The sequence below is a fragment of the Methylotenera sp. genome (genome assembly GCF_029945535.1).
Classification (GTDB): domain Bacteria; phylum Pseudomonadota; class Gammaproteobacteria; order Burkholderiales; family Methylophilaceae; genus Methylotenera.
In genome coordinates this window covers 594,660-652,330 of sequence record NZ_JAQSCU010000010.1, presented here as the reverse complement: position 1 = coordinate 652,330, position 57,671 = coordinate 594,660, and the positions used below count along the sequence as shown (strand labels likewise).

Genomic DNA, 57,671 nt, shown 5'->3' with positions numbered 1-57,671 from the left:
CAAAGTGCGCTGCTTTGGATTGGGCTCCAAGGCTAACAACTTAACGTCCGTGCTATCCACTGCTTCTAGGGACTTAAATAATGCGGGCCAAGGCAATACAATTTCTTTAATGGCCGCATTTACTCCACTGATTTCATCATGCTTTACTGCGTGCTCCTTGGCATTTATTTGTGACAAAGTGCGATTCAAGCGCGGCTTATTCGTTGCTTCTAACCGTTGACGTAAATCAAGTTTTAATAACTCAGTTTCACTTGATAGCTGCTGGCAATACAGAAAAAGTGCAATGCTAAACATGTTGCCTATCACCAATAATGAAATCGCAAGCACATCAATTTTATGTGTCCTTAACACATGGTTTAGGCCTATGTGATTCATGCGTGTGCCCAATCTTGCGTAGTATTTTGAGTTTTGCGACTTTGCATATCAAATTGATGTGGCAGTACTTTAATGGCTTTGTTATTAACCAGCGTTAAAAGCTGATTTCTTTGATATTCAGGCCAGTAGACCAGAACAGGTAGCTCATCCTGCACATTGCAGTTCACCATTTCGCGCTGAATTAAAGCCGACACTTGAGCAGAAACATCTGTTTCTATCGCTACGTTTTTAACTGAACGCCAGCCACCATCAATCAATAAGGTGAGACATATACGGTCACTTTGAATGGCGACTAACCAAAAACTGAGTGGTTTATTCTGCTTTTTCACCTCGCTTACCGTTTGATTAATCGCCAGCATTAATTGCGGATAAACTGCGCTTAAGGTCATATCGGCCGCATTAAAGACATCATGCAAGGCTTGCAACAAGCCGTTATTAATCCCACTAGCGATGGCTGAGTGACCAAAGCTAGGCTCGCTCATACGTAAATCCCAAGTTTTAGCAGTGTCACCATAAACTAAATTAAAGCAATGTTGCATATAAGCTTTACGCTCAGTTTCAACAGCTAGCTCTGCGTTCCAAGGAATCACGGCATATCGCGTAAATTCATTAGAAACGATAGCGATTGGCGTCGTACCTTGCCATTTTTTATTTGTTAACACTTGCTTCAAGTGCTGGGTTAATACACTCAAACCTTGAGACTCATTGATTTTATCGGCAATATTCTGTGGTAGCTCTACTACTTGCTTATGCAAGATTTGTTGCTTTAGCCCATTGCGTAACGGCCTAGTGATGCGCAGAAACACCATGCACTGCGGGTAAATAAACACCCACAGCTCATCTTTGAATAATGATTTAAACCAATGAAGTAACACGGTTAATCTCCTGTAATGTGGTTTCACCACGTTTTACTAAATCTAGCGCGGCCTCTCGCATACTGCGTGTGCCATTGGCACTGGCGGCTTCTTTTACTTTTCTGACGGGTTCACGCGTCACAATTAACTCGCGTATCACATCGTTAAAGCACAGCAACTCTGCAATGGCCTTACGACCTTTATAGCCAGTGCCATGACATTGGCCACAACCTTGACCTTTTTTGAAATTAAAACTCGCCGCCTGCTCTTGCGTCAGCCCAGACTTCGATATCAGCGCAGCATCTGGCGTGTCTTCAACGGCGCAATGTGCACAATTGATACGCACTAAACGCTGCGCCATGATGCCGTTAATGGCAGACACGAAACTGTAGGGATCTACTTGCATATTAGTAAAACGACCAATCACATCAAACACGCTATTGGCATGTACGGTGGTGAGTACCAAATGTCCCGTTAGCGCTGATTGCACGGCAATTTGCGCGGTTTCAGCATCACGAATCTCACCGACCATTATTTTGTCTGGATCGTGTCGCAAAATGGAGCGCAAACCACGCGCAAAAGTGAGGCCTTTTTTCTCATTCACGGGAATTTGCAATATGCCTGGCAATTGATATTCCACGGGGTCTTCAATGGTGACTATTTTGTCTTCACCATTGTTAATTTCAGACAGAATGCCATACAGCGTGGTGGTTTTACCGCTACCAGTTGGCCCTGTTACCAGCAACATGCCATAGGGTTCTTCGGCAAGCAGACGGAAGCGCGCCATGATGTCTGGTTCAAAACCTAGCGTTTCTAAACTTAAACCTTTGGCTTCATCACTTAAGGCTTTGCGGTCTAAAATACGTAAAACAGCATCTTCGCCAAACACGCTAGGCATAATGGATACACGCAAATCGACCTCGCGCACTTTACCCTCCCCGCCAGTAGCCAGCACTTTAAAGCGCCCATCTTGCGGGACACGCCTTTCAGCAATATCAAGCTCAGACATGACCTTAATCCGCGAAATCGCTTGTTCCGCTTGGGCAATACCTTGAATTCCACCCTCAAAGCTCAACACGCCATCAATGCGGTATTTCACGGTAAGACCATGTGCATCCGTTTCCATGTGTATATCACTCGCACCAGCTTTAAGTGCGTCATAAAGTGTTGAGCGTACAAACTTAACCACCGGGCTGGTATCTTCACTAATCGAACGCAAAGAAATGTCTTCGATACCGTTTTGATTGGCTTGCGACTCTGTATGCTCTGTAGCTAAACCGTCCATGGCACGCATGCTGGTTTCGTGATGCGTTAGAAAGGCGTTTAAATCCTTGTAATGCGCTAGCCCCCAAATCACTGGCTGTTGAATCATTAAATCTACTTTACTTTGCAGATAGCTATCAAACGGATTGGTATGTATGAGGTACAAACTATTCTCGTTATTTCGCAATGCTACGCAGCCGTATTTACTCGCATCGGCAAAAGTTAACAATTCAAAATCTGGCGTCATTTCATATAGCTGCAGCATGCTAAAGGTTGGGAAATGCATCAACTGCCCAAGCGCAGTAACGAAATCATCTGCGCTTAATTCTGAAATTTCTTCCAAAGCCTCTAACAAAGGCTGCTTGGTTTGGCTGGCGATTGTTTTGGCACTATTCACCTGCTCAATGCTGATTGCATTGTCCGCATTAGTAGGAATTTTATGATGCGCATTAATTGCCACAACATTTTCAAACTCAGATTTTTTAAGCATGCCTGTCACTGAATGCTCCCTGCTAACTCAAAAATCGGCATATACATCAGCACCACCACTAAACCAACAACCAAACCTATGATGATCATCAAAACAGGTTCTAATAACTTGGTTAACCATTCCACCACACGAGAAATTTCCTCATCATAAAATGCACCTATACGCTCCATCATGTCGCCCATTTGCCCTGTGCGCTCACCCACGCGCAACATGCGAATTGAAATAGAAGTAGTCATGCCATGTTGCTCCATAGCGGCAGACATCGGCTTACCTTCGCACACATCGACAATCACCTTTTCTAAACTACTGCGTAACAATGGCTGCAATAAGGAAGACACCATGCCCATGGCTGTCACCAATGGAATACCACCGCGCAAAAGCATGCCCAAAGTGCGATAAAATCTTGCCAACTGATAAATGCGCATAGCCTCGCCCAGTGCTGGAATCTGCCAAACTTTACGCATAATGGCAGCACGTACATTTGGCCGACTCAGCATAAAACCTAACAAAGCCACCATTGCAATAAACGTGGCGAACACTTCTTTACCGTGCTCTTGCAGCAAACGTCCCCAGCTTAATAATAGCTGCGACATCCAAGGTAAATCCGCACCTGTGCTTTCATAAAGTGTGCTGAATTTAGGCACAACATAACCCAGCAAAAACAGCACAACAAAACCACCCACTACTAAAAGCAAAACGGGGTAAATTGATGCTGTGACTATCTTCTTACGTACTGCATCAATCTGCGTTTGATAGGTAACATGCCGCGCTAGGGCTTGCACCATGTCACCCGTACGTTCGCTAGAACGAATCAGCGCAACATATAGCGGACTGAATACCTGCGGCCCTTTTTCTAGCGCGGCAGAAAAAGGCAAGCCCTCATACAAAGCCACCATCACTTGATTCAATACCGCTTTTGATTCCGCCTGCTGCTCTTTTTCAGCCAAAGCTTCTATTGCTTCTACTAAGCTCAAACCAGATTCCAGCAACGCCAATAACTCTTGGCTAAATAGCATTAAGTTAAATTTAGTTTTAGCTGACTTAGAGCTGAATAAACTGCCAAATGACAGCCCAGCTGCTTTAATATTCAGCACACTGAAACCTTGCGACTCAGCCACTGAGCGTGCTTGTTCAACATTACTAGCCTCTAAAGCCAGCAAACTAACCGCATCACCTAAAGCAACTTTTAGCTCAAATTTCATTAATTATCTTCACTCACTTTTCTATAGTCCGTACCAGTATTTTTAAATCGTCACTCCCGCCCACGTGGGAATGACAACGAGTGAGCTTTACTCCCACCCCAACACATCAGAAGCCTCACCACTGCCTCCACTATTGCCATCATTACCAAACGACCACAAATCGTAGTCACCATGTTCGCCTGGCATTTTGTATTGGTAAGGTTTACCCCATGGGTCATTTGGTACTTTTTTAGCCAGATATGGCCCCTGCCATTTAGCCTCATTTGCAGGCGCGGCATTTAACGCGGCCAAGCCACTTTCCGTGCTAGGATAATGCCCAACATCTAAGCGATACTGATCTAAAGCTTTGCTTAAAGAGTCAATTTGCGACTTAGCAGTTTTCACCTCTGACTTACCAATCTGAGCAAAGTACTTAGGGCCTACATAGCCAGCTAACAAGCCAATAATGACCATCACCACTAGCAGTTCTAATAAGGTAAAGCCTTGGTGTTTATTAAAAAATGTCATATTTAATTACCTTTAATATTTCTCAATCACACCATTTGGCGGCACTAAACCCGGCACAGTAATCTCTAACTGGTGTTGTCCATTTTGCCCAGTAGTACGCAAGCGAATCGCATTTTCAACCTCTACCGGCGTGTAATCTGAACAAGTAGTTTTGATATACAACATAGAACTCATCATGCGAGTTACTCCATCAGGGTCTTTTGCATTCACATCTGTAGTGAAATCTACCCAGTTTTCATTCACCGCCGCGGCCTGAATATTGGTAATAGCCTTACTGGTGTCTGGCGCACCTTTTAAAGCAGGCAAGGCTAATGTGTTTTTGCCATCATTCACTGAGGTAAACGTTCTACCCACTCTAAATACGGCCTCTGGCAAACCGTATTCTTTATGCGGTTCAGATTTAAAAAAATACGCAACTTCTACGGGCCGGCCGGCAAAACCACCGCGTACAATATCGTTGACTTCCCACATTTGGCCATCTGCCAGCAGATTAGGCTTCATTAAAATATGGGTTCCGTAAATACACTCGGTTTTATCGGCATTTCGCCAAATGGTGTCAGTCAACGTAGCGACTTCCTCCACCTCACCCGCATAGGGTGCAGGCATGGGGATGCCACGTGAGATTAAACCCACTAAAGTAAAGCCCTCAAGTGGCGCATTCATAGGGCTAGTTTGCAATTTCTCGTTACTGACAGCACAGATACTATTGGCCGTTGCGCTGTCACTTTTAAAGTCAGGTGCAATAGATTCTTTTAAGCCAAAAGCGCCTGTTGGGTTACACAACATATAAGCTGAATTAGCAAAACCTTGTTTTGGTAAAGTCACAAAACCTTCTGCGGAAATAACAGATTCTGAAAAAGCCATCAAGGCCACTAAAAATACAGTTTTATTGTTCCAATAACTTTTCATTTATATACTCTCGTTAAAGTATGGCAAGGGCAAAAGCCCCTGCCATATTGACTCCAAAGCTCTTTTCTAATTAAACAGTTAAGTAGTAATTAGAAGCTTGCGTTTGCACCCACACGTGTTTGACCAGTAGCCAAAATTGTCACCCAAGGCTGTGTTTCTTGACCTGTTTGACGAATACGAATGGTGCCGGCTGTGTTTGCAGTAGATCCATTACAAGCCGCTTGCACATAAAGCACAGGGCTGTTTTGTGAAGTAGTACCATCTTCATCCACGCCACCCGTGTTATCCAGTACAAAATCTACCCAGTTGGTACGGATTTCTGAAGTTTGCTGTGCTGCAGTTGGTACAACGGAACCAGGGTTTGGGCCTGGTGGAGTACCAGTTGAGCTAGCAGTTTGACCTACACCATTAATCTCAGTACCAGATGCTGGGACACTTGGGCCATTGATTGGAAGATGTACAAAACCGGTCGCAGGTGCAGTGCCTGCTGCATTAGATTGCATTTGCACTGATGTAAATGAGCGACCCATACGGAACACAGGTGAATCCGTAGTTGCTGTATAGTAATAACCTGCTTGTACGGTTGCAGTAGTGCTAAAACCACCTAATGCAATATCATTTGCCTCAAAGCGTTGGCTACCTGCTAATTGTGGGTTGTAATCAAATGAACCCGTTGTTGCGAAGTCAATATACTTAGCAAATATACATTCAGTACTACCAGCGTTGCGCCAAGTACGCTGACCTAAAGTGCCTAAAGTTTCAGAGTTAGCTGTAATAGTTGTTGTCGTTTTTGCTGCAACAGCAGTAGCAATAGTCGATACTGGCGAAGTGGTCAAATTACGTGCCCCTCCTGGAAATACTGCACAAGTGTTGTTGGCACTTGTTGTAGGTGCCGTATAGGTACCAGAACCATAATTACCAGTCGTGTTGCAAAGCGCCCAACCCGTTGTACCGGCAGGTTGATTTGTGCTAGCAGCAACTGAAACACCTGCTGTTGGCAAACTAACCAGACCAGTTGCCATAGCTTGGGCAGATAACACACTAAAAGCACCTAATACTGCTAGTTTCAATTTAACGTTTTTCATTTAAATTTCCTTTAAGTTACAATAAGCAGGCATTTGTGGCTGCCTGCAACACCAACTCACCCAAATCAGCTAAAGCGCCTTGTAAGTTCTTAGGTTGATTTAAGTGGAATACCTCAGGGCGGTCGCAAATGCCCCTTAATCTTTCATGCATTAAAAAATAACTTATTTTCGTCATGCTGAGCCCAAGGTTTTATTTGGGCGGAGCATCCAGTTATTAACTGAATAGACAAAGTACTGGATTCCTCACTTCATTCAGAATGACGCATGTGCTACTTACCACCCATATCAAAGTCATAAGTCAAACTCATATAGGCAGACCTTGGCGCACCGGGTGCTAAAAAAGTGGTGCTTTGCCAATCATTACTATTGTAGTTAAAGCCGCCAGCACCAATAGCGCCATTGACGCTTGGTGAAAACGCATTGGTGCCCAAACGCCCTGCGCTGTAATATTCACGGTCAAACAGATTGCTGATTTGTAAAGCCGCCGTTAAGCCTTTGGTGATTTTATAGCTGGTATTGAAATTAAATACAGCATAGCCTGGTACAGTGCCTGGGTAACGGTAATTAGGTCGTGCAATGGCAGTACAAGAGCTGTCAGCATATTGAATATCGCCGTCTTTAATTGAAGATCCACCTGCACCACAGCCATAAACATTGCCACTTGTACCAGCTTTATGTTTATTGTTTTCATTGCCTCGTATAAAACTGTCGGAATGCAATACCGCCGTTAAACCCACAGTCCAATCTTGAGTTAAGTCGTAAGTGAAAGTGGCATTTAGGTTATGCAGTGGCACACCCGGTATGCGGTTGCCTGGCTTAACATTGATTTGCTGGTAACCCGTAGATGTGGCATAGCTTTGATTACCTTGTACTACATTACCTGCACTGCTATTGTTTGGGCTAGCCATTGTAAATGCATCTTGAAAAGTAGCATCTGTGAGTGAGTAATTCAGCCTGAATCCCGCTTTGCCTGACTTGCCTTGCAAACCCATTTCTAAACCACGGCGGCGGGTCTTACCAATATTTTGAAAAAAACTGCGCTCTGGGGTAAACGACACAAAATAAATATCATCTTTAAGGTCGGTGTTATAAACCGCTGCATTCCATTGAATATCGGGGGTTAAATAGCCACGTGCGCCAAATTCCATGGTTTGTGAACGCACTTGTTTTAAGTAAGGGTCACCTGATAAAGTGCTAGGCAAGCTACAAAAACGACGCTCCTCCAAAGATCGTGGTCCATAAATAGGATTGCCATTCAAGTCTTTACCGCGCTCTACTGGCGTATCATCATATGCACAACCTAGCTCAATTACGCTAGGGGTACGTGCCCCTTGGTTCCAATTGCCATATACATTAAGTGCTTCATTGGGTTGCCATGTTGCACCTAAGCTCGGGTTAAATGAGCGGTAGGTAAATTTCTCGGTTTCGCCTTTGCCAATAGCGCCAAGCCCCTGAGCATAATCAATTGAGAAAGGGCGAAGGTCTGCTGCTGGGCATTCTGTTGCTGCTTGTAAAACACCATCTCCATTTAAGTCATGGCACAAAGCAAGTGTTTCGTAAAAATTTTTGAAAGATGTTGGCCCAAGCAAGCCCAAGTAGTTATTAATAGCTAGCTCATTTTTCATGTTGGTTATGTTATAGCGGGCGGCGCCAGTGAAGTTCCATGCTTTCACTGGCGACCAAGTATCGCTAAAATACACACTTTTTGTGATGCTATTTCCTGCGAAGTCATTTAAGCCCAATTTGGTGCTAGCTGCGGCAAACTCATAGCCCACATTGGCTGGGTCTAAATAGGCTTTACGATTATTATCAAACAAGCCTAAATACTGGCCGCTTTTATAACTAGCATCAGCCGAGTCTAAAGAAGCGCCCACCATGAATTTATGGTGTTCTAGGTTCCAGTTCAGTTGCACTGCACCGCCATCAGTGGTTTGGTCAATCTCGGTTTCTGTAATAAGCGCTACTGGCGTACCTTCAACATAGCCTGCACATTGTCCAGCGATACCGGTTGGAGAAGCAGCGGAGGAACAATCGGCGCCATCACGCTCAATAGGAACTCCAGTGATTGGGTCTCTAACCAAAATCCCCAAAGGCTTGCCAAGCCCATTGTTAGATCCTGGAAAAGTTTCTACAACATAGTTTCCATTCGCATCTAGTGCCTCTGTCACTGGCACAGTTCCACTAGCAAAAAATCCATTGATATCTAAATACTGATAGGTTCCAGAAGTTGGATCAAAAGTCAGTGGCAACCCACCCACTGATTGCACTCCCAATTGATTTTGTAATTTGATTTCAAGAGTAGACCAATCAGGTGCTTTCCAAATAGCCAGCGCTTGTTGATAATAAGCTGGATCAAATGGCGAGGCCGCAGTCAGCGGAGTGACGTTTGCCCCCCACTGTGGTCTTGTATAGCTAGTGCCATCTGCCCTAGTCACGGTTTCTGTAGCCTGATTAGCGAAAAGTGCCGTGTTTCCATTAGTTCCAATAGCTAGTTTAGTCTGATCATAGCCCCCATTAACCAAATCATAACCAGTGAATGCCGAGTTAAAATTTGGCACAAAATCAAATTGTGGATTACCATCTTGATCCACTCCAATTTGCACCTCGCTGTATGACAATATCTCTGGGTTGCCACTCGCATCTAGGTAAGTGGTCGTTGGGTTTCCATTAGGGAATAATATAGTTGCCACAGCTACGTTAAAAATAGCCGCTTGCGTTGGATCAATGTCTGGTAAACCATCATTATCAAAATCTGGTGCATATCGTGACGCTATCTCGCCAGCTAATGGCCTACGTGTTGCCCCACCGCTAAACTCCTGATTGACATCGCCCGTTCTTGAGTTACGCTTACTCTTACGCTTATACACTTGCCCTGTAATGTTAAATGTATCTGAAACATCCCATTGACCTGTCAACTGAAACTGCAGTAACTTGTTCTTCGTTTCATCGGCGCTGGTAAATACTTGGCTGCGGCCTTGTTGCGCCATTTCTGTGGGTAGTAAGCCATTACCTGTGAGTTTGTTGCCGGCATAGAGCGCTGATAAACCAAACTGCAAGTTCTCATTGCGCCATTCAGCTTTACCAAATACTTGGTTGACCTTACTTGGTGAATCATCACGCCAGCCATCTTCACTAAATATGTTTGCTGCCGCAAAACCTGCAATCACGCCATTGTTACCACTTATGCTTCCTTGAAACTGCTTACGGTTAAATGAGCCGCCTAGCGCTTCTACTGTGCCTTCATTTGAATCAAATCCACTTTTGGTACGCATGGTAATCGCGCCACCTAATGTGCCTAACCCAAAGATAGGGTTTGAACCTGGAATTAAATCTATACCTGCTAGCGCATTGAGTGGAAGCATGTCCCAGTTAACAACATCGCCAAACGGCTCATTCACGCGTATGCCATCTAAAAATACCGACAAGCCTTGTGCAGTACCTAGCTGTGGGCTTGCTGTAAAGCCTCTGTAAGTCACGTCCATTTGAAACGGGTTGCTTTGGTAATCATTCACGTTGACTGATTGCAGCTTGCTGTTCATTAATTCAGTAAGGCTGATTGCATGCGACTCTTTAATTTCTTTGGCGCTAATGCTTTGTACATTGCCTGGTATTTCTTCTTTTGTGAGGGCTAAGCCTGGTAACGGGCCAATTTGATAAAAGCGTTTGGCGCGCACATTTACGGTGTTTAATTCTATCTCTACAGGTTTATCTATAGGCTTGCCTTGGCTGTCTGTATTACCTGTACCTGCTTGCTTGGTATCTTTTACGTCTGCCGCGAGTAAGGTTTTTTTAGTGGCGCCGTATTGCGTGGCGACTGATGGAACATTGATGGGTTTAGTTGTTTTTGAAGGTTCACCAGTGATAGCATCAATTGAGTTAGCTCCGTTAAGGTCTTGCGCGTAGGATGATTGAGCACAGATCAAAAATACAATTACTGAGATTGGTTTAAGCTTGCAGCTTAAAAAATGCTGGGCTGGTTGATGCTGATCATTCATGACGCGGTTATCTCCACTAAGTTAACTTGGGGGGTAGCTTTTTGGGTAGCTTGAGCTTAAATTTTTGTAAGCTAGTGAATATAAGACTTAGTGAAAATTTGCGTAAGAGCGAGAATCCCGTGGATATATAGGAGTTTTTCCCGAGATTGATGGGATTATTTCATTGCCAATATTTACAATTAAAATATGTTAATATTCAGCAAGTTATACAACTAACAAAGGCGCGAATAAGGTAACCAATTCGTTAAAAATTGAAAATATTTATCAAATAATTATTATTTATTTGTAAGTTCTCAGTTTTAACTTGATGCGTTTTCTACCCGGAGATAACACCATGCCGTATAGCTAGCCTAACTAGCTCCACAGCATTAGAAATCCCTAACTTTTGCTTAAGCGCGGTCTGATAGTTAGATGCTGTTTTTTGGCTAATCTGAAGATTATTTGCAATATCATCAATGCCTGCGCCTTCAGCTAGCAATCTAAACACTTCAAACTCTCTTGAAGATAGTCGCTCCATTGGATCTGGCGAGCCAGAGATAGATTGCATGACGATTTTTTGCGCAATGCTTGGGCTGATGTAGGTTTTTCCAGCAGCAGTTTCACGCACAGCTAATAACAGATCATCCGCAAGACTTGATTTAGCCACATAACCACGCGCGCCAGCAGAGAGTGCTTGGGTGGCAAAAGCTGTGTTTTCATGCATGGTAAAAATAACCACCTTCGCTTTTGGCGCTACGCTTAATATTCTACGTAAAGCCTCTAAGCCGCCAATACCTGGCATGGATAAGTCCATGACCATTACATCAGACTGAAAGTCGCCATATATCTTACACGCTTGCTCACCGCTATCAGCTTCTGCCACCACATCAATATCGCCGCCAAGTTCTAACAAGCGGCGCAGACCTGAACGCACTACGTTATGGTCATCAACTAATACAACGCGGATTTTTGCGATCATTTAGGCACCTTGATGTTGAGAGGTAGACTGGCTTCAATAAGAACGCCTGTTTCTTGGTTTGAGCTAAGATGAAATGAACCACCAAGGCCTTCAACACGCTCACGCATACCAGCCAAGCCAAATCCTTGTGAAGTCAGTTGCGTATCAAAACCATGACCATTATCATGCACCAGTATTTTCAGATAATCAGCTTTAGGCTCAATCTTAATGGTCACCAAGCGCGCGTTCGCATGCTTGGTAATGTTAGTTAAACACTCTTGAACAATACGATAGGCCGTGATGGCGGTGGTTTCATTGATACAGCCTAACTGGCTAGAAATATTAATGCTCACACTAATACTACGATTACGTTGCCGCCATGTTTCTATGAGTTCATGTAGAGAGGCGCATAAACCTAGCTCGTCTAACATGGCTGGCCTTAATCGCTGCAACATCGCGCGCACAATTTCCATCATCTGCATGGCTACCGCACTAATCGCCATAGCACTCTCTTTAGCGGTCGAAATGTTATCTGTTTTTAGAATTACCGAAGCATCAATATTGATTGCTGTTAAATGCTGACCAATTTCATCATGTAGATCATGCGCAATATTTTTACGTTCATCTTCCTGCAGTCGAATAATCTGTTGAGTCAACCGATGGTTATTCAACGTACTATTTTCTAGCGTTTGCGCCATTGCATTAAATTTATTGCTAACACTAGATAGCTCAGGTAATGAAAATACGGGTAAACGTGCTTGCAAATTACCATGCTCAAGCTGTGTAAGCGCGTTGAGAATTTTTTTTATTGGGCGTAATGCACTATCAACCGCCCAATACACCATGCCATTGACCACTAAGAAAAACAAAAATCCCAAACTCAACAAACCAATCGTGTCATGCCAAATTTCGGCAATTTCATAAGAAGGATCAGGCGTAATCACCATCTCGCCCAAAATACGATTATTGACAATAATTGGTCTATGCGTGGCCTTTAATGAAGTTGAGACTTTGCCCATCAAGCTCTCAAACCAATCAGGTGATGAATTTGTATCACTGCTAACTGGTGGACGGTTGCTATCTCGCAGCCGCCCAAATGAGTCAAAAAACTCTATGCGTAGATGGCGAACATTATCTAAACTTTGCAGACGAAAGATAGAGACTTTATCGTCAGCATTACTATTCGCCCATGCGTAGTCGGAGGTGTAATGTGACACCTCCGCATCAAGCAAATGTAAGGCTAGCACTGTTGTAGAGTCAACTTCCGCACGAATGTCCTCTTGTGCATTATTAATTGTCATTACGGTACCAATTAGCATCACCAAAGCTAGCATTAAGGTAATAATTAAATTGATGCGGATTTTTAAATTCATATTTTTTTTAATTTTGATAGCCTTAACTAATAAGTTAAGTTTGAAATAGGCTAAGTGTGAAAATTGAGTCTTGAGTAAAAATCTATTCCAGCTTGAAGTCTACTGGGATGGTGAGCTTAAATTCTCTACCTTTAAATTTAGCTGGTACGGGCAACTCACTCAGGCTTTTTATAACCATTTCTAAAGCCTGATCATCAAGAGACTTTTGCCCAGTTGATTTTTCCATAGCGATGCCACTTACTTTACCTTCAGCCGAAAATCTCACTAAGACCTTACCTGAGCCTTGATAACCACGACGAATTGCAATAGATGGGTACTGCTTGTAGCGTTCACACAGTTTTTGCAGGCTATTGCCGTAATCGTCCCACACCTCGCTGTCATCCCATGTGCTAGCTGATGCTGATGAACTAGCCGCGCTGCTGGTTGCACTACTACTGGCTGCTGGTGCAGAGGTTTCTTTAGTATGCGCTTCTGGTGCAGCTACGGGGCTTGGTTGCGTAGGAACAGCAGTTGGTTGCGGAATGTCTGGCACAGTGTAATTATTGGGGGTTGGCTGGGTTCGCTCAGTTGCTAGTACTGGCACCGCAACAGCTTGCGTTTTAACCACGGGTTTGGCTTGCTCAGTTTTAACAACTTCAGGTTTTATCAGCTCTTGTTTAATCTCTTGTGGAGGCGGAGGTGGTGGTGCTTCTTGCAACTCAGCCACAATGGTCATAGGAGGCTTGGTTTTAGCAACCGCCAGCCATGGTAATGCACGCATAATGGCAAAATGCAGCAGCAGCGATAAAACTAAAGCCAATCCAAAAAGAAATTTGCTAGGCTCTTGCTGCGTATTACGCAGCTTATTATTGCCAGCTTGATTGTTTAATAAGGGATTATTTAACGATGGATTATTGAATGTCAGATTGGTCAATTTTTACCCAATCTAAATTATTTAGTGGCATGTGTTGCGCTGTCAGGCAACATCACAAAGGTAAACTTAGTCACGCCCGAGCGCTGAATTTGCGCCATCGCTTTAGCCACTTCACGATAGGCGACTTTTTCATCTGCCATAATTTGCACTTGCAAATCACCTTGTGTATTACGCTTTTTAAGTTCAGCTTCTAAGCTAGTTGCAGGTATTTTAGTTTGGTCTACATAAACATCTGCTACTGAAGTAATACTGACTTTTACATCATTCATTTTTTGCAATGAAGTAGTCGCGGCAACTTTAGGTAACTTGACTGCCACCGAATTCATTAATAATGGCGCAGTCACAATAAACACTGTGAGCAATACCAACATCACATCCACTAATGGCGTCACGTTAATTTCACTCATCATGCCGCCTTCTGAACCATAGTTGTCCATGGACATGATTAATCTACCCTGTAATCAGATTGTTTAGCGAGTATTTGTAAGCGCTCTGAAAAGTGATCCATATCTGCCGAAGCTAGGCGAGATTGACGCAGAAAGTAGTTGTAAGCTAGCACCGCGGGAATAGCTGTAGCAATGCCCATGGCGGTTGCAATAAGCGCCTCACCAATCGGACCAGCAACAACATCTAAGCCAGCAGAACCAGAAGCAGAAATGCCTTTCAGGGCGTGCATAATGCCCCACACCATACCAAACAAACCAATAAATGGCGAGGTTGAGCCTATGCTTGCTAATACTGCCAAGCCACTTTCTAAACGTGTTTGTTGAGAATGGCGCTCTTGGCGTAATGATTGACGCAACATCTCTTGGTAAGCATTGGTATCCAATGATGCATCTTTATTCCATGACTTGAGATTCACCATCACTTTATTGCTCAAACTACTCAAAGAACCTTTGGCAGTATCTAGCATATCAGTCAGCTTAGTCAGGCGTGTTACCCCATTGAAATTAGCCTGGATTTGATTATTAGCTTTCTTGGCTTGCCAAAACACATAACACTTTACGATTAAAATAGTCCAAGTCAGGATAGACACCCCCGCTAAAAAGTAGAGTATGAAATCAACAATATCAGGCACTTTATCCATAAGTCATTTCTTTAAGTTAGTTAAATTAATGTTTCTGCCTTTGATAGTGATGTCATTACATAAAGGCTAATTCAAATATAAGCGACAAGCATGCCAACCAACTTTAGAATGAGGTAATTCATTGATTAGTAATAATATTTAAAATTAACATTCAATTTATTTGAATTTTATTAACCTATAACTGGTTGCGTATAACCAATAGTTGGTTGTTAGCGACCAGCAATTGGTTACATGCAACCAATGTGGAATAAACTACTTAGAAATTTTATGAATATTATTTAGATAATTTATACAAAAAAATACCCCGACGAAGCGGGGTATTTTTTAGTGCATATATTTAACAGTCTGACTTTTTGTGTCTAAGCTGTCATGCTAAAACAATACCATTAAATTATTACTCTTTACCAATCTGATATGTTTCTTCGTTTGTTTCAACAATCTTACCTGTTGTAGCATCCACTTCAACTTTGATTTCTTTACCATCAGCTGTAGTAATATCAAACTCATAAGAAGCCTTACCGTCAGCCTCTAACTCATATTCAGTTTCAGTCACGGTACCAGCGTGAGCCGCAATTGCAGTAGCTTTTGCGTCAGCCTCAGTTACTTTAGCAACTGCTTTAAATTTAGCATCGTCCGCTTTAACTTCTTGTTCAACTTCTGTCACTTTACTTGTTTTAGCATCGCATTCAACATCCCATGCAGTGCCATCTGCAGATTCAATATCAAACTCGTAAACGCCTGATTTACCTTCATTCTTGAACTCAACTTTTACGATTGTGCCATCGTGTTTTGCTAAAGCTGCTTTAACACATTTACCTAAACTGTCATGTGCTTTAGGTTTTAGGTTACCGTGATCAGCCATTGCTGTATTCGCGAAAAGTGCGGCCGCTACTAGAGTAGCGCCCATAGATAAACGAAACATATTAAATCTCCTGATAATGTTAATAAAAAGAAAAGCCAAAAAGTTGTAATGCAAATTTTTAACTATCATTATTTTATCAAACAAATATAGGTCATTGATTCTTTTACAAATTTATTACATATATGGCTGAATACAACCAATTTACAGCTTGCAAATAGATTGTGATTATAAAATATAACAAATCAGTTACATTTGACTGAAATAGACTGCGTATGACCAAGGTAAATAAACAACTAAGCTAGATATTTAACTAAATCTACTGACGAACCACAAACACCAGTAATTTTATTTACTAGATAAATATTCATGTCAATACTTTGGGATTATCTAGAGATGACTCGTATGTTATTATGGCGATGATTTTGCAAACTCACTGTCGCACGCTTTTTATGCGGCAACGGTTTAAGGGCCACTTTGGCTCCCGCGCTTCTCTTTTTTGCACCAAGCCAACTATGCTCTACTCCAATCAACGAGATTCATAATGTCACAAACCATACAATTTGATTTAACTACAGAATACGTAGAATTATGTAATTTACTAAAATTAGTCGGATTAGCTGACAGCGGAGGCCGCGGTAAAACGATGGTTGCAGAAGGATTAGTGAAAGTTGATGGTTTAATCGAAACAAGAAAAACAGCTAAAATTCGCACGGGCCAAACGGTTGCGGTCGGAAATCAGTCGATTAACATTAAGTAAATTGCGTTCAATTTAGCTTATTCATTAAAATAGCAACGGCTTGAGCTCGCCTTGTCACATTCATTTTCTGGAAAACCCGCTTTAAATGACTTTTAACAGTATTCTGGCTAATATCCAAAATTGTTGCGATTTCCTGGTTGGTCTTTCCTGATTTTATCCAATGAATTATTTCTAACTCACGCACACTCAGCCCAGCACCATCTAAAATAATGGCAGATTCAGTAGGTGTTTTTAATGGTTTTAGATGCTGGATTTTTCTTAATACATTATCAATGTGTGGCATGATTAAGCCCATCACCGAATCAGGCACATCAAATATTTTTTCCTGACTGAAAAAAACATACAAACAGACATTGCTACCGCGCACATCACTTACGCCATAAACCATCAATGAATTTAATTGCTCAAGTTTATTTGGTAAAACAATTTGAAATTCGTTCTCAACTTCATGACGATCAAGGTTGTTAATAACAAACCAACAACGATTATTGGCTAACCAACGTTGATGCAAATGCAACATACACGCATCATAGCCATTGTTAGAGTCGAATACGGTTTGCGTATTGATGTCGCTTAAATTAGAAGCCACATCGTAATTTAGCTTACTCTTTACCGACTTCTTTTCAAAGTCGCCCCAACAGGCAATCAATACATCATGCGGTAAAAATTCATTAACGCCATTTTGTAACCAGCTAAAGAACTCGAGGTGATTTTCTATTGCATACGATCTTTGTATCACTGAGAATATTTTTTCCCAATGCTTATTTTGCATCATGTTATCCATACTATCTAAATAGGCAAATCATCATGACAGTTACATTACCTTGGAATTCGATTCAAATGAATTAAATACAACATGCCCGCCAGAGAATTAACAATACTTTACATTCAATAGCGTCACTTAATATAAGTAAATACCCAAGTGAAAAAATATCAGCCTTAGAAAGTACTTAAAAAATTTCTTTACTTAAGATTATGGGAAAGAAGAGCTTAACTTGAGATAGATTGAACAAATTTATCATTCGCAATAAATCAGCCTTTATTGCGAATGTAGTCAGCAAGCGCCTAGTAAGTGCGTTTTCTTGGTGTGAATGTCGCGCCACCAGACTCGATATGTCTGAAAGTAATACGACCATTATTGATATCGTATGGAGAGAGCTCTAGAGTAACTTTGTCGCCAGCTAAAATTCGAATGTGATTTTTTTTCATTTTACCGCCAGTGTAGGCAATTAATTTATGCCCGTTGTCCAGCGTTACACGATAGCGTGAGTCGGGCAAGATTTCCATCACCACACCATTCATTTCAATCAATTCTTCTTTAGCCAAATCTAGTTCTCCAGTAATATTTTGTAGCAATCTTTAAATAAGCAACAATCTCTTAGAGTTTGAAGCTTAAAATGAAAGTCCTAGCAAAAATACCACTAACACTTAAACTACGCGCAACACACCCATACAATGCTCGCGCGCATTATATCGCTAGAGCTCTAATTAATCAATCGCTTATTTATCTGATTTAAGTGCTAAATACCAACAAATAAATAATTTAATCAGTATTTTTATTGTCAATTACGATTAATGTGAAATAATGCTTGACACAACATTTGTTTACAAGTAAAAAGTAATTTCGGCGTTTGGATGTTTAAAGTGGTTAAGTTCTCAAGACTGATTATTTGTTAAAAACCCAATCATTTAGGGTGCCTCCCTTTTTTAAAAGTATGGAATAAGATATGGCTACAGGTTTAGTTAAATGGTTTAATGATTCAAAAGGTTTTGGTTTCATTACTCCTGATGCAGGCGGCGACGATTTATTCGCTCATTTTTCAGCTATCGTAGATAGCGGCTACAAAAGCTTAAAAGAAAATGATCGCGTAAGTTTTGACGTTACAGACGGTCCAAAAGGTAAACAAGCTTCAAACATCCAAAAAGCTTAGTTAATCTAGAATCCAGTTAATGGAATTCAAAAAAATAGCCCTTAATTGGGCTATTTTTTTATCTTAAATTAACTGTTCTGATTCAGAGTAAAAAGTAACTTTCTTAGTTTATTTAAATATCACGCCTACATGACACCTACAGATTTAATTGGCTACTCCGCAGCCTTTTTAACTACATTTTCTTTTGTGCCACAAGCCTTGCACTCATGGAAATCACGCGATTTATCAGGCGTTTCACTGCCCATGTACAGCTTGTTTAGCTTGGGCGTATTAGGCTGGTTCATATACGGTTTGATGATTACAAGCTGGCCCGTGATTCTGGCAAACGGCATCACCTTGGTTTTAGCATGCACAGTGCTTATTTTAAAGCTTAAGCACCGCTAAAATTCCTTCAAACGCTACTTCCCTAGTGCGTAAACAACAATGTTATCACCAGCATTATAGCCAAATATAGCATTGCCCCCTGCTGCGACCGCTACATACTGCACGCTATCAATTTCATAAGTAATAGGTGGCGCATTAACGCCTGCATCTACCTTAGATTGCCACAACAAATCACCTGTATTGCTATTGTATGCATTGAAGTTACCGCTACCCTCACCCATAAATAGTAGGCCACTTTGAGTCGCAAGCAATCCCCCCATCAAAGGCTGCTCAGTTTTCACTTGCCATCGCATTTTACCTGTTGCAAGATTGATTGCTGAAATTACACCCCAGCGTGGGTCTTTGGTTGGTTCTGATGAGGCGTATCGAACAGCAGGCTTACCATCTGCTGCAGCTTCTTCCACTAGGGTGTATTTAATAGGCGCATGTATACCGGCAACAAAACTGGTTTGATTATGCTCATCTAAAGCACTAGGACTCCAATTTGAGCCACCTAAAATACCTGGATAAAGAACAGTACCTTCCTTGCTTGCTTTAGCGAATAGATTTTTTTGTGGTACGAATGCATCAGACTTCATCAGCAGTTTGCCCGTAGTTCTATCGTTCACATAATACCAACCTGTTTTGCTGGCCTGACCAACAGCAGCAATAGCCTTACCATCTTTCTTGTAATCAAACAACACTGGTGGACTTGCTAAGTCATAACCCCAAACATCATGCGGTACTTGCTGATAATGCCATTTAAGTTGACCAGTTTCAGTGTCTAGCGCAACCAACGAAACGGTATATAGATTATCACCTGGACGGGAAATGTCGTTCATTTGTGGTGAAGGATTCCCTGTACCAAAGAAAAGTGTATTAGTTTTAGTATCGATGGCTGGCGTACTCCAAGCGGAACCGCCACCAAAGCGCCAAGCATCCTTATTATTAACCATATTAGCTTTTTCAGCTGCAACATCACGGTTCAACGAGATACCATCCGAAGTCGTTTCAGCAAACACGCCTTCCCAACCCTGAGTTGGAATAGTATCAAACGTCCAAATGCGCTTGCCACTGGCAATATCATAAGCAGCTAAGAACCCAGGACGACCATAGCGACCATCCACGCCAACAACAGCTCCCAAAGGTGCATTGGCTGTTGGTTGGTCAATATGCAGCCCGTAACCAACTCCTGTGATGCCAACAATCACTTTTCCATGATAAACGACTGGTGCCATCGCTATGCCTACACCAGTGCCTCCATATGCTTCTTTATGGCTCTTAGCGTCTGCCTGACTTAATGAGCTGGTTTTTTCAGTTAATGCCGTGTCATCAGCAACGTCAATATCCCAAATTTTTTCCCCACTTTTAGCGTCAAGTGCAATCAGGCGTGCGTCAACCGTACCAATAAACACCTTACCATCACTTACCGCAACGCCCCTATTGGCTGGGCCACAGCACATTTTCCAATTGGTTCTGCGCTCATGTTTATATCGCCAAAGCTCTTTACCCGTTTTGGCATCTAGGGCAACAACATGGTTAAAAGGTAAAGCCACATACATCACGCCACCAGTAACGATAGGCGTAGCCTGGAAACTAGCAACAACACCACTTTTGAATTGCCAAGCAAGCTTCAAGTCTTTAACGTTTTGTTGATTAATTTGCGTAAGCGGAGAAAGTCGCTGATTAGTGAAATCACGACCAAAACTAGGCCATTCTTTATCTGAAGTACTAGATTGAACATTCGATTGCTGGGTAGGCGAACCGCTGCATCCAACCGTTACAAAACTGCTTAACAACAGTAAACTAAGTAAACCTAAATTGCTCAACTGCTTGCATTTTAAAAGACTGCGCATACAACCTTCCTTTAACTCATCAATAGCATTGAAAAATTAAAGTATACAGATGTGTATACCATTTGCAAATTTTTACACCAGATTAATTAGAGGTTGAATTTTAGATATATAAAAAGCAGTTCGATTGAAGAGAAAAACTACTTAAAAAGAGGTCAAACTAAGACGAAATCTGATTTAGTCTAAAACCCAGATTTAAGGTAATGCGTATATAGCAGGCAGATTTCGCCACCAGCCATAAGCATCCATACCGCAACCAAACACATAGCGATTAGGTACTTCCAAGCCAACAAAATCAGCTTTAATCGGCTTTGAATGTGGCAACTTCTTTTCTATCAGCACTGCTGAGTAAACGTCTTTAGCGCCTAATGCTAGACATTTTTCTTTAATGGCCAATAATGTAATGCCCTCATCCAAAATATCATCCACCAATAATACTGTTCGATTGTTTAAATCTAACTTTGGTAAAGATTGCCAGATAAGCGCATTGCCTACCGTATTATTTTGGTAGCGGCTAGCATGTACATAGTCTAATTCGAGCGGAAATGTCAGCTGTGTAAGCAACTGCCCAGCAAAAACAATTCCGCCGCCCATCACGCAGATCACTATTGGGCAAGTATGCTCGAATTGCAAAGTGACGTCTTTGCCAAGCTTGCTAATGGCGATTTGAACAGCCTCCGCCGTATGAATAAGCTGCGCTTGATCAAGCAAGGTTTGTGGGTTTTGTGTATTCAATTTAGCTCAATTGCATATGATAAAAGTTAATGAATATTTATAAAACTAATGCAAGGTCACTTGATCAACATCTAATATAAAATGCTTTTCTACACTCGCTTGATGCTGAGGACTGTACTCTTCAACCCATAGCTTCAATTCATTTTTTATCATTGCTTCGTCCGCACTTTCTGTGCCTTCAATCCATTTTAATAGTTTTTTAACCCAAGCAATATCAACTTCACGTGCTTGGGCTATACGTAGCTTTTCATGCGGAGTTGGCATGGTGTGCTCATCATCTGCAAGCAGCTCTTCATAAAGCTTTTCGCCTGGCCGCAGCCCTACATACTCAATTTTAATTTCATCTGCTTGAAGACCAGAAAGACGAATCATGTCAGCGGCTAATGCGGCAATTTTAACTGGCTCACCCATATCAAGCACCAAAATCTCACCACCCTTGCCCATTAATCCAGCTTGCAACACTAGCTGGGCAGCTTCAGGTATCGACATGAAATAGCGGGTAATTTCAGGGTGAGTAATAGTGACCGGGCCACCCCTGGCAATTTGCTCTCTAAATTTTGGAATGACGCTACCACTACTACCTAGCACGTTACCAAATCGTACGATGACAAAGCGCGTACCAATTGCTTCGCGTGCAAGTTTCTCCTGCAAACCCTGGCAAACCATTTCTGCAAGGCGCTTACTAGCCCCCATCACATTCGTTGGATTAACCGCTTTGTCAGTGGAGATAAGCACGAATTTCTCAACGTCAGCTTCTTTACATGCGTTAGCTATGGTGTGTGTACCAATCACGTTATTTGAGAGCGCCTCCCAAACATTACCATTTTCCATCATAGGCACGTGCTTGTAAGCAGCAGCATGAAACACAACCGCAGGCTGAAACCGCTCAAGCAAGCTTTTGACACGCTGCTTATTTTTAACGTCACCTGTCATAAAAAGTAATTTGGCTTTAAGATTTAACGCACTAAGCTCTTGTTCTAATTGGTAAAGAGAAAACTCTGAAATATCAAAACAAATCAATACACTAGGATTAAATTTCAATATTTGACGGCAAAGCTCAGAACCAATAGAGCCTCCTGCACCGCTTACCATTACGGCATGCTCCGCAATCAGATGCTGCAAGCCAGAGTTATCTAGCAACACTGCGTCACGACCCAACAAATCCTCCACATCCACCTTGCGAATTTGTGAAACGCTTACCTTACCGCTCATCAGATCATCAATAGCTGGCACAGTCAAAACTTCTAAACCTAGATTATTGGCTAAATCTATCGCGGAACGGCGTTTTTGGTGATGCGCCGATGGCATCGCAACAATCACATGCTGAACGCCTAAGCGTCTTTGCATATCAGCTAAAGTTGCAATTGTGCCTAACACCTTAACGCCAAATATCTCACGCCCCAGTAAGCTTTTGTCATCATCAAGCAAACCAACAACGCGCCATTGTGTACTACGTGATAAGTCTTTAAGTAGAGCCACAGCGGCATCGCCCGCACCTAATATTAGCGTTGGTTTACCTAGCGATCGTGCAATTCCATAAAGCGAGTGCTCTTTCCACGCACGATAGGCAAAACGACTACCACCCATCATCAACATCAGTAAAAGTGGATCTAAAATCAATACGGAACGGGGAATTAGAATTGACGTGCTCATCATGAACAATAAGGCGGCAATTAAAACGGCAGCTGCACAAACAGCATAGAAAATACGCTTCAAATCTGACACGCTGGCAAAACGCCACATGCCGCGATATAAACCACAAAATACAAAAACAGCTCCTTGTATTATTGCAACCCAGACGATAGATCGCAGCATATACTGAAGATGTTCGGGAGGAATAGCAAAATTAAAACGCAACAAGTACGCTGCAAACCAAACAAATGCCGCTACTGCAATATCATGCAGTAAAGCCAAAAAAGTTAGAGGATTTATAAGTGACTTGGTCATTTGGTGAGGTTGCTAGAATAGATTTATTTTGTAAGTTCAATTTGAACTATATTGTATCAATATAACTGTAAACATAACATGCATGCATGTTATGTTTACTTTAATGTTGAATACCATCTCTATGCAACACCTTTAAGAAGGTTAGAAAGATAATTTTTATATCCAGTAAAAAAGACTGCTGATGCAAGTACTCTACATCAAGCTTTACTTTAATTGGAATCGACAATTCATCTCTACCATTAATCTGCGCCCAACCTGTCAAACCAGGTAACAATTTATCAACACCATATTCCGTTCTTAATGCGACCAAATCATCCTGATTAAACAATGCAGGGCGTGGCCCCACAAAGCTCATATCGCCCTTAATAATACTCCAAAGTTGCGGCAACTCATCTAAGCTAGATTTGCGCAAAAAAGAACCTACAGGCGTTAAATATTGTTTGGGATCAGGTAACAAATGCGTCGCAACTGCTGGAGTATTAATACACATAGTGCGAAATTTTGGCATTCTGAATATATGGTTATTACGCCCTATTCGGTCAGACCAATACATTACTGGGCCAACTGAAGTCAATCGAACCATGATCGCAACGACTATAATCGGAATAATCAAAAACAATATTGCAGATAATGCCAGCAAGAAATCAAAAAGACGTTTTATCACTTATTTACCTTATTAAAACCGATTGCTGTTGCCTTCAAGCCATCTTCGACAGTTGTTGGTGGCGTCCAATCAAGCAATGTACGTGCTTTAGTAATATCCACCTGCAAATTACCACACAATCTTTGTGCAACATTTTCTTTACCAATCAATGCAGCAAAAACCTCTATCAATTTTTGTGGAATAGGCACAAGTCTTGATTTTAAACTCAGCGCACCAGCGCAAGCTCGCAACAACTCAGTTGTAGATAAATCATTCCCGTCAGACACTAAAAAAACTTGATTTGCAGCTGCTGGATGATCAATGCACCTCACAATTAGGCTCACTAAATTATCGATATAAACAAAACTACGTTTATTTTTAATGGCACCTAATGGCAAGGGATAGTGATTTTTTAAAGCGCTAATTATGCGTCTAAAATTGCCTGGAGCACCACATCCATAAACTAATGGGGGACGGATGATGACAACTTCAAATCCAGCAATCGCAACTAGCTTAAGCAACCCCTGCTCTGCTTCATACTTACTAGTACTATAGGCATCGTATGGATCTGGCATATCTTCAGCAGTAAATGGGTGATGTGAAGAAGTTACATTACCATTAACTCCAATAGAGCTAATGAAAACAAACCGCTTCACACCTGCCTTAGTGGCCTGCAACGCAAGACTTAAAGTACCCTCGACATTAACCTTGCGAAACTCGGCAAGTGGGTCTGCGGCATGATCACTCATTATATGTACACGAGCTGCGAGGTGGATGACCACATCGACATTCTGCAATGCGGCTGACCAATCTGTATTATTATCAATAGAGCAAATGACAGTAGTCTGTATCAAGCCATCAACCTCTGCTCTCCCTTTGCGTAATGCTGCTATAACCAGATACTCCTGTCGAGATAGCTCAGCACAAAGCGCGCGTCCAACAAAACCGTTAGCGCCGGTAACAAGTATTTTCATTGCTGTCGATCCCGATTAATGAGCTTATTCATAGTCCTACCTAAGTTTTTAGGATTCAACCGCCCACAAAAGGGCGTTATTCTATTCTTGAAAAGTAACTATAGCTATTTCAGCGACTGCTTAGAATCCTGCATGATGCAATTTTTGGGAGGCTAGTCAATGCATATAAAAACTATACATTAATTTAGTTTTCTTGATTAGAGCCTTTTGAGTAATCAATTGACTTCAAAATTGAGAAGACTACGCCAAAAAGTAATCCTACAAACAAGCCAACAATCGCAAAGAGTGACTTTTTAGGAAATACTGGCGTTGAGGAAACTTCGACCTTACCCAAAACATCAGTAGGAAAGGTTCGTTCTGAACTTAGTTGTGCTTCAATAATGCGCTTACGATCACGGCAAGATCGCAACTCCCCGTCACTCGCCAGAAGAACACTACTAACTAATACAGATTGCGAAAAGTTTTCAGTGTTCTGTGCTAATGAACCGTGTATAAGTTTTTTTAACAATTCAACCTCCTCATTACTACGTTTTAACTCCGAATCGATTATAGCCAACTCTTGCTGCAATCGATTCAGAGCTGGCGCAGAAATACCGTTATGTACGGCCTTCAATTCATTAATCACCTCTGTCATTTGCAAAATAACGCCATCATGAGAAGTGCCTCTCAAAGTCAAATTTATTAATTCAGATTTACTTAACTTGACTTTGAATGTTTCACGGAAGTTGCTCGAGTCGGGATCCTGTTCTACAACTGATATTCCCAACCTTTTCAACACATTATTTTGAAAAGACGTACTTTTCATTCTATCGACTAATGCCAAAGGAGTTTCTATCCGACTCTCCACATCTCCTATCTGCCCTACGCGAATCAAAGCCGTTGCTTCCCACTTTTTTGGCACTACAAATGAAACAATAATACCTAAAACAACACACATTAAGATACTAGTTAGTAATATACGAAAATTTCGTCGTATAAACTTCACAAAATCAATAGAAGATGTATCCTCGTCATACTGAGCTAATGCTCTTTTTTTAGAAATGTTAATTTTTTTACTTCTTTCTATAATTAAACAACCAAACAAAATTAAAAAATGAAGCCATCTACAAACGACTGCACAGAAATCAAAAACAGCTAACGCACGATCATTACCCTCTAAAATCGTTAACTAAAAGTATATAAACAATGATCATCCTCTAACAAAAGTAGCTTATAGATCGATATCTATTCATAAAGCAAATATGTGAAACTCCCATTACCTAGCAACTGCCTAGATATCAAGCTATCCACTTTTAACGTATCATAGAAATAAAGTGTTTAATACTTTTGCAGCACTATGACAATTAATATATCAACTCTTAAAAACAAGGCTTTTTGAATGCAAAAGAAGTTTATAAAGCAGTCTATATATATAGCATTACTCATCACATTAGCTATCGCCCCACTCTTTGCGCTCACAGTGAAGGGTTGGTCAGGCTATACACTGGCTTTAGCTTCCCTACTTTCAATAACACTATTAGTATGGGACTGGATAGGCAGCGAAACTTATAGTTATCCTCAAAAGCAATTTCAGTTAACGCCAGCAAAGCAAATGCGATGGGTTTTAATCATAACTTTATCCCTAGCTCTACCAATTCTAGCAATTCTTATTAGTCAAGCATTGAGGGACGACTGGACATGGCGATATTATGATGCGCCATCTCGTTTCCTACTAGCAATTCCAGTATTTTTGTACATTTACAACAAAAAAATTGACACTATAGCACTTTTTCAATATAGCTTTCCAGTCATGACTATACTAACTTTGGCATTGCTTCCGCATATCACTTCTGGGGGATGGAGCGGCAGTGCAGAGCGAGTTACGAGCTATTTTGTCGATCCACTCACTTTTGGTCATGTCACTTTGACAATTGGGCTTCTCTGCTTATATGCAATGAACCTACGAGGAAAAGATTCTTGGGCGCTACTACTTCTAAAATTTATTGGCTTTGTTATTGGTGTTTATCTGTCCATAAAATCCGGTAGTCGCACAGGATGGATGGCTATACCATTAGTCTTGGCAATATGGTGTTTCAATCGCGTTCACTTCAAAAATAAAATCATGACAGCACTACTGGCAACAGCAATTGCAGTGGGGGGATGCCTTGCAGCCTATCAGTTTGTAGATGTCGTTAAAAACAGAACTAATGAGGCAATAAAAGATATCTCAGTCTACCAGCTTGACTCTGTCAGTCCAATTACATCAATTGGACAGCGCCTGTCATTTTTCCGCATGGGAATCTACTACTTTACTCTTAAGCCGTTGACAGGATGGGGAGATCAAGGATTTAAAGAGCATATTAATGACCCTGAAATTTCACGATTTTCTCAACTTGCCGTGCGTGAATCCAATCTCCACGCTGGCTTTCATAATGAATTTACGACCAATGCAGTACGTTCAGGCATCTGGGGATTAATTTCAACTTGCCTTTTATTTTTTGCGCCTTTAATACTATTCATTAGCACTATGCGGAGCTCTACTCAACCAAGGTTAGCTATGTTTGGCATTGCTTACATGGTATGTGAACTAGCAAGTGCAATGAGCACTGAGGTCTGGAATTTAAAGTTTACTGCAGCACTATCAGCGCTACTAATCGCAAGCCTATGTGGCACCATATTGGCATCTTTAACTAAACATTACACTCAAAAATAAATAACGAAGTCTTAATATTGCAGTGTGCATGCTACTCATCAGCAATTCGTCAATATAGCTTTAGACTAATATCAGTATGATAAACATCAGTGATACATAATTATGTTTATACAGCATGCTACTCCTATAAAACGATTAAGTTAGAACCTAATGGGCATATCTTGAATATAGAGATTTTTGTAAGCTTCAAAATCAGAGCAACTTGTCCTTGCTCATATGTCTCAATTGACCAACTTATAAGCAGTCAACATTTATTTTATTGATAATACATTCAGCTCACTACTATTTTGGCATTGGATATCGTGTGCCCTCAACTATCCCATCAATAGTAACCCTGCTCCACTCGAAACTATCGACCTCGCATCGCTTCTTGCAAAGTATCTCGCTATGACAATACAACTCAGTAATTGGTAAATGCCTTAGGTAAACATCCGCATTATGAGAAAAATAACCTGAGATTGGATTGCTCATCCCACTATCGACTAAATCAAAGCCAAGTGAATCATTGAACAAAGCTCTCAACCCCATATCTGAAAACTGAAAAAAATGCCACGGGCGCTCATGAGATGAAAAAGAAAAATGTGTCTCTATAAAAACAAAACCATCAACTTTCAGCATCTTCTGGATTTCCATAGCGGCAATCCATGGCATATGTAGATGCTCAAAAACAGCAGACGAGAATATCAAGTCAAATTTTTGCTGACTTTTAAAATAACTTGATAATTTATGTGCATCACCGACAACGTCTACATTTTCACCCGCATAAAAATCAAATCCAGTATAGTCTGCATCAGAGAATTTTGAACGAAGATTCGCGCCAGTAAAATTTCTAGAGCCAATTTCAAGAACTCGAATGCCTTTTTTATTAAATTTTTTAGACAAAAAATCTACCCAGTCAGAGTGAGATACATTTTCTGGAAAATCAATTTTATTGCTTTTAAAACGAAACGGGAGTGTAGCTATTGCACCATAAACCCGAGCAAGACTTTTCAATACCAGCTTAATCTTTTTATGCATATTTCAATGCCTCTCCTGAAGTAGATATTTAATCTAAACATTTTTCAAAGTTAGGTTATGGACTTCCCAGAATATCATGACGTCAATTCAGAGATTAATTTGAAGTACTTCTTAATTGCATACTCATATCCATACTTTTTAATCAATACAGCCCGGCGACTTCCCTGGGAGATAAAAAGATCATCCTTACAGATATCATCGATCAAAGATGCAAGTTTTGTAGGGTTGCATGGCTCGCAAAACCAGCCCACTGACTCTTCTTCAGATACTAGGCTGAAAAGTTCAGAATCTTTTTCAGTAACAACTAGTAAAGGTTTATCTGCGGCAAGTGAAAAGTATGCCTTACTAGGAACGCCTAAGCCATTCATGCCTTCAGCAAGTGACACTATTGCAATGTCACATGAGGATAACACGACATTATTGCGGCTAAATGGCATGCCAGAAAGATGAATGATATTCCTATCAGGATTATTCTTTATGAAGTTTAAAATTAGAGCTTCCTCAGACCCAGATCCAATAAAAACAAAAGCTGCTTTATTGTTTTTAACCAATAAAATAGCATTTAATAAATTATCAATACCCTGCAATCGCCCAAGATTTCCAAAAAACTGAAAAATTATTTTCTCATCTGCGCCAAGTTTACAAATAAGCTCACTACTATCTCGCGGCAAAGGCACTATATCCCTCGGGTCGACCCAGTTTGCTACATATTCAATCTTATTCGACTCCTTTGTCTTCTTAGCTAATAATATAAGCATATCGCGACCAATCGCTATAAGAGTATCAGCTGAAGAGTAAACCTTATCAAACAATTGTTTTACAGGTCGGTACAATACGCTTGCTTGCCCAATAACTTTTGCAGCTATCAAATTTTCAGGAAAAACATCATGAACAAGAAGCATCCATTTAAAGCCCTTTATTACTTTTAAGACTGAAATTAGAACAAGTAGTAGCGCTGGATTGGTGCCAGAAAAAACCACATCCCCACGATGAACATTTTGAATAATTGCCTTAGCAAAAAATAAGGACTGAGCAACCTGCCCGAACAAGCGAGTAACTAAATTTTTTTTGTTATAAACAATATCCTTTACAAGGATATAAGTCACAAAATCGGAGGCATTCTCAACTTTATGATAACTAGATTTAGGTGCAATAACACAAACGTCATTGAATCTTTCAGATAGCCCATGAATAATCTTTGACCAGTAATATCCAGTAGAATTTTGAGTGCAATCAACAAACTCTGAAATAATAAATAATCGAGATTTATTGCTACGTTCTAAATCGCCCTTGGGGGAATCAACCATTTATAATTTCCATACATTTCTATTCACATAGTCGGTATAGCTATGAATTATTCGCACCACCTTATCAGACACATTAGGCATACTGTAGTCACTAACTTGTCGCATACTACGATCTTCGCCACGTGACTGAGTAGCCAAGATTGCCAACCCTTGCCGCACTCTCTCAACCTCAAGTCCAACCATCATTACCGCAGCCTCTTCCATGCCTTCCGGACGCTCATGCGCCTCTCTAATATTCAATGCGGGGAAATTGAGAATAGACGACTCCTCATTAATGGTGCCACTATCAGATAGTACTGTACGAGCCGACAATTGTAATTTCACATAGTCATGGAAGCCGAGAGGTTTTAACAGTCGCACTTGGGGATGAAACTTAGAGTTTGTTGAATCAATCCGCTTTTGAGTGCGCGGATGTGTCGATACAATCACTGGCAAATTATAATCTTCTGCAATAATATTTATGATGCGTACCAATTTAGCAAAGGTTTGAGGAGCTTCAATATTTTCTTCACGATGCGCACTGACTACAAAATAACTCCCTTCTGCAAGACCCAGACGTGTCAATACATCAGAAGCGTCAATTTGGGGTCGATAATACGTTAGCACTTCAAACATTGGGCTACCTGTTTTTATTACCATGTCAGGGGGCAATCCCTCCCTTAGCAAATAATCTCTAGCAATCGTGCTATAAGTCAAATTTATATCGGCAGTATGATCAACAATACGCCGATTTATTTCTTCCGGCACGCGCATATCGAAGCAACGATTTCCTGCTTCCATGTGAAAAATTGGGATTTTGCGCCGTTTTGCCGGAATCACAGACAGACAGCTATTGGTATCTCCTAAAACCAACATTGCCTCTGGCTGTTCATCGGCCAACACTTGATCTACAGCTATAATCATATTTCCAATAGTATGTGCTGCACTATTACTGTTAGCGGCACAGTTTAAAAAATGGTCGGGTTTACGTACACCTAGGTCATCAAAAAAAACCTGATTCAACTCATAGTCGTAGTTTTGACCCGTATGAACAAGAATGTGATCACAATGCTCATCTAAGCTTGCTAATACACGGGATAATCGAATAATTTCTGGACGAGTTCCGACAACTGAGACTACTTTTAATTTCTTCATATCAAACCTTATGTGTAATTGTATCCGGGTGTTGACGATCGAAAATCTCGTTAGCCCAAAGCAACACAATCATTTCGTTACTGCCTATATTAGTAATGTCATGTGACCAACCTGGAACCGTTTCAACCACTTCAGGCCTCTCACCATCCGTGAATTTCTCATATGTTTCACCCGTAACTAAATGGCGGAAACCAAACTTTGCGCTGCCTTGAATAACCAAAAACTTCTCGTTTTTTGAATGGTGGTAATGACCACCGCGAGTGACTCCTGGATGTGCTGTAAAAAATGAAAACTGACCGGAATCTTTTGTTTTCAACATTTCTACAAATCGACCGCGTGGATCAGCATGTGCACTAAGCAAATATGAGAACTGTTCCGGTTTAAAAAAACTTAAATAAGTAGAATATAACGCCCTTACTAAACCAGATCCAACTGGCTCCGTAATCATTGACTCTCGGCTTGCTCTGAAACTCTTAATTTGAGCAGCCATTTCACCTACAGTAATTGTGTAACTTGGCATTACTTCGGGACGAACTACCCCAACGGGCCGCTCTTCCAATACTTGTAAAAAGTCTTTAATCACATCGTCAATGTAAACTAAATGCACTAATGCGGAAGGATCATTGATTTGAATAGGTAAGTCATTTGCAATGTTATAGCAAAACGTTGCTACAGCTGAGTTGTAGTTTGGCCTGCTCCACTTGCCGAATACATTCGGTAAACGATATAGGTATACAGGTGAACCTGTATCCTTCTCCAGCATTTGTAGTGAGTTTTCAGCAGCCAACTTACTCAACCCATAACGATTGTCAGCTTTTGCTTGAATTGAAGAGGTATAAAGTACTGGGATTGATCGACCACTTGTGCGAATAAAATCACAAAGCTTCTCAGTTAAACCTGCATTAATTTCAGCGAACTCCATGTCATCATTAGGTCGATTAACTCCAGCTAAATGAAACACAAAGTCGACAATATCCAGCATGCTATCCAAATCCGATATTGGCATATCATGAGTAAACAATACCGACTCAATGCCTTGCTCGTGAAGATGCACGATTAGATTTTTACCAATAAATCCATTCGCACCTGTAACCAGTACTCGCATTTAGCCCTCCGTTTGAGCAAATTCACCACGAGCAACGGCTTGCATGAATGGAAGTTTAAGTAACAACTCCTTCATCGCATTAACATCTAATCTTGTTGTGTTATGGGAGTTGTAGTCAACTGCCTCAGAAATCTGCACCTCACCTTGCTCAACGTATTTACCGTAATTTAAATCACGCAAATCAGGTGGAATGCGATAATACCCACCTAAATCTTGGGCTGCCACCCGCTCCTCTCGGCTAAGTAAAGCTTCGTACAATTTCTCCCCATGCCGGGTACCGATTACCTGCACATCATGACTTAACTTACCCATAATCTGTAATAGCGCCTCAGCCAACACTCCTACAGTGGCTGCCGGTGCTTTTTGCACAAAGATATCGCCATTTTCACCATGCTCAAAAGCATAGAGAACTAAATCTACGGCATCCTCCAATGTCATCATAAATCTTGTCATGTTGGGGTCGGTAATTGAAATAGGCTTTCCTGCTAAGACCTGATCTACAAAAAGTGGAATAACCGAGCCACGAGAAGCCATTACATTGCCATAACGTGTACCGCATATCACTGTTTGGCAATGCTCTAAATTACGTGAGGCGGCCACCATCACCTTTTCCATCATGGCCTTGGAAATACCCATCGCATTGATTGGGTAAACAGCTTTGTCTGTACTTAAGCAAACTACTCGTTTCACTCCATTTTCAATTGCAGCTTCAAGTACATTTTCCGTACCCATTACATTAGTACGAACAGCCTCCATAGGATAAAACTCACAAGACGGAACTTGCTTTAAAGCCGCGGCATGGAAACAATAATCCACACCGCGCAAAGCTTGAGCAAGACTACGCTGATCTCTAACATCCCCAATGTAAAACTTTAACTTGGGATTATTATAATGCTTACGCATATCGTCTTGCTTTTTCTCATCTCGACTGAAAATTCTAATTTCCGAAATGTCAGTGTTCAGGAAACGATTTAGTACGGCATTTCCAAATGAACCTGTCCCACCTGTGATTAGTAAAGACTTACCTTGAAATGATGTTAAAAAACTCATGCTTGCCCCATCAAATGTAATATATCAATCTAAAGCTTTAAAAATACCAACGAAAGACTCGCCTTTTTTCCAACGAGCCGTTCCAAAAACTACTAACAACATCCAGTTAACCAAGCCTAGTGGGAATCTATTAAGAATTGGAATACCTGAAAAAAAAGTTGAACCACAATATGTGGCTACGAAACCATTTTTCTCTAATAATGCACGCCAATCGTTATAACCCTTTAGCGAAACGTGATCATCTCGGTATCCATGCCATTTCTTACCCATAACTCGGGCACCCAAACCATCTAGATTAGGAGTGGTAAGAATAAATATCCCGTTTGGTTTTAAGTGACTTTTAACACGCTCAAGCATAGCTTCAGGTTCGTAGAGATGTTCAATCACTTGAAAAGAGACAATGACGTCAAATTTTTCATCACCAAAATCAAACACTTCAGCATTACCCTTTAAACAGTTTGCAAAAGGTACTTTTTCTTTCGTCACCTCAAGCAACCTTGGGTCATACTCTATGCCAGCCAGCGAAGCATGTGGAAACTCCGAATGTATAAATGATAAAAAATAGCCTGATCCAGTTCCTATTTCAAGTAAGGAAAAGGCTTCTTCTTTATTTTTTATATTCTTAATCGCATTTATAGCAAATGCGTAGGTTAACTTACGTTTAATTTTATAGAAAAATGAGCCTGTCTCAATATAGGGTGATGGGGACTCAAGATCAACACTGGTTTTGGTCATTATTTACAGTTCAACTTTCTTTTCATCCATAATAAAATCCATAAGTATTTTCTCATAAGCCTTATAGTAAAAGGTGGTCATAAATGTACTTCTACAGTTCAGTGAATACTTTTCAAAGTTAACGATAACATTGTTAACTGATTCTCTTAGTTCATTAATATCGTATTTGCTATTTATCACAACCCCATGTTGGCGGTCTTGAAAAAACTCACTTAAATTAGATGACGATACAATTAATGGCGTTCCAAACATGTATGCTTTTGGCAAAACACCACTTTGCATTGATCGCCTATAAGCATTCCAGACAACGACGCTATTATTATAGTGCTTATTGATCACCTCATTACTCATAGGCTTACCCTCTTCAATCACAACATTGCCAGAAGTGATATATGGAGTTAATGCTATACGTTGGGCAAGTGGTAGATTACTCTTTGTCGCAATTAAAAACTTATATTTGGGAAACCAATTATTTTTTATGGCATGAACCGCAAACGTGACAAACTCATCAAATGCATGGTCTTCAGCAACTGTACCTATATACGAAATATTAAAACGCTCACTACCATTCTTTATTTGCACCGCCTCATCATCGAATAGCAAAGGAATAAGCACGTACTTTTTATTGGTATGCAAATACTTGGTTTCAAATGTATTGAAGGATTTTCTTGAGGGCAATACAACTTTGTTGGAAAGTAAAACCAATAAATAGTTGACCACACTTATTAGTAGTATTTTAAAAGTCTTTAAATACCCAAAACCAGCATCAAGATAAGCTCGAACAGATTCATAAGGCTCATGAAAGACATAAACGACCTGCGTTCGATAAAAAATACGAAGAAAAATAGTGTCTATTATATTTTTGAAGCTAGGAAACCAAAATATTGCCAAATCAATTTTCCCTAAGGCTTTCAATTCATAAATATTGTTAAATACTCGTTTCTTTTCGATAACACCCATATTATTAAAAAGTGCATGGTGATACATATAGGTATTAATATTATTTTCAGAAAGCACTTTGTAACTTGCTAGGAGATGAGAATAATGTCCTGGATTAAAGTTTCTAGAAACAACAACTGCTTTCAATTGAACATCATTCATGATTGTATGATTTCATCCAATATTTATTATTAGCCCAAAGAGTAATACCAAGAGCTACTAAAATTAAATAAGCATATCTAGCCATAAATAGACTCATAAGATATGTAAATTGTATAAAAACAACTGACACGATAAATACTGAGCAAGCAAACCATGAATTGCGAGAATTAAGAACTCTATAAAAGAAAGTATGTATCAATAAGCCGAAAGCAAACATAAAGCATATTGCACCAACGCCACCAAAGTCGTAAATAAGCCCACGAAATATTGTGTAAATATTCGTAGCAACAACCTCTTTATAAGAATATCCTTCCTCAAAAATTCCAATAGGAAATTCTTTATCGCCACCTAATGAGTCTAATATAGACTTAAAAGTGTAATAGCCATATGAGTTATAACTATCCTCGTAATTTAACTCAGTATCAAACCCTAAATAGTGCGTAAAAAAGTCTGAAAATGCATATATTTGCCCAAAAGCATAAGCGTTAACAGATGTACTCAATTGACTAATTACTTTTTCTGCGTCATCGAAATCTGAAAAATGATCTCTTGATAAGAATGAAATGGATATCAGTGGAAATACTAATAGAATCAATCCAACAAATCTTAAAATTAAGCGCCAATTAAAGAGCTCAAGTTTTTTTGAATATATTTTCATTAAAAAAATAGCTGCACAATAAAATCCGATAGAAACAAATAATATAATCTTCGTAGATTGCGTGAGCATCAGAAACAAAGTTGGAGTAAAGGACAGTAATAAGATCGTTAATTGAGATGCTCTATTTTTTTGATGGTGAGAAATGAACCCACCTAATATAGGTGTTATATAAGTAAAAAGTATACTTAAACGCCCCAAATTACCATAGTCCAGCTCACCATGCCCACGCATCGTTGCATATTCACCGCTTGTTTCCATAAGATTAAATACCATTGAATAAGGATCAAATCCATTGGAGACTGCCGCCGCTATTGTAAAGATAAGGGATGAAGAAATTGATATGTAAAACAAATAGTAGATAAACTTACTATTAAATTGGTTGTAATCAGAAGTCGTTTTTAATGCGTTGTTTTTGAGCGCTTTGATCCAATTAAAAGGTAGTGAACTCAATGAAAATGCAGAAACACATATCAAAATATAAAAAATAGAAAGTGGATTAATGGGCACACTAAAGAGAACGACCAATGGAATAATCGTATATAAGAACCAAGCCAATGAAAATAAAGCGGCTGGTATAAGGTAAGTACCAAAAGTCCGCCTAATTAAATATGCTTGGCCAAAGATTAGAAGACTAAATAGTATCGCCAATAACTTTTCAGCGATTTCAAGCATGCTTGAAAAGAGTGGCTTTAGTTATATGTTCACTCCTCCCAAAAAACTTACACATAAAACTTGGAATTTTAAATAGAGCAAAGTCTATCCATATCTGCGTCTGCTTGAAACTCATATATTGTTTACAATTTCCATAATGCTCTGTTTTTTCTGTACGCTGACAGATATACGAAAAGTCTTGATAAATTATAAAATTTATTAGGTCCTACAAAGCGTAATATTTGGCGCATTATGAAGTAGATCAAAGTGAATGTTAAGCCATGATTTTCCGCATCTTTTGTACCCTGAGGCACATACTTACTTTCAGTTTTTTCTAACAAATGATTTTTTCTAGCAAAATTTCCAACAGGGCCTTGAACATCAAAAGGGTCGTGATTAGGCGCTAACTCAGAACGGACTGCAGCATACGCTCTTCTTAAAGTTGGCGAAATATAAGCGCCATCGGACATGTAATCATAGGAGTATTTTGACAACCCCACTTTAGCCGTCATCTCTTGCAAAGCCTCCTTATAAAACAGGCCTAGCTCCAACAATACTGGTTTACGCTCACCCGCTTCACAACTAGCTCTTTTATTCAAATACTCAGGGTCGGCAGCTACAAAGTTGCTAAAGTGGAAAAACACTAATGGGTACAAATTATTAACAATATAGTTGCCAGCATCGGTCTTTGTTATCTGCCGCTCGTATGTATTCCAAGGCGCTACGTTATAACCAAGGTTAAAAGATATGTGAATATCTTTAAATAAGCATGGCGCAATAGTGACCCACTTTTGATCAGTGGAAAGTCCAAATTGGCTTTCCATAAAGCTAAACGCGATGCATCTTTCTGACCACCATGCTAAGAAGCTATTAGCCTCTGATGAGTTATTAACGGCAAAAAATCCAAGGTTAAATGAGCCGAATCGCATCATTGCCAAATCTGATTCATGCGCAGTGTTGGGTTGCGGTGTTGTGTAATGAGGTGTGAGGATAATTGGGGACTGTTGAAGTTCTTCAATGATAGGCGCTAATGAAGCGAATAAGCAGGTATCAGGATCCATGAATATCACTGATTGATGGGTCTGTAGTAGCTTTAAAGCAATGAAAGGCTTTAGACTGGTACTAAATTCAATAATGTCATACATGAAGGCCAATTCAGATAACTTAGGTACGCCAATATCTTCTATCCAGATAATATCGGCGATTCTGGTAGCGTCTGGCAACTCTATTTTTTTATCAAAAATTATGACTTTCAAGCGTCCACTATTGTGACGACTCAAAGAGTCAGCTAAAACCAAAGCTCTTGGTAGGTATGCTAAATTGCACACTGTAAAAACAGCCACTTCTTTATTTGTTAATTGATTAATTGTATTCATAAGTTTTATCTCATTTACTGAAGATTCTTGCCAAAATTTGTGCTGCTGAATAGATCCCGTAACTTCTAAGGATGCTCAATGCGAATTTAAACTGCCTCATTTTCAAAGATGAGAAAAATAACCTTGTACTGGATTTTGTTGTGTCTAGAATTCTAAAAAATGAATAGCGTCTAAGCGATATTGATGTGCCTAAAATAGTATAAATTTTGTCTGGCTGCTCACTTGAGTGATCAAAACCTGGGGCATTTAAACATTTTCCAATTTTAAAATTATTAACGATAGATTTAAGACAGATTTCATAATCTACACAATCTACAAAGTATGTTTCATTATGCCATCCTATTTTTTTTAAATTTTTTAAAATAAATAAACTGCCACTGCTGATTGCTAAGGTGACGTTAAAAAAATCAAACTTTTTCAGTTCAGCATCATTTGTATTTCTCTGATTGGTATGACTACTTGCGCCAAATACAACTGCCGTATATTTATCTTGTATGTTGCTAAGATTCTCTTCTATAAACTCTTGTATATAATTGATTGTTTCTTCGTTGAACACCGTATCTTGATCAAAAAACAATAGTGTTGGAAATGAATCATAATATGCTTGGGCACATACGGTTGAAAGTCCGACTCCTAGGCCAAGATTTTTGCCTGCTGTGATGTAGCTAGTATGCTCCAAGGTTTTAACTAGCTGCCTTGTTTCTTCACATTCGGGAGAGTTATCGTACAAGTACGCTTTGCACCCCATTCGATTAAGTAATTCTAGGCGACACAGAAACTCTAGCGTGGGATTGTATGTGACGAATCCAATAGCAAAATTATATTGCATTAGATTTTTCTTTTAAATCATCAAATTTTTGCATTGCGAATGTCTGTAACAGAAAAAAGTCTACGGCTACTCGCAACAACCAACTGCAAGCCGCGCCAATAAGTCCAAACTTCATTACGGCATAAACAAGTATGGGTGCGTATATCAAGAATTCACACAGATGAATTAACGATGTTCTTTTAACATCACCTGACGCCTGAAGCACCATAAGTGGCACTTGAGCAATGCTGTTAAAGAAAATTCCTATGGCAATTATAGAGGCAACCAAATATGAGCTTTGGGCAAAGTTGGATCCTAACCAAAAGTCTAAACCTCGATATGATAAGAGAGATGCCAAAAAGCAAATTGGAAACATTAAAATAGCTATCACTTTCAAGCTCTTAAGATATAGTTGCTTTGCTCGATGCTTATCCGCAGTAAAGTGATACGTAACTCTAGGGAATAAAGTTGTAGTTAGTGCTGCAGGCAGAATTAAAAACCTAAACAAAAAATCAAATGGCACTGTATAAAATGCAATTGCAGCAGCCCCTATATAATGTGAAATAATAAATCTATCAGCCACTACCATTAATGGGCTAATTACATTTGAGACTGTCATCCAAGCACCAAATTTTAGCAACTTAGTCCGCCCCTTACTGCTATGCGAATATATTATTTGCATTAGTGGAATACTATTATTTGTTAATTGTACGTGTAACAAGAAAACAAAGAATCTAGCAACAACTAGCCCAAGTACTATGCCTGAAAGTGAAGAGTTAAAAAAATGAACAACTGCAACAGGTAATGCAAAATTTGCTATACCTAAAACTGATTTTAAAATGTTAACTACTTGAAACTCCTCGAACCCCTCTAGCACCCCCTTAAAACCTGATGTAAGTATAGTCAGTGGCACGCCGATCACGGCTATCATAATTGCATTATATGTTTCCTGATAAATACTTGAGCTTAAATTTAACCAGTGCAATGCTCCGAAATAAGTGGACATTGCAACGATTGCTGCCCCCAAAAAGCCAAATCCCAACATCAAAAACAAGCCTGTTTTAACAGTCGCTAATATTTCATCTGGAGTATTTTGCGCTCTGAGATTTGAAACTTGGTGTGTTAACGCTCTACCTAGGCCAAAATCAAAGATGCTGAAATATCCTATTAAAGTCCATATTAATGTTAGGACCCCTAGCCTCTCCATACCAATTTTATGCAGTAAGTACGGTAAAGCAAAAATCCCAACAATAAATGGGCTTGCAGATCCGAATAGATTCCATAGAGTGTTATTTCTTATAGACAAGTTTAGCTCTTCGCTTATTAAATTATTATTGGTTGAGAAAATCTAGGTGTAGTATTTTAGGCTCTAAACATTCGCGGTTAAACTTTCAATTGCCGCACTCTGCAAAGCATGTTGAAAAGTAGCGACTACTGCCTATTTGAAAGGCAATCTGATTGGTTAATTTCATTAAGTTATATTTGACGATTAATTAGAAATATTTATATTGGTCAAATCAGTTCAGGGCTAAATAATGTTGCACATACTTCTGAATCACACTTGATATGATAAATTAATATGTTGCGACTGGTTTTAGGGATAATTACCCCTATGACAAAAACAGCTTTAGTCACTTTGTAGTTAATCTTCCATAATTATCATCAAACCGCACAATATCATCTTCACCAACATATTCGCCGCATTGTACTTCAATAATGCTTAAAGGCTCTGCTCCATTATTTGCTAAGCGGTGTCGATGAGTTTGAGGAATATACGTAGATTGATTCTCTTGTAAACTATATTCAATATCATTATTGTTGATGGTCGCAATCCCTGAAACTACCACCCAATGCTCAGAACGATGCTTATGCATTTGCATGGAGAGTTTTGCGCCGGGATTTACAACAATGCGTTTAATCTTAAAATTGATGCGCTCTTCTAACACTGTATAACTGCCCCATGGACGATAAACTGTCTGATGAATCTCTGTAAGCTCAGGTTTTTGTGCTTTTACTTCTGCTACCAATAACTTTATATCTTCGGCACGGCTTCTATCGCAAACTAAAGTCGCATCCGCAGTTTGAATCACCACCACATTGTTTAAACCTAATGTAGCTAACAATCCAGTTTCAGTCCAAATTAAACTATTTTGGGTATCTAAACTTACTACATCACCATGCGTGACATTGTTACTTTCATCTTTTTCATGTCGCGCGTAGATAGAGTCCCAACTGCCTAAATCACTCCAGCTCATGTCAACAGGCACTACGGCTATTTTACCAGCATGCTTTGCCAATACTTCGGCCAAGCCATAATCCATTGATAAACTTGGGAAGTTAGCATAACTTTCTGCCAAGTTTTCATGATTCATAGCACAAACTTGCTCATAAATTTCAGGCTGAAATTGAGCGAGCATCTGCATAAAAGTGCTAGCTTTGAACACAAACATGCCACTATTCCATAAGTAACCATCACTTACAAATTGCTTTGCATTTTCCAAGTCTGGTTTTTCTACAAACTGTGCCACCTGATGTACTGGTAATGCGCCATTTAATGGTATTTGTTGATTTGGTTTAATGTAACCATAACCTGTAGCGGGCTCGTGCGGTTTGATCCCTAGCAACACCAAGTAGTCTTGTTCTGCTAGTAGTTCTGCAGTTTGCCATGCGCTTAAAAAAGCATCTTCATTGTCAATAGAATGATCTGAAGCAAATACGCCTATCATTGCAGACGCATCTATTTTATATATTTGGTAGGCTGCCCAAGCTATGGCGGGTAAAGTATTTCTGGCAATGGGTTCAGCCAAAACATTGGTGACGGCCTGCGGGAAAAGTTCGGCCAACTGTCCTTTTACTTCAAACTTATGATCTTCATGCGTCACAGTGAATAAATTAGCGGGATCAATATGCCGAGCTAAACGCTGAGCTGTTTGCTGTAACAAGGTTTGCTCTCCATTAAGCGCCAACAGCTGCTTGGGCCTCAACGTACGAGATAAAGGCCATAGTCTTGTGCCAGAACCACCACAAAGAATGACAGCATAATTATTTTTCAAGATTGATGACTTTCATTTGAATAGCAGTTTTCTCTAGATCTGATGTTGCATCTGTAGTTAACACCGACTTTGTTTCTTGAACTAGCAAGCTGATCTCTGCCTTAAGCAACTCATATTCCTGCATTTTAATTTTTAAAAACCTTAGCGTAATGCTGGATTTTTCTTCAATCCCATTTGGTGTGAGCAAATACATATATGCCAATTTGTTTTGGCTATTACGAAAATTCGTGGCTTTGAGAAAACCTTTTTCAATTAAGGCTTTAAGACAAAAGTTAGCTTTACCAAGACTAATACCCAAGCTTCTGGCAAGCTCTCGCTGACTAATCTCAGGCTTAGCCTCTACTAATTTCAGAATCTTGTATCTATACTCGTCAGTTAGCATTTTAAATCTACGTGATTTATGCGTTCATAAGATGAACGCAAGTCTATCAAAAAAACTAACCAACTGGCAACCAATTCTACAAAAAGAATTTTCGACGTTATAAGCTACCGATTAAGCCTGTAATTTCTTTAACCTTTTGTTGCACTAATTCTGCGTCAGCTCGCGCTTCTATGTTTAAACGTAACAGCGGTTCAGTGTTCGAACCACGCAAATTAAATCTCCAGTTCTCAAAAGTCATACTCAGCCCGTCGGTATCTTCTAGAACAGGTGATTGACCCATAAAGTAATCTTTAATTTTCTGTATAGCATCTGCTACGTTAACAACCTTAAAGTTAATCTCCCCACTGCATGGAAACAAGCTAATGCGCTCTGCAACAAGCGCTGATAATGATTTCCTCGTTTGACTTAAAAGCTCGCAAACGAGCAACCAAGGAATCATGCCGCTATCACAGTATGCAAAATCTCTAAAATAATGATGCGCACTCATTTCACCTCCATAAATAGCATTTTCTAACCGCATACGCTCTTTAATAAACGCATGACCGGTTTTACTCATCACGGCCTGACCACCAGCGTTAGTCACGATATCTACCGTATTCCATGTGAGGCGCGGATCATGAATAATTTTCTCGCTAGGATGTTTTGCTAGAAACGCAGCCGCAAGTAAGCCTACAATATAGTAACCTTCAATAAATTGGCCATCTGCATCAAATAAAAAACAACGGTCAAAATCACCATCCCAAGCAATACCCATTTCGGCTTTATGTGCGATAACCGCATCAGAGGTTACCGCTTGATTTTCCAATAGCAATGGGTTTGGAATGCCATTAGGAAAGTTACCATCAGCATCGTGGTGAATTTTAATAAAACTAATAGGAATTTTTTTCTGCTTAAAAACACGTTCTATTGCGTCAATGACATGTCCTGCTGCGCCATTACCAGCATTTACAACCAATTTGAGTGGACGTAACTTATCTACGTTGATATAAGTAAGTAGATGCTCGACAAAAGCTGGTAACACATCTTGCTTAACATAAGTACCATGTTGTTTTACTTCAGGATTTTGGTTAACTGCTAAAAATCGGTTTGCTTCTGCAATTTTTTGGATTTCACGCAAGCCTGTATCGCCGCTGATGGGTTTCGAACCCTCTTTGACCAATTTCATGCCGTTATAATTCATAGGGTTATGGCTTGCTGTCACCTCAATACCGCCATCAACTTTAAGATGAAATGTCGCGAAATAAACTTCTTCAGTACCAGCCAACCCTATATCAATGACATTCACACCCTCATCCATCAATCCATTGGCAAGCGCTACTTTGAGGCTCTCACTGCTAAGGCGAATATCTGCTCCTATCACGACTGACTTAGGTTGCAAGTAAACTGCATAAGCCCGCCCAATTCGGTAGGCAATATCTTCATTCAGTTCATCGCCCAGCCTGCCACGTATATCGTAAGCTTTGAAGCAGGTGAGCTTTGCTTGTTGATTGGAGTTCATAGTCATATTAGCCAACAGTTCCACCAGTAAATTTCTTAATATCTCTCAACTGCCGCTTAGTCGGGCGTCCAGCACCTCGATCTCTTAGAGCATATTCGCCTTCACCTGTTACCTTATCATGTTCACGCTTGGTAATACTTGTCTGAGTTTCAGTATATAAAAGTGCCGCTTCTGGGGCACCTCTACGGATGTTTGATAGCGCAAGAACATTAACTTCAATTTCAAAATCTCGGTTACGAATATGAATGACTTGCCCTATATGTACTTCTTTAGCGGGTTTAACTCGGTCGCCGTCGACGTGAACCTTGCCAGTTTCAATGGCTGCAGTTGCTAAACTGCGGGTTTTAAAGAAGCGTGCAGCCCATAACCATTTGTCTAGCCTGCACTTAGCATCATCATTTTCTGCGGATTTTGACATGTTTGGATTCACGCATTTTACTTGGTCAATATTTTAGGGGAGTTAGCTTCTAATATTTTTTTGAATGTTATTAGCTTTGTTTCGGCAAGTTTATTGATTTCTTGCAGAGTATGGCCAGTGATGTGCAAAATACCTTCAGCTACATTGTTCATCGTAGTGATGTGGAATTGGCCATTGGCAACGGCATCGACAACTTCATCACGTAGCATCAGGTGTCGCATATTGCGTTGAGGGATTAATACTCCTTGCGTGCCATCTAAACCTATATCTTTGCAGACTCTAAAGTAGCCTTCAATTTTTTCGTTTAAGCCACCGACTGGCAGCACTTCGCCATGTTGATTAAGCGCACCAGTGACGGCGATGCCTTGTTTAATGGGCAGTTGCGTTAATGCTGACAGCAGGGCAAACAACTCCGCGCATGATGCTGAGTCGCCATCTACGCCGTTATACTCTTGCTCAAATACCAATGAAGCTGTGAGGTTTAATGGGTTGAATTGTGCAAAGTTAGTATGTAGCCAACTCTGCAATATCATCACGCCTTTATCATGCGTGGGGCCGCTCATAGACACTTCGCGATCTATGGTGAGTACATCTAATCGACCCGCATAACAATTTGCTGAGATCCGCACTGGTGAGCCAAAGCTCGCGTCAGCAAGGTCTATGTGCGTGAGTCCGTTAATCTGCCCTACTGTTTCACCATGCACGTTAATCATCAATTCGTTATCGACAATAGAGTCACGCGCATGCGCCTCAATGTAACTATGGCGGGCATATTTGCGATTAATCGCAGCTTTTACATCTTCCTGCTCTACCGACTTTGCTCCGCGTAACTCAGCGGCAGCGGCACTTTCGAGCATGAGTTTTTCTAAAACAGCAAACTTGGTACTGATGCGTGTTTGGTCTTCTTCTAGCCTGTGCATAGCTTGCAACAAGGACACGACTGCTTCTGCTGTGAAGTGACTACAGTTGAACTGCTGACATTTTTGCGCGATAAAAGCAGCATACGCTGAATAATTTTCTGCGTTTGCTTTTACTTTCTCAGCGAATTCTATTTTGATAGGGAAATAGCTGAAAAAATCGTATTTCTCATCAATCAACTCATAGTAATCTTCTCGCGTTGCCACTAAAACTAGCTTCACTGAAACTGGTATCGCATCTTGTGCACTGACAAAACTAGAGCCTTGACTACTACTGCTGGTCAAATCTTCAATTTGCAAGGTGCCATTGCGTAAAAAGCGATGCAATTTTTCAAGTAATTGAGAGCCATTTTGTTCATCAGCCAAAATATCGCGCAGATGCAATAACAAGGTACCGCCATCTGCACGCAAGAGATTACCTGCTCTTAATCGCATAAAATCTGGCGTAGTGCTTGAATCACCAGCACTCTCAATGCCGCCGAATAATGATTGCAAACTTGGGTCATTATCGTAAATAACAGGCGCATATTGGTTTGCAGCATGCTCTACAAGTACATTGACGCGATAACGCCCAAAGAAACCTTCGCTCATCAGTGCGTCTAAATTGTTATCAGAATCAGCACTGGCGCTAGGCTGCCAAGCCTCTAAAGTATCTAAAATGTCTTTTTGCAATAACTCAAAATATTGGGTGAGCTGCTTGTCCGCTTGAATTTGTGGAATATTTGCTTTGATAGTACTTATCTGAGCATTTAAGAAATCTTGAATTAACGTTGTAGCGTTATCTTTAATTTTAGCTTCTAACAGATTCGCCAATTCTTTTGCTAATTGACGCACAAACTGATCTAAGCCTTGCTTCAACTGCATACCCACGCCAGCAGGCAATTTTAAAAACAGCGGCTTAGTATTGCTATCAAACTGATGAAGTGCTATTAAGTCAGAAGGCGCAACTTGCTTAGAAGCTGCTTCATGCATAGCACTTAACATTAGCGTTGTACGCCCTGTTCCAGGCTCACCAAGCGCAAGCAGATTAAAACCAGCTTGTTGCAAATTCAAACCAAACTCAGCGGCTTTTTTCGCCTCTGATTGTGCTACCCATGCTTGATGCTGCGCACTTTTACTATCTGCCGCAATGAGCTCTGAAGTATCAGCAAAGTTAAATTGCTTAGCAGAAATGTTAAGCGTTAATTGCTGAGGGGATAACAAAGTCGAACTTGTTGATTGAGATTGAGTAGAGGTTGACATGGCGCCTTGCTAATTATTTAAGTGTTAATTTCGTATATATTTGTGTTACTTTTTGGAACTGATTTTATTTCCAGCGCTCACGCGCGTCATCGTCTGTAAGTTTGGCATCCACCCAGCGCTCACCTTGACTTGTCACTTCTTTTTTCCAGAACGGCGCTTCAGTTTTTAAGTAGTCCATGATGAATTCACAGGCCTTAAAAGCTTCGCCACGATGTGCACTACTTACCGCCACCAATACAATTTGGTCTGTCGGCTGCAAAATTCCAACACGGTGAATCACAAGGGCATCGAATATATCCCAACGGCTTTGGGCTTGGCTCACAATCGCTTCGAGTGCCTTTTCCGTCATCCCCGGATAATGCTCTAAGGTCAGCTGCGAAACGGTACCACCTTCATTCAAATCGCGCACTTGCCCAATAAAACTAACAACAGCACCAGTATCTTTACGGGCATTACGCAGCTGGCTCAGTTCAAAGCCTGTATCAAAATCTTGTGTTTGTGTGCGTACCGTCATGACTAAATCTTACAGCCTATCCGCCCGTCACTGGTGGGAAAAAAGCCACCTCGTCGCCATCAGTAATTGGTGCATTGTCATCGACCAATTCGTGGTTAATTGCGCCTCTTACTTTTAACTTACCCATCAGCATTTGTTGCCAAGTGTCGTTGCGTTTTGCTAGGTAAGCTTTTAGTTTTAGTATGGTCAGCGTGCGCGCAAAATCATCGTTTGGCAACTCTAAATCTTCAGTGGAAAATTTGAGTGTTTCTTTCAACCTTGCGAAATATAATATTTTAATTTTCATAGTGTTAACAATTAAACTTCATCTTCTTTATCATCAATAATATCCAGCACATCAAGTGGTTTATTTGCTAATTCTACGCGCTCAATTTGAGCAAAGCGATTAGATATTTTTTGACTGCTAATATGCACTTCTTGTGCGTTTTCATGCGCTTGGCGGATATTGTCTGCAAGCTTTTTCATACGTTGATCAAAGCGACCAAAGTCCTTACTGAGTTTACCTAACTCTTCTTTAATCACGTGTACTTGCTTACGCGTTTCAACATCTTTCAGCACGGCGCGTGCGGTATTGAGCACTGCCATCAGCGTAGTTGGTGAAACCACCCAGACGCGTTTATTCATGGCGTATTCAATCACATCGTTGTGATAAGCGTGCAGCTCAGCAAACACTGCCTCAGCGGGTATAAACATCACTGCGCCATCAGACGTCACGTTTGAGATGATGTATTTATTAGCAATGTCATCTACATGTTTTCTAACATCAGACTTGAATTGCTTTTCTGCAGCTAGCTGTTCAATATCGCTCAATTTACTATCAAACATGCGGTGATAGTTTTCAAGTGGAAATTTGCTATCTACAGCTACCGTACCTGTTGGGTCAGGCAAAAACAAAGCGCAATCTGCGCGCGTGCCATTTTCAAATGTATATTGCATGGCGAATGAGTTGACCGGCAATACATTGCGCACCAAGGCCTCCAGTTGCACTTCACCAAACGCGCCACGGCTGCGTTTATCGCCCAGTAGCTCTTGCAAACTTACAACATTGGTTGTTAAGCCATCAATTTTCTTTTGCGCCTCATCAATGGTCGCAAGACGCGCCATCACATCCACAAAGGTTTGGTTGGTCTTTTTAAAGCCTTCATCCAAACGCTCTGAAACTTTTCCACCAATTTGCTCAAGACGTCCATCAACAGCTTTGGTTAGGCTTTCAATGCTCTGCGTTAGCGTAGTAGTTGCTTTCAACATAGTGTCGTTGATAAGCACCTGTTGTGACTTGCCCTGCTCGCTTAAAGTCGTATGTAGTTTTTCTAACACCGTTTCACGCGTTAACGACAAGCTGTTATTTTGCGCTAATTGGAGCGCCTGCATGGCGTCACGAGTAGCTTGTAACTCAGCAGCGACACTAGAACGCAAACGCTCGCTGGTTTCATTAGAAGATGTACTTAAGCGATCGCCCAGCTTGTTTAAACCATCGTTAAAATCTAGCAACATCGCACGGTGCTTTTCTTCTAACTGCTGCAAAATTGCCTGTTGTATCACATCGGTATTTTTATCAAGCTGATTGACGCGCAAAACCTGCCAAATCATCAGCAATAAGATGGCAACTGCCACCACTAAAATTAATATTTGTATCATAAGGCGAGATTATACCTGATGCGGATTACTCCGTTTTTAGAATAAATCTCCAAGAAAGACCAACTCAGAAGTGAATTAAGCAAACTTGCTATTAATCGCCGTAATAAAAGGACCTAGCTTGGGGGGGTGTGGTTCAACATCGACTTTGATGCCAAATTTATTCAGCGCAACGGTGCACACTGGGCCAATAGAAGCCACCATGCTTTTATTGAGCGTTGCTAGCAATGCTTGATGACGACCAAGTGCTTCTGCTACTGTAAAAAAGTTATAGACTTGCGATGCGCTGGTAAAACACACCATATCAACCTTACCGGCATCTAACGCATCCATTAAGTCAACCAGCGGTTGCGTATCTGCGGGCAAGCTCCAACGATAAGTGGCAATCTCAGTGACTATAGCGCCTCTTGCATCTAAGGCTTGCTGAAGCTCCAAGTTGACATCGCCATAGCGTTGCACCGCTACTCGCTTGCCTTTAATAGTGTATTTATCTAACTCAGCCAACACTTCCGTTGTTGTAAAAGGATCACCCGCAGTTGCATCTATCCTTACTTTATATGAGCGTAATGCTGACGATGGTTTAATGCCTCTAACAATCACAATTGAGGATTCAAGAATCTGCTTAAGCTTCTCGGTAATGCCTAATGTGTCAGTAGCAGCAAATAAAGCTTTAACGCCAACGCCTGTTTGAAAAATAAAGATGTCAGGCGCATTTTTCTGCCAATCATTAATTAAACTCGTGATTAATGCAGGATCAATATCTGGAATCTCTGCCAATGCTGGCGCCGAAAAAGGCGTACCGCCATATTTCCTTACCAAGTCGGCAAGTTGCTCGCCTGCACGGTTTTCTAAAATGGCAATGGTTTTATTTTTCAATGTACAATTCCTAGGTACTAGACAGAAAGGCATCAGCCAAGGAGTTTTTTGGCTAAAAATTTAATGACTTTAATTAAATGACCTTGCAATTAATGCGTGCGTTTTATTGGTTTTTAGTTTAAGTTTTTGGTTTAAGTTTTCAGTATAACAAATCCCTGACACCTAAAAATCATTTATGGGGCCATTTATGATTTTAGGTAGACCAATTTCTCAAGTAAATATTAATGATTAAACTCAAATTAATTCTCACTCAATGGCTAGTTAGTATTACTCGCAAGTTACAAAATAACTTTTATTTGTACTTATGCGCGTTACTTTCTGTGCTGATTTTATTGGATGCTAGCCTATTTCACATTGGCGAGAACATGCGTAACCGCGCATTTGATTTGATGGTGAAAAATCGCATCGTAAAAGCTAAAGTTGACCCAGACATTGTGATTGTTGATATTAACGAAGCCTCCCTCAACGCCATGGCAAAGGAATATGGCCGCTGGCCGTGGCCACGCCAAGTGTTTGGCGAGTTTATAGAGAATATTGAAAGTCAAAATCCAAAAGCGATTGTGTTTGATATTTTGTTTAGTGATGCGGACGTGTACAACCCTGATAGCGATACCTATTTTAATGACGTAATTGCTGAGACTAATAATACGTTTTTCCCTATGCTACGCTTATCACCAGCCAGTGACAATTTAAGCAAAATCACGCCAGATATGATTCCTGGCATCAAACGTCAATTTAAAAACGTTGATGGTGAGCCTGTCTCAGTAGTTAAGAAGCCTATCGCCATCGTATTGCCACATTTTGAAGCCGCGCTTAATTCCAAGCGACTCGGCACACATAACATTTATGCCGATGCAGATGGTATCGCACGAGAATACAGACTTTGGCATAATGAAAATGGTTGGCTATTACCATCACTGCCGCTGGCAGTGGGCAGTTTTGCGCAAATGAACTCAATGCCACCACCACAAGACATGTTGATTAACTGGCGCGGCAAAGCGTTTACTTACCCTTACGTGAGCTTTAGCGATGTATATGCGGACATGGCAAGTAAAGTCAAAAAACGCGCTCCAGATGAATTTACTAATAAAATCGTCATTATTGGCTCGACTGCACCTTCACTGTTTGACATTAAAGCAACAGCTATGGCAAAAGAGTTTCCTAGTGTAGAGATTTTAGCCACTGCGATTGATAACGTAAAACACGTCGACTACTTACATGTATGGCGCGGTACTACGCCGTATGTGTTAATGAGTCTGATACTTATATGGCTCACTGCTTTAGCTTTTTACCGCAATGTCGACCGCGACAAAGTAACCAAGGTTTTTGGCAGTAGTCAGATTTCTCTGCTAGGTCTTTCTTACGTTGTACTTAACTTAAGCAATACTTATTTTGATATTACTGGCCCTATTACTTGGGCGATCATGTATTTCAGTGTGGCAAAAATATATGCATTAGCTAACGACCGCGCCATGCAAAGGCTGCTAGCTAACGATATTGAATCAGGTAAAAAAGGTGCTGCTATATTGTTGATGCCGATTGTGATTGATAGCGAAGTACCGTTTAGCGACAATATGCTAAAAATTCTGCAAAACAGCATTGCACAAGGCTGCACCCTGCCTGCCACTGTGGAAATATTAAAAGGCACACAAAGCGGCATATGGGGGCTGTTTACTGACATGATTACGGTTAGCTGGGCTTACCAGCATGACAATGCGATGGAAGCGGAAAAAGCGAGTGCTGACGCTACACAGTTAGGCCTGCAATTAAAATCTATACTGCAAAATACAGGTATGCCAAACGATACTACCGTGCGTTATATCCATCATACAGGCGTACTGAATGCCGAAAAAGCAATGGATAGCCAATGGCGTGGTTTATTCGCGCAGGCCATTATTAAACTGGATATTTTAGAAAACTAGCTTTAAAAAAAAGAGAGAACAACTCAAATGAGAAACTTAACCAAACTGCTAATCGCAGCAAGCTTACCAGCATTGCTATTAGCCAATATTAGTATGGCGGCAGAAACAGGTAGCGCACTTAAAAACGACAGCATTCGCTTCGAGCCATTTGCAGATGCTAAGGTTACAGGCACGCTGAGCCGTGGTGATAGCCTTGAGATTATTAGTAAGAAAGGCGCTTGGCTACAAGTAAAATCAAAGAAAAGCGCAGGCTGGGTGCGTTTACTTTCAGTCAAACGTGGCAGTTCTAGCTCTAACAATCAAGTAGGTGGCGTATTAGCCGCAGCCAGTGGTCGCGCTGGTACTGGGCAAGTAGTTTCTACTACTGGTATACGCGGCTTGAGTGCAGAAGAGCTTAAAGCAGCAAAATTTAATGAATCTGAAGTAAAAGCTTTAGAAAGCTATACGCAAAGCGCGGAGCAAGGCCACCAATTCGCCAATGCTGGCAACTTAAAGACCATTTCTTTTCCTAACTTAAAAGCAGTGAATGGAGGCTCAAAATGAGTCTAACGCGCACAATAAATCTAAGAAAAAACATACTCATTCCAACGCTAGTTGCAAGCATACTTGCTGGCATGAGTATGAATAGCGAGGCATTTGATTTAAATGACGCTTTAAAAGATGCGGTAAAAAAACAAATTGAACAACAAACGGGACAAACTGAATCACAGCAAACACCCACCACGGACAATCAAACAACAACAACTGTGCCAAACAATACGACCAGCACCGTAGCGGCAGACTCTACTGAAAAAGCTCAACCAACCATCAACTGGAAAAGTCCAAGTAAAGCCGAAGAGATTGCGTTAGGTCGTGAAATTACAGGTAATTTACTAGGTGCGGCGCCATTAGTAAAAGATGAAGCTTTACAGAAATACGTCAACTCTGTAGGTCGCTGGGTCGCTTCACAATCAGAAAGACCTGATTTGCCTTGGCACTTCGGCGTCATTGAAAGTGACGATTTAAATGCATTTTCAGCGCCTGGTGGTTATGTGATGGTGACTAAAGGGTTGTACCGAAAAATGAGCAACGAGGCGCAGTTAGCAGGTGTGCTTGGCCATGAAATTGGTCACGTAGTCGCAAAACATCAACTCAAGGTTTTGCAAAAACAACAGCTACTTAATATGGGTGCTAGCTTCCTCAGCAAAAAACTAGCTAAAGATAACAAAATCATAAGCAAAGCAATCGGCAGCGGCGCTGAAATTAGTGCGAGAAGTTTAGATAAAAATGCGGAGTTTGAAGCCGACAGACTAGGCTTAAGCTATGCGACGCGCGCGGGATACGAGCCATTTGGCTTAACCGATGTGTTGCAAATACTAGGGCAGGCAAATCCAAATGACAATAGCGTCGCTTTATTATTTAAAACTCACCCTCTGCCTGATGAAAGGTTGGCTTCATTGGGAGATGCTGTTGGCAACAAGCTTGATAATATTACCAATGGGAAAACGCTGGAAAATAGGTTTTATAAACTTAAGAACTAGTTAATTGGAACTCTGCTTCACATATTTTAACACCTCAATTTATCCTATCTATTCAGCCATCAACCCTAATAATTGGTGACTGAATAGATGTGAATAACCTCGCTTAAACAGCAAATTAATCCAACCATTGCGGCACATCATCAATTAAGCGATAATCAGTTCGCAACGTTATTATTCTTCGAACTAAAACATAAATTTAACTTTTATGGAATTAGTCGTTATTGGGGCAACACCCTTTTCAGCGCAATAGATTCAACTAAAAAATCTATCGAGGAGCACTATATGCAACATCAAATTGATACTTTTCTTTTTTCCCTCAATCAATTCTGGCAACAAGTGGCCATGTTCTTCCCAAAGCTTCTAGCTGTGATTGTCATTTTATTTTGTGGCTGGTTAGTGGCTAAAGTGGGGCGCTTAGCTGTAAAACGAATTTTGAAGCTGGTGAAATTTGATCAATATGCTGGCAAATCTGGTTTAGAAGCCTTTTTAAAGAATGATGATTTTGACGTTTCATTGAGCGGCATTGTTAGCCAAGTCGTTTACTGGCTGGTGATTTTGCTGTTCGTGATTACTGGCGCCAATGCCTTAGGTATGACAGAGGTCGCCATCATGCTCAATCAACTGGCTAATTACTTACCAAAAATAATCGTGGCGATTGTTGTGTTGATATTTGGTACCTTATTGAGCCGCTTTATCAACCGTCTGGTTTTTGCTTGGCTGCATAGTATTAAGTTTGATGGTGCGCTAGCGATTAGCACTTCTGCAGAATATTTAGTGCAAATATTTGCAATTTTTGTGGCGCTTGAGCAATTGGATATTGGTACTCAACTGATTACTGCGTTATTTGTCATTATGTTTGGCGCAGTATTTTTAGCGCTAGCAATTGCATTTGGCCTTGGTGGCAGAGAGTGGGCAGCTAAAATCATCAACGATAGGCAAAAACGTTAAATTTGAAACTAGCCTTTACTTAAACCAAGTTTCTAGCGCGTAGCTCAGACTTAATGTAGGCATAGTAAATAGGCGCTGCGACTATGCCTGCTAGACCAAATGCGGCTTCCATACATAACATTGCAATCAACAACTCCCATGCATTCGCGCGAATTTGACTACCAACGATGCGCGCATTTAAAAAATACTCAAACTTATGAATAATCACTAAATAAGCTAAAGATGCAATAGCAACGCCCAGTGTGTGGCTTAAACTCACGACTACAATCATAGTGTTAGAGATTAAATTACCTATCACCGGAATCAAACCAATCACGAACGTAATGGCAATCATCGTTTTCACTAATGGCAGGTGTATGCCCATCAACGGCAGCACTACCGCTAAATAAATTGCTGTAAATGTGGTGTTAATAGCTGCTATACGCAACTGTGCGAATACCACACGTCTAAATGCATCGCTAAACAACTCACCGCGTCCTGCTAAGGCACGAGCGAATGGTTTAAAGTTATCCATTGCTACCGCCTCGCGCACGGCTAGAATGCCGCCGATAATCATACCAATGATGACATGTGCGGTGATACGCCCAGCCTCTTTTCCAACGCCTTGTAATTCATCAGCATGGGTGCGCAACCACGCCGCGGCTTGCTCTTTAAATGCTATCGCGTCCGCTGGCAAATGTTCGACTATCCAACTAGGCAGTATCTTGCGTGAATCTTCAATAATCTGCGCCATTTTAGCGAGCAACACCGTCAGGCTGCCAGCATCTGACCTAAAAAACGCCACTAAACCAGCACCTACAAGGGCGAGCAGACTGACAACAATCACGACTAAAATCCCTACGGCCCAAAGTTTAGAGCGATTGCTAGGTTTCTTTGTTGGAAACTTACGTGCAATAAGAGGCGTAATAATATGCACCAACTCATACACTAATAAGCCAGAAAGCAAAGCAGGTAGTAAACTAAATTTAAGTACAAAAATTAAAGCACATGCGGCAATCAGCCAAGCAGCTTTTTCGCATACTGATACTGGTAATAGTTGTGAAATTTTAGTCATGCAGCGTACTTTCCTTTAACGTTTAGATTAACAATAACACACATCGCCTACGTGCTAAATCTGTAAAAGTTAACTTTTACCCACCATGCGGCTTAAAACGATTTAGAAAGTTAGCCGATTCGGCCACTGGTAATAAAACCACCAACTCAATTTGATCGTTAAAAGCCTTGCTCACGATGCTGCCGTTACACTTTTGCAAAGCATTCGTCATTAAGTCCATTTGCTTGTAAGTAATCGTTAATGCGTAAGATTTCATTTCAACAAAATCGCTGGTTTTAGCGGCATCTAAAGCCAACTTAGCAGTGCCTCCATAAGCACGTGCGAGCCCGCCAGTACCTAAGTTGATGCCACCATAGTAGCGAATTACTGCAACACATACGTTAATTAAATCTCGCCCCTCAATCAACTTCAACACAGGCATACCTGCGGTACCTGAAGGTTCACCGGCATCTGAAAATCTCGGGACGATGCCCTGCTCTGTTTTGAGTCTGAATCCATAAGCCAAATGATGCGCACTTTGATGCTGTGCTGCAAACGCACGTAGCGCCTGCCCGACTTCACGCTCATCCGCGCAAGTTAGCGCCATTGCGATAAAACGGGATTTATTAATGGTTTGCTCAGCGAAACCTGCTTGTGTAAGAACTAACAATGTACCTTCTAACTAATTTAAGCCAACAATACTACCTGCCTGATTCACGCCAATACGCTCACTTGCTGGCTGTTTTGGTAGGCCAGGCATGGTCATGATGTCGCCACAGATGGCCACAATGAACTCAGCACCACGAGATAGCCTTAATTGACGTACTTTTAACACATGTGCCGTTGGGGCACCGCGCAGTGTTGGATCAGATGAAAATGAGTACTGTGTTTTTGCAATACATACAGGGTAATGACTATAATTTCTTTCTAATTCAACAAGTGCTAGCTGTGCTTCTACAGATAACTCAACATGGCTCGCACCATATATTTTCTGTGCTATGGTCTCGATTTTTTTTAGAAGGGGCATTTCATCTGGGTGAAGCAATTTAAAGTTATTTTGAGGTTGCTCAGTCATGCTGATGACTTCATGTGCCAAGTCTACAGCGCCTGCACCGCCACTCGCCCAATGCTTACACACCATGGCTTTAACGCCAAAATTGGCAGTTTCATTTTGTAACAATACAATTTCAGCATCGCTATCACTTAGAAAATGATTGATAGCCACGACAACTTTTAAACCAAAATGCTGCTGAAGATTTTCTATATGCTTTTTTAAGTTTGCCATGCCATTTTTTAAGGCGGTCAGATTTTCTTGATTTAACGATGCAACATCGGCACCGCCATGATATTTAAGCGCACGTACTGTTGCCACCAATACCACAGCGGCTGGTTGCAAGCCTGATTTTCTGCATTTAATATCAATGAACTTCTCTGCACCTAAGTCGGCACCAAAACCCGCTTCAGTCACCACAAAATCAGCCAACTTCAATGCGGCTTTTGTCGCAACTACTGAGTTGCAACCATGCGCAATGTTAGCAAATGGCCCGCCGTGCACTAAGGCAGCGGTATGCTCTAAAGTTTGCACCACATTTGGTTGAAAAGCATTTTTTAACAATGCAGTCATTGCGCCTTCGGCTTGCAAATCACTGGCTAATACCGGCTTATTCGCGCTAGTTAAGCCAATTTGAATATTACCTAGGCGCGTTTGCAAATCATCTAACGAAGTCGCCAAGCAAAATATCGCCATCACCTCACTGGCTACGGTAATATCAAAGCCCGTTTGCTGCTCTAAAGATGAACCGTCTTTATTATGACCATTTAGCGTAATGTCGCGCAAAGCACGGTCATTCATATCTAAGCAACGTCGCCAAGTAACGCTTGCAGGATTAATATCTAGCACGTTACCTTGATAAATATGATTGTCAATCAACGCGGCAAGTAAGTTATTAGCACTGCTGATGGCATGAAAATCACCCGTGAAATGCAAATTAATGTCTTCCATCGGGACTACTTGCGAATAACCTCCGCCTGTTGCGCCACCTTTTAGGCCAAACACAGGGCCTAGCGAAGGTTCACGCATACACACCATTGCGTGTTGATTTTTATTGGCAAGCACTTGATTCAATGCATCAGCCAACCCGATTGTGGTCGTCGTTTTACCCTCACCTGCTGGCGTTGGGCTGATAGCTGTAACAAGAATTAATTGACCATCAGTTTGAGCTTCTAACTTTTGAATGCAAGCCGCGCTAAGCTTTGCAATATGTTGTCCATAGGGAATTAAATCATCATGGTTTAGATCGAGCTTTGATGAAACTTGTAAAATCGGCTTGAGTGTTGCTGCTTGTGCGATTTCAATATCAGACTTCATAAAGGTTGTCCTTAGACTGTAGGTCGGGTTTTAACCCGACAATTGCAATATTAGCGGCTTTGTCGGGTTAAAACCCGACCTACAATTATTTGCGTCCGCCAAGAATACTGCCTAACACACCACGAACAATTTGACGCCCTAGTTGCGAGCCTATCGCACGCGCTGCGCTTTTAGCTGCAGCTTCCAATACACCGTCTGAACGACTTCCAGTCTTTTTACTACCGCCGAACATACCGCCCCAATCAAATCCTTCATCAGCTTTAGCTTCAGTCGCCGCTTGTTCTGTTCTTACCTTGAGTATTTCATAAGCAGATTCACGGTCTACTGACTTCTCATAAAACCCTGCGACATTTGAGGTGTTCACAACATTGGTGCGCTCGGCATCTGAAATAGGCCCAATACGGCTGCCTGGCGGGCAAATAAAGGTACGCTCTACTGGTGTAGGAATGCCTTTTTCATCTAAAAATGAAACCAAGGCCTCACCCACACCTAATTCAGTAATGGCGGTAGCCACATCTACTTTTGGGTTACTTCTGAAAGTATCCGCGGCAGATTTAACGGCTTTCTGGTCACGCGGCGTAAAGGCACGCAAAGCATGTTGCACGCGGTTACCTAATTGGCCAAGCACCATATCGGGAATATCGAGCGGATTTTGG

Annotated in this window: 55 protein-coding genes (2 of these 55 cut by a window edge); 8 read left to right on the top strand and 47 right to left on the bottom strand. The window is 40.8% G+C overall.

Annotated elements, in window-relative coordinates:
- The 15 genes from PSU72_RS06155 to PSU72_RS06085 all read right to left on the bottom strand — a co-directional run.
- On the bottom strand, positions 1-375 hold the 5' portion of the coding sequence (locus PSU72_RS06155; RefSeq protein WP_300431444.1) for a PilN domain-containing protein. Its footprint begins 165 nt before the window's first position; the window shows 375 of its 540 coding nt (coding positions 1-375); it begins with the start codon at positions 373-375; the stop codon falls past the left edge of the window.
- Positions 372-1,250, bottom strand: coding sequence for a hypothetical protein (locus PSU72_RS06150; RefSeq protein WP_300431443.1), 879 nt, complete (start codon positions 1,248-1,250; stop codon positions 372-374). The genes PSU72_RS06155 and PSU72_RS06150 overlap by 4 nt, the downstream gene beginning before the upstream one ends.
- Entirely contained in the window at positions 1,231-2,982 is a 1,752-nt protein-coding gene (locus PSU72_RS06145; RefSeq protein WP_300431442.1) for a GspE/PulE family protein, read from the bottom strand. Before PSU72_RS06145 ends, PSU72_RS06150 begins: the two co-directional genes overlap by 20 nt.
- A gap of 5 nt (positions 2,983-2,987) precedes the next feature.
- Positions 2,988-4,184, bottom strand: a complete 1,197-nt coding sequence (locus PSU72_RS06140) for a type II secretion system F family protein (protein WP_300431441.1) — start codon at positions 4,182-4,184, stop codon at positions 2,988-2,990.
- A gap of 87 nt (positions 4,185-4,271) precedes the next feature.
- Positions 4,272-4,691 carry a type II secretion system major pseudopilin GspG gene (gene gspG, locus PSU72_RS06135; protein ID WP_300431440.1) on the bottom strand — a complete coding sequence of 140 codons (420 nt, stop codon included), beginning with the start codon at positions 4,689-4,691 and terminating at the stop codon, positions 4,272-4,274.
- A 12-nt stretch (positions 4,692-4,703) separates the two neighbouring features.
- Positions 4,704-5,600, bottom strand: a complete 897-nt coding sequence (locus PSU72_RS06130; protein WP_300431439.1) for a hypothetical protein — start codon at positions 5,598-5,600, stop codon at positions 4,704-4,706.
- Positions 5,601-5,689: 89 nt separating this feature from the next.
- On the bottom strand, positions 5,690-6,685 hold the full coding sequence (locus PSU72_RS06125; protein WP_300431438.1) for a hypothetical protein: 996 nt from the start codon (positions 6,683-6,685) through the stop codon (positions 5,690-5,692).
- Positions 6,686-6,701: 16 nt separating this feature from the next.
- Positions 6,702-6,860, bottom strand: a complete 159-nt coding sequence (locus PSU72_RS06120; RefSeq protein WP_300431437.1) for a hypothetical protein — start codon at positions 6,858-6,860, stop codon at positions 6,702-6,704.
- A gap of 94 nt (positions 6,861-6,954) precedes the next feature.
- Positions 6,955-10,680, bottom strand: coding sequence for a TonB-dependent receptor (locus PSU72_RS06115; RefSeq protein WP_300431436.1), 3,726 nt, complete (start codon positions 10,678-10,680; stop codon positions 6,955-6,957).
- A 316-nt stretch (positions 10,681-10,996) separates the two neighbouring features.
- Positions 10,997-11,638 carry a response regulator transcription factor gene (locus PSU72_RS06110; protein ID WP_300431435.1) on the bottom strand — a complete coding sequence of 214 codons (642 nt, stop codon included), beginning with the start codon at positions 11,636-11,638 and terminating at the stop codon, positions 10,997-10,999.
- On the bottom strand, positions 11,635-12,918 hold the full coding sequence (locus PSU72_RS06105; protein ID WP_300431434.1) for a histidine kinase: 1,284 nt from the start codon (positions 12,916-12,918) through the stop codon (positions 11,635-11,637). The genes PSU72_RS06110 and PSU72_RS06105 overlap by 4 nt, the downstream gene beginning before the upstream one ends.
- Before the next feature lie 154 nt (positions 12,919-13,072).
- On the bottom strand, positions 13,073-13,903 hold the full coding sequence (locus PSU72_RS06100; RefSeq protein ID WP_300431433.1) for a TonB family protein: 831 nt from the start codon (positions 13,901-13,903) through the stop codon (positions 13,073-13,075).
- A gap of 17 nt (positions 13,904-13,920) precedes the next feature.
- The gene (locus tag PSU72_RS06095) at positions 13,921-14,346 is read right to left on the bottom strand and encodes a biopolymer transporter ExbD (protein ID WP_300431432.1); all 426 of its coding nucleotides are present in this window, start codon (positions 14,344-14,346) and stop codon (positions 13,921-13,923) included.
- Positions 14,347-14,348: 2 nt separating this feature from the next.
- Complete coding sequence (locus PSU72_RS06090) at positions 14,349-14,990, bottom strand: MotA/TolQ/ExbB proton channel family protein (RefSeq protein WP_300431431.1); 642 nt, start codon at positions 14,988-14,990, stop codon at positions 14,349-14,351.
- A gap of 394 nt (positions 14,991-15,384) precedes the next feature.
- Positions 15,385-15,912 carry a PepSY domain-containing protein gene (locus PSU72_RS06085; RefSeq protein WP_300431430.1) on the bottom strand — a complete coding sequence of 176 codons (528 nt, stop codon included), beginning with the start codon at positions 15,910-15,912 and terminating at the stop codon, positions 15,385-15,387.
- A 481-nt stretch (positions 15,913-16,393) separates the two neighbouring features.
- On the opposite strand from PSU72_RS06085, the gene PSU72_RS06080 reads away from it, so the two are divergent.
- The gene (locus tag PSU72_RS06080) at positions 16,394-16,609 is read left to right on the top strand and encodes an RNA-binding S4 domain-containing protein (RefSeq protein WP_300431429.1); all 216 of its coding nucleotides are present in this window, start codon (positions 16,394-16,396) and stop codon (positions 16,607-16,609) included.
- 7 nt (positions 16,610-16,616) lie between these two features.
- On the opposite strand, the gene epsA is transcribed toward PSU72_RS06080, so the two are convergent.
- The gene (gene epsA / locus PSU72_RS06075) at positions 16,617-17,384 is read right to left on the bottom strand and encodes an XrtB/PEP-CTERM-associated transcriptional regulator EpsA (protein WP_300431428.1); all 768 of its coding nucleotides are present in this window, start codon (positions 17,382-17,384) and stop codon (positions 16,617-16,619) included.
- A gap of 290 nt (positions 17,385-17,674) precedes the next feature.
- Complete coding sequence (gene infA, locus PSU72_RS06070; RefSeq protein ID WP_300431427.1) at positions 17,675-17,935, bottom strand: translation initiation factor IF-1; 261 nt, start codon at positions 17,933-17,935, stop codon at positions 17,675-17,677.
- A 401-nt stretch (positions 17,936-18,336) separates the two neighbouring features.
- Here infA and PSU72_RS06065 point away from each other — a divergent pair, with 401 nt between their 5' ends.
- Both PSU72_RS06065 and PSU72_RS06060 read left to right on the top strand, forming a co-directional pair.
- A complete protein-coding gene (locus PSU72_RS06065; RefSeq protein ID WP_013147957.1) occupies positions 18,337-18,540 on the top strand; it encodes a cold-shock protein in 204 nt (67 codons plus the stop codon).
- 129 nt (positions 18,541-18,669) lie between these two features.
- Positions 18,670-18,924 carry a SemiSWEET transporter gene (locus tag PSU72_RS06060; protein ID WP_300431426.1) on the top strand — a complete coding sequence of 85 codons (255 nt, stop codon included), beginning with the start codon at positions 18,670-18,672 and terminating at the stop codon, positions 18,922-18,924.
- A 14-nt stretch (positions 18,925-18,938) separates the two neighbouring features.
- On the opposite strand, the gene PSU72_RS06055 is transcribed toward PSU72_RS06060, so the two are convergent.
- The 6 genes from PSU72_RS06055 to PSU72_RS06030 form a co-directional block, all read right to left on the bottom strand.
- Positions 18,939-20,759 (bottom strand): PQQ-binding-like beta-propeller repeat protein, encoded by a 1,821-nt coding sequence (locus PSU72_RS06055; RefSeq protein ID WP_300431425.1) that lies wholly within the window; start codon positions 20,757-20,759, stop codon positions 18,939-18,941.
- 192 nt (positions 20,760-20,951) lie between these two features.
- Entirely contained in the window at positions 20,952-21,491 is a 540-nt protein-coding gene (locus PSU72_RS06050) for a hypoxanthine-guanine phosphoribosyltransferase (protein WP_300431424.1), read from the bottom strand.
- Positions 21,492-21,536: 45 nt separating this feature from the next.
- Complete coding sequence (locus PSU72_RS06045) at positions 21,537-23,438, bottom strand: nucleoside-diphosphate sugar epimerase/dehydratase (protein ID WP_300431423.1); 1,902 nt, start codon at positions 23,436-23,438, stop codon at positions 21,537-21,539.
- 100 nt (positions 23,439-23,538) lie between these two features.
- On the bottom strand, positions 23,539-24,102 hold the full coding sequence (locus PSU72_RS06040) for a sugar transferase (RefSeq protein WP_300431422.1): 564 nt from the start codon (positions 24,100-24,102) through the stop codon (positions 23,539-23,541).
- Positions 24,099-25,055, bottom strand: a complete 957-nt coding sequence (locus PSU72_RS06035) for an SDR family oxidoreductase (RefSeq protein WP_300431421.1) — start codon at positions 25,053-25,055, stop codon at positions 24,099-24,101. The genes PSU72_RS06040 and PSU72_RS06035 overlap by 4 nt, the downstream gene beginning before the upstream one ends.
- Positions 25,056-25,239: 184 nt before the next feature.
- The gene (locus PSU72_RS06030; protein WP_300431420.1) at positions 25,240-26,139 is read right to left on the bottom strand and encodes a Wzz/FepE/Etk N-terminal domain-containing protein; all 900 of its coding nucleotides are present in this window, start codon (positions 26,137-26,139) and stop codon (positions 25,240-25,242) included.
- Between the two features lie 294 nt (positions 26,140-26,433).
- Between PSU72_RS06030 and PSU72_RS06025 the strand changes: the two genes are divergently transcribed.
- On the top strand, positions 26,434-27,747 hold the full coding sequence (locus PSU72_RS06025; protein ID WP_300431419.1) for an O-antigen ligase: 1,314 nt from the start codon (positions 26,434-26,436) through the stop codon (positions 27,745-27,747).
- Positions 27,748-28,029: 282 nt separating this feature from the next.
- Here PSU72_RS06025 and PSU72_RS06020 read toward each other — a convergent pair whose 3' ends face one another.
- The 20 genes from PSU72_RS06020 to PSU72_RS05925 form a co-directional block, all read right to left on the bottom strand.
- Entirely contained in the window at positions 28,030-28,764 is a 735-nt protein-coding gene (locus PSU72_RS06020) for a methyltransferase domain-containing protein (RefSeq protein WP_300431418.1), read from the bottom strand.
- A gap of 74 nt (positions 28,765-28,838) precedes the next feature.
- Positions 28,839-30,071, bottom strand: a complete 1,233-nt coding sequence (locus PSU72_RS06015; RefSeq protein ID WP_300431417.1) for a glycosyltransferase family 4 protein — start codon at positions 30,069-30,071, stop codon at positions 28,839-28,841.
- A complete protein-coding gene (gene wecB, locus PSU72_RS06010) occupies positions 30,072-31,205 on the bottom strand; it encodes a non-hydrolyzing UDP-N-acetylglucosamine 2-epimerase (protein WP_300431416.1) in 1,134 nt (377 codons plus the stop codon).
- 1 nt (position 31,206) lies between these two features.
- Positions 31,207-32,310, bottom strand: a complete 1,104-nt coding sequence (locus PSU72_RS06005) for an NAD-dependent epimerase/dehydratase family protein (RefSeq protein ID WP_300431415.1) — start codon at positions 32,308-32,310, stop codon at positions 31,207-31,209.
- Complete coding sequence (locus tag PSU72_RS06000; RefSeq protein WP_300431414.1) at positions 32,311-33,360, bottom strand: polysaccharide biosynthesis protein; 1,050 nt, start codon at positions 33,358-33,360, stop codon at positions 32,311-32,313.
- A gap of 24 nt (positions 33,361-33,384) precedes the next feature.
- On the bottom strand, positions 33,385-34,095 hold the full coding sequence (locus PSU72_RS05995; protein WP_300431413.1) for a class I SAM-dependent methyltransferase: 711 nt from the start codon (positions 34,093-34,095) through the stop codon (positions 33,385-33,387).
- A 3-nt stretch (positions 34,096-34,098) separates the two neighbouring features.
- On the bottom strand, positions 34,099-35,196 hold the full coding sequence (locus PSU72_RS05990) for a hypothetical protein (protein ID WP_300431412.1): 1,098 nt from the start codon (positions 35,194-35,196) through the stop codon (positions 34,099-34,101).
- Positions 35,189-36,526 carry an O-antigen polymerase gene (locus PSU72_RS05985; protein ID WP_300431411.1) on the bottom strand — a complete coding sequence of 446 codons (1,338 nt, stop codon included), beginning with the start codon at positions 36,524-36,526 and terminating at the stop codon, positions 35,189-35,191. The genes PSU72_RS05990 and PSU72_RS05985 overlap by 8 nt, the downstream gene beginning before the upstream one ends.
- 122 nt (positions 36,527-36,648) lie before the next feature.
- A complete protein-coding gene (locus PSU72_RS05980) occupies positions 36,649-37,881 on the bottom strand; it encodes a hypothetical protein (protein WP_300431410.1) in 1,233 nt (410 codons plus the stop codon).
- A gap of 10 nt (positions 37,882-37,891) precedes the next feature.
- Positions 37,892-38,710, bottom strand: a complete 819-nt coding sequence (locus PSU72_RS05975; protein WP_300431409.1) for a glycosyltransferase — start codon at positions 38,708-38,710, stop codon at positions 37,892-37,894.
- The gene (locus PSU72_RS05970) at positions 38,700-39,995 is read right to left on the bottom strand and encodes a flippase (RefSeq protein ID WP_300431408.1); all 1,296 of its coding nucleotides are present in this window, start codon (positions 39,993-39,995) and stop codon (positions 38,700-38,702) included. Before PSU72_RS05970 ends, PSU72_RS05975 begins: the two co-directional genes overlap by 11 nt.
- Positions 39,996-40,320: 325 nt before the next feature.
- A complete protein-coding gene (locus PSU72_RS05965) occupies positions 40,321-41,742 on the bottom strand; it encodes a mannose-1-phosphate guanylyltransferase/mannose-6-phosphate isomerase (protein WP_300431407.1) in 1,422 nt (473 codons plus the stop codon).
- Positions 41,732-42,124 (bottom strand): MarR family EPS-associated transcriptional regulator, encoded by a 393-nt coding sequence (locus PSU72_RS05960; RefSeq protein ID WP_300431406.1) that lies wholly within the window; start codon positions 42,122-42,124, stop codon positions 41,732-41,734. Before PSU72_RS05960 ends, PSU72_RS05965 begins: the two co-directional genes overlap by 11 nt.
- Before the next feature lie 97 nt (positions 42,125-42,221).
- A complete protein-coding gene (locus PSU72_RS05955; RefSeq protein ID WP_300431405.1) occupies positions 42,222-43,622 on the bottom strand; it encodes a phosphomannomutase CpsG in 1,401 nt (466 codons plus the stop codon).
- A 7-nt stretch (positions 43,623-43,629) separates the two neighbouring features.
- A complete protein-coding gene (locus PSU72_RS05950; RefSeq protein WP_300431404.1) occupies positions 43,630-44,040 on the bottom strand; it encodes an RNA-binding S4 domain-containing protein in 411 nt (136 codons plus the stop codon).
- Between the two features lie 17 nt (positions 44,041-44,057).
- The gene (locus tag PSU72_RS05945) at positions 44,058-46,199 is read right to left on the bottom strand and encodes an AAA family ATPase (protein WP_300431403.1); all 2,142 of its coding nucleotides are present in this window, start codon (positions 46,197-46,199) and stop codon (positions 44,058-44,060) included.
- Positions 46,200-46,263: 64 nt separating this feature from the next.
- Positions 46,264-46,713 carry a molybdopterin synthase catalytic subunit MoaE gene (gene moaE / locus PSU72_RS05940; RefSeq protein WP_300431402.1) on the bottom strand — a complete coding sequence of 150 codons (450 nt, stop codon included), beginning with the start codon at positions 46,711-46,713 and terminating at the stop codon, positions 46,264-46,266.
- Between the two features lie 16 nt (positions 46,714-46,729).
- The gene (moaD, locus tag PSU72_RS05935) at positions 46,730-46,999 is read right to left on the bottom strand and encodes a molybdopterin converting factor subunit 1 (RefSeq protein WP_300431401.1); all 270 of its coding nucleotides are present in this window, start codon (positions 46,997-46,999) and stop codon (positions 46,730-46,732) included.
- Positions 47,000-47,010: 11 nt separating this feature from the next.
- A complete protein-coding gene (locus PSU72_RS05930; protein ID WP_300431400.1) occupies positions 47,011-48,351 on the bottom strand; it encodes a DNA recombination protein RmuC in 1,341 nt (446 codons plus the stop codon).
- Between the two features lie 75 nt (positions 48,352-48,426).
- Complete coding sequence (locus tag PSU72_RS05925; RefSeq protein ID WP_300431399.1) at positions 48,427-49,224, bottom strand: uroporphyrinogen-III synthase; 798 nt, start codon at positions 49,222-49,224, stop codon at positions 48,427-48,429.
- 224 nt (positions 49,225-49,448) lie between these two features.
- On the opposite strand from PSU72_RS05925, the gene PSU72_RS05920 reads away from it, so the two are divergent.
- The 4 genes from PSU72_RS05920 to PSU72_RS05905 all read left to right on the top strand — a co-directional run bounded on the left by PSU72_RS05920 (position 49,449) and on the right by PSU72_RS05905 (position 53,614).
- Positions 49,449-51,146, top strand: a complete 1,698-nt coding sequence (locus tag PSU72_RS05920; protein WP_300431398.1) for a CHASE2 domain-containing protein — start codon at positions 49,449-49,451, stop codon at positions 51,144-51,146.
- Between the two features lie 27 nt (positions 51,147-51,173).
- Positions 51,174-51,689 (top strand): SH3 domain-containing protein, encoded by a 516-nt coding sequence (locus PSU72_RS05915; RefSeq protein ID WP_300431397.1) that lies wholly within the window; start codon positions 51,174-51,176, stop codon positions 51,687-51,689.
- The gene (locus PSU72_RS05910; protein WP_300431396.1) at positions 51,686-52,666 is read left to right on the top strand and encodes a M48 family metallopeptidase; all 981 of its coding nucleotides are present in this window, start codon (positions 51,686-51,688) and stop codon (positions 52,664-52,666) included. The genes PSU72_RS05915 and PSU72_RS05910 overlap by 4 nt, the downstream gene beginning before the upstream one ends.
- Positions 52,667-52,948: 282 nt before the next feature.
- The gene (locus tag PSU72_RS05905) at positions 52,949-53,614 is read left to right on the top strand and encodes a hypothetical protein (RefSeq protein WP_300431395.1); all 666 of its coding nucleotides are present in this window, start codon (positions 52,949-52,951) and stop codon (positions 53,612-53,614) included.
- Positions 53,615-53,633: 19 nt separating this feature from the next.
- Here PSU72_RS05905 and PSU72_RS05900 read toward each other — a convergent pair whose 3' ends face one another.
- From PSU72_RS05900 to PSU72_RS05885, 4 genes are all read right to left on the bottom strand, one after another.
- Positions 53,634-54,668 carry an AI-2E family transporter gene (locus tag PSU72_RS05900; RefSeq protein WP_300431394.1) on the bottom strand — a complete coding sequence of 345 codons (1,035 nt, stop codon included), beginning with the start codon at positions 54,666-54,668 and terminating at the stop codon, positions 53,634-53,636.
- 76 nt (positions 54,669-54,744) lie between these two features.
- Positions 54,745-55,317, bottom strand: a complete 573-nt coding sequence (locus tag PSU72_RS05895) for a YigZ family protein (protein ID WP_300431393.1) — start codon at positions 55,315-55,317, stop codon at positions 54,745-54,747.
- A gap of 12 nt (positions 55,318-55,329) precedes the next feature.
- On the bottom strand, positions 55,330-57,015 hold the full coding sequence (locus PSU72_RS05890; protein WP_300431392.1) for a formate--tetrahydrofolate ligase: 1,686 nt from the start codon (positions 57,013-57,015) through the stop codon (positions 55,330-55,332).
- A gap of 85 nt (positions 57,016-57,100) precedes the next feature.
- A protein-coding gene (locus PSU72_RS05885; protein ID WP_300431391.1) for a helicase HerA-like domain-containing protein crosses the window boundary here: on the bottom strand, positions 57,101-57,671 show its final stretch. Its footprint extends 902 nt past the window's final position; only the last 571 of its 1,473 coding nucleotides appear in the window; its start codon lies off the right edge, out of view; the stop codon is at positions 57,101-57,103.

Coding starts and splice junctions, on each gene's coding strand:
- PSU72_RS06145 (WP_300431442.1), bottom strand. CDS start 2,982: ATGCTTAAAAAATCTGAGTTTGAAAATGTTGTGGCAATTAATGCGCAT.
- PSU72_RS06140 (WP_300431441.1), bottom strand. CDS start 4,184: ATGAAATTTGAGCTAAAAGTTGCTTTAGGTGATGCGGTTAGTTTGCTG.
- gspG (WP_300431440.1), bottom strand. CDS start 4,691: ATGACATTTTTTAATAAACACCAAGGCTTTACCTTATTAGAACTGCTA.
- PSU72_RS06130 (WP_300431439.1), bottom strand. CDS start 5,600: ATGAAAAGTTATTGGAACAATAAAACTGTATTTTTAGTGGCCTTGATG.
- PSU72_RS06125 (WP_300431438.1), bottom strand. CDS start 6,685: ATGAAAAACGTTAAATTGAAACTAGCAGTATTAGGTGCTTTTAGTGTG.
- PSU72_RS06120 (WP_300431437.1), bottom strand. CDS start 6,860: ATGACGAAAATAAGTTATTTTTTAATGCATGAAAGATTAAGGGGCATT.
- PSU72_RS06115 (WP_300431436.1), bottom strand. CDS start 10,680: ATGAATGATCAGCATCAACCAGCCCAGCATTTTTTAAGCTGCAAGCTT.
- PSU72_RS06110 (WP_300431435.1), bottom strand. CDS start 11,638: ATGATCGCAAAAATCCGCGTTGTATTAGTTGATGACCATAACGTAGTG.
- PSU72_RS06105 (WP_300431434.1), bottom strand. CDS start 12,918: ATGACAATTAATAATGCACAAGAGGACATTCGTGCGGAAGTTGACTCT.
- PSU72_RS06095 (WP_300431432.1), bottom strand. CDS start 14,346: ATGTCCATGGACAACTATGGTTCAGAAGGCGGCATGATGAGTGAAATT.
- PSU72_RS06090 (WP_300431431.1), bottom strand. CDS start 14,990: ATGGATAAAGTGCCTGATATTGTTGATTTCATACTCTACTTTTTAGCG.
- PSU72_RS06085 (WP_300431430.1), bottom strand. CDS start 15,912: ATGTTTCGTTTATCTATGGGCGCTACTCTAGTAGCGGCCGCACTTTTC.
- PSU72_RS06080 (WP_300431429.1), top strand. CDS start 16,394: ATGTCACAAACCATACAATTTGATTTAACTACAGAATACGTAGAATTA.
- epsA (WP_300431428.1), bottom strand. CDS start 17,384: ATGATGCAAAATAAGCATTGGGAAAAAATATTCTCAGTGATACAAAGA.
- PSU72_RS06065 (WP_013147957.1), top strand. CDS start 18,337: ATGGCTACAGGTTTAGTTAAATGGTTTAATGATTCAAAAGGTTTTGGT.
- PSU72_RS06060 (WP_300431426.1), top strand. CDS start 18,670: ATGACACCTACAGATTTAATTGGCTACTCCGCAGCCTTTTTAACTACA.
- PSU72_RS06055 (WP_300431425.1), bottom strand. CDS start 20,759: ATGCGCAGTCTTTTAAAATGCAAGCAGTTGAGCAATTTAGGTTTACTT.
- PSU72_RS06045 (WP_300431423.1), bottom strand. CDS start 23,438: ATGACCAAGTCACTTATAAATCCTCTAACTTTTTTGGCTTTACTGCAT.
- PSU72_RS06035 (WP_300431421.1), bottom strand. CDS start 25,055: ATGAAAATACTTGTTACCGGCGCTAACGGTTTTGTTGGACGCGCGCTT.
- PSU72_RS06025 (WP_300431419.1), top strand. CDS start 26,434: ATGCAAAAGAAGTTTATAAAGCAGTCTATATATATAGCATTACTCATC.
- PSU72_RS06020 (WP_300431418.1), bottom strand. CDS start 28,764: ATGCATAAAAAGATTAAGCTGGTATTGAAAAGTCTTGCTCGGGTTTAT.
- PSU72_RS06015 (WP_300431417.1), bottom strand. CDS start 30,071: ATGGTTGATTCCCCCAAGGGCGATTTAGAACGTAGCAATAAATCTCGA.
- wecB (WP_300431416.1), bottom strand. CDS start 31,205: ATGAAGAAATTAAAAGTAGTCTCAGTTGTCGGAACTCGTCCAGAAATT.
- PSU72_RS06005 (WP_300431415.1), bottom strand. CDS start 32,310: ATGCGAGTACTGGTTACAGGTGCGAATGGATTTATTGGTAAAAATCTA.
- PSU72_RS06000 (WP_300431414.1), bottom strand. CDS start 33,360: ATGAGTTTTTTAACATCATTTCAAGGTAAGTCTTTACTAATCACAGGT.
- PSU72_RS05995 (WP_300431413.1), bottom strand. CDS start 34,095: ATGACCAAAACCAGTGTTGATCTTGAGTCCCCATCACCCTATATTGAG.
- PSU72_RS05990 (WP_300431412.1), bottom strand. CDS start 35,196: ATGAATGATGTTCAATTGAAAGCAGTTGTTGTTTCTAGAAACTTTAAT.
- PSU72_RS05985 (WP_300431411.1), bottom strand. CDS start 36,526: ATGCTTGAAATCGCTGAAAAGTTATTGGCGATACTATTTAGTCTTCTA.
- PSU72_RS05980 (WP_300431410.1), bottom strand. CDS start 37,881: ATGAATACAATTAATCAATTAACAAATAAAGAAGTGGCTGTTTTTACA.
- PSU72_RS05975 (WP_300431409.1), bottom strand. CDS start 38,710: ATGCAATATAATTTTGCTATTGGATTCGTCACATACAATCCCACGCTA.
- PSU72_RS05960 (WP_300431406.1), bottom strand. CDS start 42,124: ATGCTAACTGACGAGTATAGATACAAGATTCTGAAATTAGTAGAGGCT.
- PSU72_RS05955 (WP_300431405.1), bottom strand. CDS start 43,622: ATGAACTCCAATCAACAAGCAAAGCTCACCTGCTTCAAAGCTTACGAT.
- PSU72_RS05950 (WP_300431404.1), bottom strand. CDS start 44,040: ATGTCAAAATCCGCAGAAAATGATGATGCTAAGTGCAGGCTAGACAAA.
- PSU72_RS05945 (WP_300431403.1), bottom strand. CDS start 46,199: ATGTCAACCTCTACTCAATCTCAATCAACAAGTTCGACTTTGTTATCC.
- moaE (WP_300431402.1), bottom strand. CDS start 46,713: ATGACGGTACGCACACAAACACAAGATTTTGATACAGGCTTTGAACTG.
- moaD (WP_300431401.1), bottom strand. CDS start 46,999: ATGAAAATTAAAATATTATATTTCGCAAGGTTGAAAGAAACACTCAAA.
- PSU72_RS05930 (WP_300431400.1), bottom strand. CDS start 48,351: ATGATACAAATATTAATTTTAGTGGTGGCAGTTGCCATCTTATTGCTG.
- PSU72_RS05920 (WP_300431398.1), top strand. CDS start 49,449: ATGATTAAACTCAAATTAATTCTCACTCAATGGCTAGTTAGTATTACT.
- PSU72_RS05915 (WP_300431397.1), top strand. CDS start 51,174: ATGAGAAACTTAACCAAACTGCTAATCGCAGCAAGCTTACCAGCATTG.
- PSU72_RS05910 (WP_300431396.1), top strand. CDS start 51,686: ATGAGTCTAACGCGCACAATAAATCTAAGAAAAAACATACTCATTCCA.
- PSU72_RS05905 (WP_300431395.1), top strand. CDS start 52,949: ATGCAACATCAAATTGATACTTTTCTTTTTTCCCTCAATCAATTCTGG.
- PSU72_RS05900 (WP_300431394.1), bottom strand. CDS start 54,668: ATGACTAAAATTTCACAACTATTACCAGTATCAGTATGCGAAAAAGCT.
- PSU72_RS05890 (WP_300431392.1), bottom strand. CDS start 57,015: ATGAAGTCTGATATTGAAATCGCACAAGCAGCAACACTCAAGCCGATT.